The sequence below is a fragment of the Nonomuraea sp. KM88 genome (assembly GCF_052245635.1).
Classification (GTDB): Bacteria; Actinomycetota; Actinomycetes; order Streptosporangiales; family Streptosporangiaceae; genus Nonomuraea.
Window position 1 is genome coordinate 112,185 of sequence record NZ_JBQQCC010000004.1, and the last position, 55,141, is coordinate 167,325.

At 70.5% G+C, this 55,141-nt stretch carries 55 protein-coding genes (1 of these 55 running past the window's edge); 22 read left to right on the plus strand and 33 right to left on the minus strand.

All coding sequences use genetic code 11. The annotated features are described in order from the left end of the window. Nucleotides 1–735: the 3' portion of a phosphotransferase enzyme family protein gene (locus tag ACTWPV_RS13820; RefSeq protein ID WP_443152035.1), read on the plus strand. Its footprint begins 150 nt before the window's first position; only the last 735 of its 885 coding nucleotides appear in the window; the start codon falls outside the window, past its left edge; the stop codon is at nt 733–735. Between the two features lie 11 nt (nt 736–746). Here ACTWPV_RS13820 and ACTWPV_RS13825 read toward each other — a convergent pair whose 3' ends face one another. Continuing rightward, on the minus strand, nt 747–1,484 hold the full coding sequence (locus tag ACTWPV_RS13825) for a hypothetical protein (protein ID WP_443152036.1): 738 nt from the start codon (nt 1,482–1,484) through the stop codon (nt 747–749). 41 nt (nt 1,485–1,525) lie between these two features. Next, nucleotides 1,526–2,836 (minus strand): FAD-dependent oxidoreductase, encoded by a 1,311-nt coding sequence (locus tag ACTWPV_RS13830; RefSeq protein ID WP_443152037.1) that lies wholly within the window; start codon nt 2,834–2,836, stop codon nt 1,526–1,528. Between the two features lie 65 nt (nt 2,837–2,901). Here ACTWPV_RS13830 and ACTWPV_RS13835 point away from each other — a divergent pair, with 65 nt between their 5' ends. After that, nucleotides 2,902–3,504 carry a TetR family transcriptional regulator gene (locus ACTWPV_RS13835; protein ID WP_443152038.1) on the plus strand — a complete coding sequence of 201 codons (603 nt, stop codon included), beginning with the start codon at nt 2,902–2,904 and terminating at the stop codon, nt 3,502–3,504. Between the two features lie 104 nt (nt 3,505–3,608). Here ACTWPV_RS13835 and ACTWPV_RS13840 read toward each other — a convergent pair whose 3' ends face one another. From ACTWPV_RS13840 to ACTWPV_RS13875, 8 genes are all read right to left on the minus strand, one after another. Then, the gene (locus tag ACTWPV_RS13840; RefSeq protein ID WP_347645650.1) at nt 3,609–4,547 is read right to left on the minus strand and encodes a beta-ketoacyl-ACP synthase III; all 939 of its coding nucleotides are present in this window, start codon (nt 4,545–4,547) and stop codon (nt 3,609–3,611) included. Between the two features lie 134 nt (nt 4,548–4,681). Continuing rightward, entirely contained in the window at nt 4,682–4,894 is a 213-nt protein-coding gene (locus tag ACTWPV_RS13845) for a hypothetical protein (protein WP_347623622.1), read from the minus strand. A 37-nt stretch (nt 4,895–4,931) separates the two neighbouring features. Continuing rightward, on the minus strand, nt 4,932–5,282 hold the full coding sequence (locus ACTWPV_RS13850) for a YybH family protein (protein ID WP_443152039.1): 351 nt from the start codon (nt 5,280–5,282) through the stop codon (nt 4,932–4,934). A 3-nt stretch (nt 5,283–5,285) separates the two neighbouring features. Beyond that, nucleotides 5,286–5,603 (minus strand): DUF3140 domain-containing protein, encoded by a 318-nt coding sequence (locus tag ACTWPV_RS13855; protein WP_443152040.1) that lies wholly within the window; start codon nt 5,601–5,603, stop codon nt 5,286–5,288. An 87-nt stretch (nt 5,604–5,690) separates the two neighbouring features. Further along, nucleotides 5,691–6,137 carry a YdeI/OmpD-associated family protein gene (locus ACTWPV_RS13860; RefSeq protein WP_443152041.1) on the minus strand — a complete coding sequence of 149 codons (447 nt, stop codon included), beginning with the start codon at nt 6,135–6,137 and terminating at the stop codon, nt 5,691–5,693. 33 nt (nt 6,138–6,170) lie between these two features. Next, entirely contained in the window at nt 6,171–6,974 is an 804-nt protein-coding gene (locus tag ACTWPV_RS13865) for an alpha/beta fold hydrolase (RefSeq protein ID WP_443152042.1), read from the minus strand. A gap of 327 nt (nt 6,975–7,301) precedes the next feature. After that, nucleotides 7,302–8,312 carry a LacI family DNA-binding transcriptional regulator gene (locus ACTWPV_RS13870; RefSeq protein WP_443152043.1) on the minus strand — a complete coding sequence of 337 codons (1,011 nt, stop codon included), beginning with the start codon at nt 8,310–8,312 and terminating at the stop codon, nt 7,302–7,304. 127 nt (nt 8,313–8,439) lie between these two features. Next, nucleotides 8,440–9,453, minus strand: a complete 1,014-nt coding sequence (locus ACTWPV_RS13875) for a LacI family DNA-binding transcriptional regulator (protein ID WP_443152044.1) — start codon at nt 9,451–9,453, stop codon at nt 8,440–8,442. Between the two features lie 110 nt (nt 9,454–9,563). Between ACTWPV_RS13875 and ACTWPV_RS13880 the strand changes: the two genes are divergently transcribed. The 5 genes from ACTWPV_RS13880 (at nt 9,564) to ACTWPV_RS13900 (ending at nt 15,690) form a co-directional block, all read left to right on the plus strand. After that, nucleotides 9,564–10,823, plus strand: coding sequence for an ABC transporter substrate-binding protein (locus ACTWPV_RS13880; protein ID WP_443152045.1), 1,260 nt, complete (start codon nt 9,564–9,566; stop codon nt 10,821–10,823). Continuing rightward, nucleotides 10,820–11,734, plus strand: a complete 915-nt coding sequence (locus tag ACTWPV_RS13885) for a carbohydrate ABC transporter permease (protein WP_443152046.1) — start codon at nt 10,820–10,822, stop codon at nt 11,732–11,734. The genes ACTWPV_RS13880 and ACTWPV_RS13885 overlap by 4 nt, the downstream gene beginning before the upstream one ends. Continuing rightward, nucleotides 11,731–12,495, plus strand: a complete 765-nt coding sequence (locus ACTWPV_RS13890) for a carbohydrate ABC transporter permease (RefSeq protein WP_347645658.1) — start codon at nt 11,731–11,733, stop codon at nt 12,493–12,495. The genes ACTWPV_RS13885 and ACTWPV_RS13890 overlap by 4 nt, the downstream gene beginning before the upstream one ends. After that, nucleotides 12,488–14,320, plus strand: coding sequence for a glycoside hydrolase family 127 protein (locus ACTWPV_RS13895; RefSeq protein ID WP_443152047.1), 1,833 nt, complete (start codon nt 12,488–12,490; stop codon nt 14,318–14,320). Before ACTWPV_RS13890 ends, ACTWPV_RS13895 begins: the two co-directional genes overlap by 8 nt. 422 nt (nt 14,321–14,742) lie before the next feature. After that, nucleotides 14,743–15,690 carry an AfsR/SARP family transcriptional regulator gene (locus tag ACTWPV_RS13900; RefSeq protein WP_443152048.1) on the plus strand — a complete coding sequence of 316 codons (948 nt, stop codon included), beginning with the start codon at nt 14,743–14,745 and terminating at the stop codon, nt 15,688–15,690. A gap of 103 nt (nt 15,691–15,793) precedes the next feature. Here ACTWPV_RS13900 and ACTWPV_RS13905 read toward each other — a convergent pair whose 3' ends face one another. Next, nucleotides 15,794–16,717, minus strand: a complete 924-nt coding sequence (locus ACTWPV_RS13905; protein WP_443152443.1) for a glutaminase — start codon at nt 16,715–16,717, stop codon at nt 15,794–15,796. 30 nt (nt 16,718–16,747) lie between these two features. Between ACTWPV_RS13905 and ACTWPV_RS13910 the strand changes: the two genes are divergently transcribed. Continuing rightward, nucleotides 16,748–17,059: a YbaB/EbfC family nucleoid-associated protein gene (locus ACTWPV_RS13910; protein ID WP_443152049.1), complete on the plus strand. Its 312-nt coding sequence runs from the start codon at nt 16,748–16,750 to the stop codon at nt 17,057–17,059. A 22-nt stretch (nt 17,060–17,081) separates the two neighbouring features. Here the strand turns inward: ACTWPV_RS13910 and ACTWPV_RS13915 are convergent, their stop codons facing one another. The 5 genes from ACTWPV_RS13915 to ACTWPV_RS13935 form a co-directional block, all read right to left on the minus strand. Continuing rightward, nucleotides 17,082–18,035 (minus strand): hypothetical protein, encoded by a 954-nt coding sequence (locus ACTWPV_RS13915; protein ID WP_443152050.1) that lies wholly within the window; start codon nt 18,033–18,035, stop codon nt 17,082–17,084. 18 nt (nt 18,036–18,053) lie between these two features. After that, a complete protein-coding gene (locus ACTWPV_RS13920) occupies nt 18,054–18,476 on the minus strand; it encodes a hypothetical protein (protein WP_443152051.1) in 423 nt (140 codons plus the stop codon). A gap of 111 nt (nt 18,477–18,587) precedes the next feature. Continuing rightward, nucleotides 18,588–20,021, minus strand: a complete 1,434-nt coding sequence (locus ACTWPV_RS13925; RefSeq protein ID WP_443152052.1) for an alanine/glycine:cation symporter family protein — start codon at nt 20,019–20,021, stop codon at nt 18,588–18,590. Nucleotides 20,022–20,239: 218 nt separating this feature from the next. After that, a complete protein-coding gene (locus tag ACTWPV_RS13930; protein WP_443152053.1) occupies nt 20,240–21,850 on the minus strand; it encodes a cellulase family glycosylhydrolase in 1,611 nt (536 codons plus the stop codon). Nucleotides 21,851–22,028: 178 nt separating this feature from the next. After that, the gene (locus ACTWPV_RS13935; RefSeq protein WP_347645662.1) at nt 22,029–22,676 is read right to left on the minus strand and encodes a TetR/AcrR family transcriptional regulator; all 648 of its coding nucleotides are present in this window, start codon (nt 22,674–22,676) and stop codon (nt 22,029–22,031) included. Nucleotides 22,677–22,793: 117 nt separating this feature from the next. Here ACTWPV_RS13935 and ACTWPV_RS13940 point away from each other — a divergent pair, with 117 nt between their 5' ends. The 4 genes from ACTWPV_RS13940 to ACTWPV_RS13955 are packed head-to-tail and all read left to right on the plus strand — an operon-like array spanning nt 22,794 to nt 27,066. Further along, nucleotides 22,794–23,282, plus strand: coding sequence for a (2Fe-2S)-binding protein (locus ACTWPV_RS13940; protein ID WP_443152444.1), 489 nt, complete (start codon nt 22,794–22,796; stop codon nt 23,280–23,282). Next, a complete protein-coding gene (locus ACTWPV_RS13945) occupies nt 23,279–24,286 on the plus strand; it encodes an FAD binding domain-containing protein (protein WP_443152054.1) in 1,008 nt (335 codons plus the stop codon). The genes ACTWPV_RS13940 and ACTWPV_RS13945 overlap by 4 nt, the downstream gene beginning before the upstream one ends. After that, the gene (locus ACTWPV_RS13950; RefSeq protein WP_443152055.1) at nt 24,283–26,583 is read left to right on the plus strand and encodes a xanthine dehydrogenase family protein molybdopterin-binding subunit; all 2,301 of its coding nucleotides are present in this window, start codon (nt 24,283–24,285) and stop codon (nt 26,581–26,583) included. The genes ACTWPV_RS13945 and ACTWPV_RS13950 overlap by 4 nt, the downstream gene beginning before the upstream one ends. A 24-nt stretch (nt 26,584–26,607) precedes the next feature. Next, nucleotides 26,608–27,066 (plus strand): nuclear transport factor 2 family protein, encoded by a 459-nt coding sequence (locus tag ACTWPV_RS13955; protein WP_347645665.1) that lies wholly within the window; start codon nt 26,608–26,610, stop codon nt 27,064–27,066. Between the two features lie 43 nt (nt 27,067–27,109). Here the strand turns inward: ACTWPV_RS13955 and ACTWPV_RS13960 are convergent, their stop codons facing one another. The 6 genes from ACTWPV_RS13960 to ACTWPV_RS13985 all read right to left on the minus strand — a co-directional run bounded on the left by ACTWPV_RS13960 (nt 27,110) and on the right by ACTWPV_RS13985 (nt 35,763). Then, nucleotides 27,110–28,402 (minus strand): ArsB/NhaD family transporter, encoded by a 1,293-nt coding sequence (locus ACTWPV_RS13960; RefSeq protein ID WP_443152056.1) that lies wholly within the window; start codon nt 28,400–28,402, stop codon nt 27,110–27,112. A 75-nt stretch (nt 28,403–28,477) separates the two neighbouring features. Then, nucleotides 28,478–29,092 carry a mycothiol-dependent nitroreductase Rv2466c family protein gene (locus ACTWPV_RS13965; RefSeq protein ID WP_443152057.1) on the minus strand — a complete coding sequence of 205 codons (615 nt, stop codon included), beginning with the start codon at nt 29,090–29,092 and terminating at the stop codon, nt 28,478–28,480. Nucleotides 29,093–29,102: 10 nt separating this feature from the next. Then, the gene (locus ACTWPV_RS13970; protein ID WP_443152058.1) at nt 29,103–30,266 is read right to left on the minus strand and encodes an AI-2E family transporter; all 1,164 of its coding nucleotides are present in this window, start codon (nt 30,264–30,266) and stop codon (nt 29,103–29,105) included. A gap of 61 nt (nt 30,267–30,327) precedes the next feature. Then, entirely contained in the window at nt 30,328–34,290 is a 3,963-nt protein-coding gene (locus ACTWPV_RS13975; RefSeq protein ID WP_443152059.1) for a S8 family serine peptidase, read from the minus strand. 518 nt (nt 34,291–34,808) lie between these two features. Then, nucleotides 34,809–35,294: a general stress protein gene (locus ACTWPV_RS13980; RefSeq protein WP_347645671.1), complete on the minus strand. Its 486-nt coding sequence runs from the start codon at nt 35,292–35,294 to the stop codon at nt 34,809–34,811. Nucleotides 35,295–35,346: 52 nt separating this feature from the next. Further along, nucleotides 35,347–35,763: an Hsp20/alpha crystallin family protein gene (locus tag ACTWPV_RS13985; RefSeq protein WP_443152060.1), complete on the minus strand. Its 417-nt coding sequence runs from the start codon at nt 35,761–35,763 to the stop codon at nt 35,347–35,349. A gap of 176 nt (nt 35,764–35,939) precedes the next feature. Between ACTWPV_RS13985 and ACTWPV_RS13990 the strand changes: the two genes are divergently transcribed. Together ACTWPV_RS13990 and ACTWPV_RS13995 are read left to right on the plus strand one after the other, a co-directional pair. Continuing rightward, the gene (locus ACTWPV_RS13990) at nt 35,940–37,919 is read left to right on the plus strand and encodes an ABC transporter ATP-binding protein (protein ID WP_443152061.1); all 1,980 of its coding nucleotides are present in this window, start codon (nt 35,940–35,942) and stop codon (nt 37,917–37,919) included. Continuing rightward, nucleotides 37,919–39,742: an ABC transporter ATP-binding protein gene (locus ACTWPV_RS13995; RefSeq protein WP_443152062.1), complete on the plus strand. Its 1,824-nt coding sequence runs from the start codon at nt 37,919–37,921 to the stop codon at nt 39,740–39,742. Before ACTWPV_RS13990 ends, ACTWPV_RS13995 begins: the two co-directional genes overlap by 1 nt. Here the strand turns inward: ACTWPV_RS13995 and ACTWPV_RS14000 are convergent. From ACTWPV_RS14000 to ACTWPV_RS14030, 7 genes are all read right to left on the minus strand, one after another. Continuing rightward, nucleotides 39,700–40,095, minus strand: coding sequence for a SpoIIE family protein phosphatase (locus tag ACTWPV_RS14000; protein ID WP_443152063.1), 396 nt, complete (start codon nt 40,093–40,095; stop codon nt 39,700–39,702). The genes ACTWPV_RS13995 and ACTWPV_RS14000 overlap by 43 nt on opposite strands. A gap of 5 nt (nt 40,096–40,100) precedes the next feature. Continuing rightward, nucleotides 40,101–40,781 carry a PP2C family protein-serine/threonine phosphatase gene (locus ACTWPV_RS14005; RefSeq protein ID WP_443152064.1) on the minus strand — a complete coding sequence of 227 codons (681 nt, stop codon included), beginning with the start codon at nt 40,779–40,781 and terminating at the stop codon, nt 40,101–40,103. Nucleotides 40,782–41,079: 298 nt separating this feature from the next. Then, entirely contained in the window at nt 41,080–41,286 is a 207-nt protein-coding gene (locus ACTWPV_RS14010) for a cold-shock protein (protein WP_055509312.1), read from the minus strand. 195 nt (nt 41,287–41,481) lie between these two features. After that, nucleotides 41,482–41,871, minus strand: a complete 390-nt coding sequence (locus ACTWPV_RS14015; RefSeq protein ID WP_443152065.1) for a hypothetical protein — start codon at nt 41,869–41,871, stop codon at nt 41,482–41,484. A 218-nt stretch (nt 41,872–42,089) separates the two neighbouring features. Further along, the gene (locus tag ACTWPV_RS14020) at nt 42,090–42,596 is read right to left on the minus strand and encodes a hypothetical protein (RefSeq protein WP_443152066.1); all 507 of its coding nucleotides are present in this window, start codon (nt 42,594–42,596) and stop codon (nt 42,090–42,092) included. A gap of 17 nt (nt 42,597–42,613) precedes the next feature. Continuing rightward, a complete protein-coding gene (locus ACTWPV_RS14025) occupies nt 42,614–43,771 on the minus strand; it encodes a DUF418 domain-containing protein (RefSeq protein WP_347645861.1) in 1,158 nt (385 codons plus the stop codon). Between the two features lie 122 nt (nt 43,772–43,893). Further along, the gene (locus tag ACTWPV_RS14030; protein ID WP_443152067.1) at nt 43,894–44,523 is read right to left on the minus strand and encodes a hypothetical protein; all 630 of its coding nucleotides are present in this window, start codon (nt 44,521–44,523) and stop codon (nt 43,894–43,896) included. 24 nt (nt 44,524–44,547) lie between these two features. Between ACTWPV_RS14030 and ACTWPV_RS14035 the strand changes: the two genes are divergently transcribed. The 5 genes from ACTWPV_RS14035 to ACTWPV_RS14055 all read left to right on the plus strand — a co-directional run bounded on the left by ACTWPV_RS14035 (nt 44,548) and on the right by ACTWPV_RS14055 (nt 48,508). Then, the gene (locus ACTWPV_RS14035; RefSeq protein ID WP_443152068.1) at nt 44,548–44,787 is read left to right on the plus strand and encodes a hypothetical protein; all 240 of its coding nucleotides are present in this window, start codon (nt 44,548–44,550) and stop codon (nt 44,785–44,787) included. A 282-nt stretch (nt 44,788–45,069) separates the two neighbouring features. Continuing rightward, a complete protein-coding gene (locus ACTWPV_RS14040; protein ID WP_443152069.1) occupies nt 45,070–45,723 on the plus strand; it encodes a 4a-hydroxytetrahydrobiopterin dehydratase in 654 nt (217 codons plus the stop codon). Nucleotides 45,724–45,771: 48 nt separating this feature from the next. Next, nucleotides 45,772–46,203, plus strand: coding sequence for a hypothetical protein (locus ACTWPV_RS14045; protein WP_347645680.1), 432 nt, complete (start codon nt 45,772–45,774; stop codon nt 46,201–46,203). A 77-nt stretch (nt 46,204–46,280) separates the two neighbouring features. After that, a complete protein-coding gene (locus tag ACTWPV_RS14050) occupies nt 46,281–47,192 on the plus strand; it encodes a lysostaphin resistance A-like protein (RefSeq protein WP_443152070.1) in 912 nt (303 codons plus the stop codon). Nucleotides 47,193–47,257: 65 nt separating this feature from the next. Beyond that, entirely contained in the window at nt 47,258–48,508 is a 1,251-nt protein-coding gene (locus tag ACTWPV_RS14055; protein WP_443152445.1) for a serine hydrolase domain-containing protein, read from the plus strand. On the opposite strand, the gene ACTWPV_RS14060 is transcribed toward ACTWPV_RS14055, so the two are convergent. Further along, nucleotides 48,489–49,640 carry a DUF418 domain-containing protein gene (locus tag ACTWPV_RS14060; protein ID WP_443152071.1) on the minus strand — a complete coding sequence of 384 codons (1,152 nt, stop codon included), beginning with the start codon at nt 49,638–49,640 and terminating at the stop codon, nt 48,489–48,491. The two genes, ACTWPV_RS14055 and ACTWPV_RS14060, sit on opposite strands and share 20 nt — an antisense overlap. Before the next feature lie 173 nt (nt 49,641–49,813). Between ACTWPV_RS14060 and ACTWPV_RS14065 the strand changes: the two genes are divergently transcribed. After that, nucleotides 49,814–50,248: a CBS domain-containing protein gene (locus tag ACTWPV_RS14065; protein WP_347645683.1), complete on the plus strand. Its 435-nt coding sequence runs from the start codon at nt 49,814–49,816 to the stop codon at nt 50,246–50,248. Nucleotides 50,249–50,327: 79 nt separating this feature from the next. Here the strand turns inward: ACTWPV_RS14065 and ACTWPV_RS14070 are convergent, their stop codons facing one another. Continuing rightward, nucleotides 50,328–50,822 (minus strand): DoxX family protein, encoded by a 495-nt coding sequence (locus ACTWPV_RS14070; protein WP_443152072.1) that lies wholly within the window; start codon nt 50,820–50,822, stop codon nt 50,328–50,330. 371 nt (nt 50,823–51,193) lie between these two features. Between ACTWPV_RS14070 and ACTWPV_RS14075 the strand changes: the two genes are divergently transcribed. Then, nucleotides 51,194–52,228 (plus strand): NAD(P)-dependent alcohol dehydrogenase, encoded by a 1,035-nt coding sequence (locus ACTWPV_RS14075; RefSeq protein WP_443152073.1) that lies wholly within the window; start codon nt 51,194–51,196, stop codon nt 52,226–52,228. A 35-nt stretch (nt 52,229–52,263) separates the two neighbouring features. Here ACTWPV_RS14075 and ACTWPV_RS14080 read toward each other — a convergent pair whose 3' ends face one another. Then, complete coding sequence (locus ACTWPV_RS14080) at nt 52,264–53,601, minus strand: protein kinase domain-containing protein (protein WP_443152074.1); 1,338 nt, start codon at nt 53,599–53,601, stop codon at nt 52,264–52,266. Between the two features lie 209 nt (nt 53,602–53,810). Between ACTWPV_RS14080 and ACTWPV_RS14085 the strand changes: the two genes are divergently transcribed. Further along, nucleotides 53,811–54,206 carry a hypothetical protein gene (locus tag ACTWPV_RS14085; protein ID WP_443152075.1) on the plus strand — a complete coding sequence of 132 codons (396 nt, stop codon included), beginning with the start codon at nt 53,811–53,813 and terminating at the stop codon, nt 54,204–54,206. A gap of 56 nt (nt 54,207–54,262) precedes the next feature. Here the strand turns inward: ACTWPV_RS14085 and ACTWPV_RS14090 are convergent, their stop codons facing one another. Further along, on the minus strand, nt 54,263–55,114 hold the full coding sequence (locus tag ACTWPV_RS14090; RefSeq protein WP_443152076.1) for an alpha/beta fold hydrolase: 852 nt from the start codon (nt 55,112–55,114) through the stop codon (nt 54,263–54,265). Between the last annotated feature and the right edge of the window lie 27 nt (nt 55,115–55,141).

Genomic DNA, 55,141 nt, shown 5'->3' on the forward strand with positions numbered 1-55,141 from the left:
GGGCGCGACCCCGCCGAATCCGAGTGGTGCCACGCGATCGCCAGGCACGCCGCCGCCACGCTGCGGGAGGCGCTCGCCCCCGTTCTTACCCCCGGTGGGACGACGGTCATCACGGTCGAGGGCCGCCCGATCTCCTGCTGGCCGCACGTCGACGGGGCCTGGCCCGACTCCGGGGCGCCGGCGCAGCGCGTGGCCGGCGCCCGCCTGCTGGCCCGGCTGCACCGGTCGCTGGCCTGCTGCCGGCCCGGCCCGCGCCCGGTGCCCGCCTTTCAGGAGTCCGGCCTGTACGGCGACCCGCCCCACGACGCCGCCGGGCTGGACGACCCGCAGCTCGACCGCTGGCTGGCCGGCTTCCACGCCCGGCATCCGCTGCGCCACCCGCTGCACGGCGACTTCTACGCCGGCAACACGCTCGCCAGAGACGGCACGATCGTGGCGGTGCTCGACTGGGACGAGTGCTTCGTCGGGGCACCCGAGATCGACCTGGCGGCGGCCGCGCTCGAATGGGGAGACGACCTGGCGGGTCCGAGCAAGGAGTTCGTCGACGCCTACCACGAGGCGGGCGGCACGGCCTCCCGGCTCGACGGGGAGTCGCTGGCCCAGCTCGTCCGCCACAAACTGCGCAGGGAGTACGCCTACTTCCACAAGGCCGCCCGCTCCGGGGTCGAGCACGACCAGGACGATCTCGACTACCACCGCGCCAGGGTCGAGCTGTTCCACCGCCTGCGCCCCTGACAGCGGCGGGCTCAAGGGCCCAGCCGCTCCCGCAGCAGCTCGACGGACAGGTGCGGCACCGTGGCCTCGCCGAACTCCGGCAGCCCCACGACCAGCTCGCCCTCGGCGATCCGCAGCCCTGCCCGCTCCGAATAGCCCCTGCTGCGCCGCGGCCCGATGGTGTAGAACGTGCCGGTGCCGTAGTCGATCCGCACGCTCTCCAGCGATGGCCGCGCGCTGGCCAGGCACGCTCCCATGGGCAGCCCCAGGTCGGTCCACGACGTCCTCGTGTGGGCGTGGCCCGCCACGACGAGTGCGGGCTCGACGTGCGCCTCCAGCACCCCCCGCGCCATCGAGGCGTCCCGCTGCGACCAGTCGCCGGTGAACATCCCCCCGTCGAAGAGCGTGACCCGCAGCCCCGGGATCGCCATGAACGTCGCGAAGTGCCCGGCCGTCACGCGCCCGTCGCCGATCCACCACAGCGGATGGTCGAGCCCCGTCCCGCTGCTGAGAAAGGCGTTGAGCTGCGGTTGCAGGTCGGCCGGCCATTCCAGGGCCAGATCGGTCAGGCCGAGGGCCCGCATGAGACCGAGGATGATCAGCGGGTTCTCCTTGACGCCGTGCATCTCGCCGAGCAGCAGCAGCCCGGCCTCGTTGATCGAGCGCCTGGCCCGGTCGAGCGCGGGGGTGTCGACGGCCAGCTCGTACGCGTTTGTGTCGAACTCGGTCACGGCCTTCAGCAGGCCTTCCAGCGTGTCGATGCCCGGCATGCCTCCACATTCCGCGCACCGGCCCGTCCGCGCAACAGCGGTCAGGAGAAGACCTTGGCCTTGAGCGAGGGGAATCGCTGGACCAGGCGCAGGAAGCCCTTGAACCCCATGCGCGCCACCCGGCTGTCGTCGATGAACTGCTCGGCCGAGCGCAACGAGTCGCGTACGGCGGCGAAGCCGTACTCGCGCATTCGGGCCTCGTAGCGGGCGATGGCCGCGACAGGGTCGCCACCGCTCGTGGGCCCGCTCGTGTGCCCGCCGGAGGTCGCGCCCGTGCGCGAGCCCGCGAGCGCGCGCGTCAGCTCGGCGCGGAGCAGGCGGGCGTCGCGGAGGGCGGTGTTCGCGCCGATGCCACGCATCGGGGTCATGCTGTGGATGGCGTCGCCGATGAGGGTGATGGTGGAGGCCGGCCACGGGTCGATCGGGATCGAGGTGCGGATCGGCAGGAGGGTGACGGTGCAGGGGTCGGTCATGTCGACCAGCCTGCGCAGGTCGGGATGCCAGGAGCTGATCATGCCGGCTACGGTGCCCTGAAGTTGTGACCCCGACATCTCCGTAATATCCATCGGGAAGCGGCCTGCGGTCGCGCCGAACGCCCACAGGATGTAGCTGCTGGTGTTGTCCATCAGCGCGCTCTCCTGCTCGGTCACCCCGATCCCGCCGTACGTCACGGCCTCGCCCAGGTCGTGCGGGGCCGTGAACAGGCCCATGCCCCTGGGCGGGATGATGGTGTTCGGCCCGTCGGCCAGTCGCGGGGCCACGAGCCTCCTGGTCGCGTCGGTGAGCGGGAACTTGCCCGCGACCGTGGTGATCCCGGTGTCCACCCGTCTGGCGTGCGGCAGGTGCTGCTCACGGACCCGCGAGTTGCCGCCGTCCGCGGCGACCACGATGTCCGCGTCCTCGCTGGCGCCGTCGGCGAAGAAGAGCCGGATCCGCCCGTCAGGCAGCCTTTCGTACCGCTCGTACGTCTTCCCGAACCGTACGACGTCGTCCAGGCCGGACAGCAGCACCTGCCTGAGCGTGATGCGGCTGACCGAGTGGTGGTCGTCGGCGGGGTCGCCGGCCTTGGGCGTTTCGAGCAGTGCGACCAGGTTCAGCCGTTCGGTGAGGAAGCCGAAGTCCTGGCCGCCCCGTCCGGTCGTGGCCAGAAAGGCCTCCCACAGGTGGGAGGGCAGGCAGTCATGCAGCGCGCGGGCGCCGTGCGGGTCGATGTGCACGCGGTAGCCCTGCAGCCGGTCGGAGGGGGTGCGGTCCCGCTCGTGAACGGTCACGTCGAGACCGGCTTTGCGCAGCCCCTGGGCCAGGCAGAGCCCGCCGATCCCGCCACCGATGATCGCGATGTGAGGTGTCATGCGAGCAATAGTCATCCGCTTGGCTGATTCTGTCAACCAAACAGATGGATGATAATCTGCCGACCATGAGACGAGCACCGGAGGAGAAGCAGCGCGACCCCGAGCGCACGAAGGCCCGCATCCTGCAGGCGGCGCTCGAGGAGTTCGCCGCGAAGGGGTTCGCGGGGGCGCGGGTCGGCGAGATCGCCGCCAGAGCCGGCGTCAACAAGCAGCTGATCTCGTACTATTTCGGCGGCAAAGAGGGCCTCTACCAGGCGCTGAACGCACGATGGCACGTGGAGGAGAGCACCTTCGCGGACCCCGCGTCAGAGCTCGCCGAACTGGTCGCCGGCTACGTGCGGGCCAACTCCTCCCGCCGCGACTACGGCAGGCTGATGCTCTGGCAGGGGCTCACGGACGACGGCCCGCCCGACCCGGCGTTCGTGGCCGACGTCCGCCGCGACCTCGAGCACCTGCGCCGGCGCCAGCAGGACGGCGAGTTCCCCGCAGACCTGGACCCCGGTGCCGTCCTGGTTGCGCTGTTCTCCATGGCCGCGGCCGGCATCACCTTCCCCCAGCTCATCCGCGCCGTCTGGGACGACGACCCGGCCTCACCGGAGTTCGCCGAGCGTTACGCGCGGGAGATCCGGAAACTGGTCGGCCACCTGCGCACCGTTCCCGCTCCATAAGACCCTCGCCGCGCGCGGGCGGTGGATCGATGATCCTCTCACCGGCTCGACGGGCACATCGCTCAGGCGCCGGGTGTGCGGGTGCGGCCGAGGCCGGGGTGAGGTCAGGGGCAGCGGACGATCATTCCCGCATAGGACAGGTTGCCGCCGAAGCCGAACAGCAAGATCGGCGCCCCGCGGCGGACCTCACCGCGTTCGAGGAGCTTCGACAGCGCCAGCGGTACGCTCGCGGCAGAGGTGTTGCCCGATTCCACCACGTCACGCGCGATGATCGCGTTGACCGCGCCGAGCTTCTTGGCGATGGGCTCGATGATGCGCAGGTTCGCCTGGTGCAGCACCACAGCGGCCAGTTCCTCGGGGGTCACGCCGCCGCGTTCGCACGCCTGCCGCGCGATCGCGGGGAGCCGGGTGGTGGCCCAGCGGTAGACGCTCTGGCCGTCCTGGGAGAAGCGTGTGGGCGTGCCCTCGATCCGTACGGACCTGCCGAGCTCCGGGACCGACCCCCACACGACCGGTCCGATCTCCGCGTCGGGAGCGGCGCTGACCACGGCCGCGCCCGCGCCGTCACCCGTCAGCACGCACGTGGTCCTGTCGGTCCAGTCGGTGACCGCGGTCATCTTCTCGGCGCCCACGACCAGGGCGTTCGTCGCGGCGCCCGCGCGGATCGTGTGGTCGGCGACGGCCAGGGCGTGGGTGAAGCCCGAGCACGAGACGCCGACGTCCATCAGGGCGGGGGAGGGCACTCCGAGCGCGGCGGCGACGCGGGAGGCGACGTTGGGGGCGCGCTCGGTCTGCGTGCAGGTGGCGACGAGTACGAGGTCGATGTCGGACGCGTCGAGCCCGCTGCCGGCCAGGGCTTTGGCGGCGGCGTTGGCGGCGAGGTCGGACACGCTCTCGTCGGGCCCGGCGACGTGCCTGGTGCGGATCCCCACCCGCTGGGTGATCCACTCGTCGTTGGTGTCCACCATGGTCGCTAAATCCCCATTAGTAAGGATTTGTGCGGGCTGGTAGTGACCTGTGGCGACGAGTCGTGATCCAGTCATGGGGCGGACTATAGCTCCCGCCTCCGCGAAGCGACACGAAGGGCTTCGACCGGGGCCCGGCTGCGGACGGGGGCAGCGGGCATCGCGGGCCGGTGTCCTCTCGACGGCCGGTCCCGGGTGGTGAACCTGCCGGACTAGTCCGCCGACAACCGGTCGAAGATCGCGAGCGCCGCCGTGCGCACCTCTGCCGGGGTGAGCCCGTCCAGCGTCTTCCTGGCGTCGGTGATGTCGCGGGTCGTGGCGAGTGTGATGGCCACGGACGAGGCGGCGGCGCGGTCGATCGATCCCGTCGGGGCGGCGTCGGCCAGCTGCTGGGCGCTCGCGGCGAGGTCGAGGTTGTCTTTCAACGGATCTCCTCGGGTGAAGGCGGCTCGGGCCATTGCATCATTTGACATCGTGCAGCATCCACCATTCGGTGAATTCCCGGCACCGCCCGTCCGGCGCGAAACGGATGACCCAGAGGTTGCTATACGTTCTATCCGGATATGTCGTGACCCCTTGGATGATGCTCACGTCGTCCGTCACGCACACCGGATGCCACTCGAACGTGGCATCGCCCGGCTTGTCCTGCTGCGCCAGCCATCCCGAGACGATCGCGTCGTGCCCCTGCCAGGGCGAGCTGTACGGCTCGGTGTAGTAGACGGCGTCCTCGGTGAACAGCGCGGAGATGTCGCCGGGATCGTTGGAGTTCCAGGCTCGTACGTACCCCTCGATCCACGCGCGCGGCGCGACCATGTGCTATCCCCTCAACGGATCGTGACCCACGGACATGAGCTCGCGCCGCGACTCGTCGTCCGTCCGGTCACCCATCGTCTCGACGAGGTCGACGACCTGCCGCATCACGTCGAGATCGGCGCTGGTCAGGTCGCCCTTGCGCTTGCTCAGGACGTGCAGCACACCCCGGCCGAGCTCGTCGATGCCCAGGTCAGGGTCGGGCGGGAAGCCCTCCTCGTCGGAGGCGTCGGCGAGCAGATACGCGCGCAGTTCCTCGGAGTTCATGTTGACCGTCCGGTGGAACTCTTCCCACAACATCTCGGTGTCGAAACCCTCAGTCATGGAGCCCCGCCTACCCGCGAGCCCGCGCGTTACGCCCCTGCTCAAGGCCACTGTCGGGCGGTGGTCATGCGGCCCGTGGGAGTGCGGTCACGCCACCCCGTCGGCGAGCCTGGCGACGGAGTCGGCCACGCGCCTCCGCCGGGTCTCCGGCTTCTTCGCGCCCTCGACGAGGAGCACGTAACGCCTCTGCCGTGAGTACGACAGGCTTTCGAAGAACGCCCTGGCCTCGGGAGCTCGGCCGAGCGCCTCCGCCAGGTCGGCCGGCACCGACACCTGCCTGGGCGCGGTGTCGAGCGCGATGTCCACCTCGGCCTCGTCGCCTGCGGACAGCCCGGCGCCCTGCCGGTTCTCGGCGCTCAGGGGCACCATGAACCGCCCGCCCATCGTCGCCACCGTGCTGCGGTAGGAGTGGGAGCCGATGGTGACGGTCACGGCGGGCCGCCGGCCGCCACCGAGTTCTTCGACGACCTCGGCCGGGACCTCGAAGCCCGTGGCGGTCTTGCCGGCCAGCTCGATCCTGGTGCGGAACCTCATCACATACCTCCGGAAAAGGGGCGGGGGAGCAGGTCAGCGGAAGAACTCCGTCAACACGGGCGCCAGCGCCGCCGGCTTGACGATGTGGGTCTGGCCGTCGAGCGTGCGGTGCTCGGCGCTGGGCAGCAGGTCGGCCAGCGACCTGGCGGCGTTGCGGATCCACGGCTTGCTCTTGCCGCCGTCCATGACGAGCGTGGGCGTCTTGACCGCGGCCCAGCTCGACTCGGGGTAGGGCTCGCCCTTCTCGTACGGCGCCACGAACGCCGCGTCGTGCGGCAGCGTGTGTGCCACCGACTTGAGCGTGGACCAGGCCGGCATGAACCGCATCATGGTCACGACCATGCCCGGCAGCCCGACGCCCGTGCGCATGAAGTAGCGCACCGCGTCGGCGCGGCGGCCGGCGGCCACCAGCTCGTTCAGCGTGCGCTCGTAGCCGGCGGGGATGGCGGGGCGGGTGCCGTCGACGATGAAGGGCGGTTCGTACAGCGCCAGCTTCTCGACCGGCACTCCCGCATCGGCGGCGGCCAGCGCGAGGGCGGCCCCTGACGACGTGCCGTACAGCCGCACCGGGCCGCCCGTCCCTGCGGCGAGCTCGGCGAGCGCGGCGAGGTCCTCGATCTCGCGCTCCGTCGTGTACGGCGGGGTGTCGCCGCTCTCGCCTCGCCCGCGCCTGTCGTAGGTGTAGACCGTGAAGTCGCCGGCCAGGGCGGTGGCCAGGCCGGTGTTGATGCTCTGCGCGCGGAAGCTGAGCGCGCCGTCCACGAGGATGACGGCGGGGCCCTGGCCGGCGCGGGTGTAGGCGATGGTGGTGCCGTCGGCCGAACGTACTGTGCTCATGCGTCGAACGTAGAGCCGACAAAAAAATTTGTCAAGGCAGGTCACGGTCGTATCTCGGTCGGGCACGGGCGTATTCAGGAACGCCGCCCAGCGCTCCGTACGGACGGGATGTGCCGCGAAGGAGGGGACGGCGCGTGCCGCGGCGGGAATGCGCGGTCTGCCAGCCACGCACCTGGCACCCGCGGCACGCGCCGCGGACCTGCGCGCACGGGGCCCGCGCAGGCAGGAAGCGCACGAGGGCCCGCGCCGGAGAGCGCGGGCCCGCGCGTCCGGATCAGGGGCGTGCGGGACGGGCGCGCCGGATCGCGGGCATGGGACTCGCGCCGGTCAGGCGCGCGCGGGCCCGGTGCTGCCGCGCGGCGTGAGCACGGCCGCCTGATCCTGGTAGGGGGGCACGCTCTCGCCGGAGATGAGGGCGAGCAGCCGCTGGGCGGCGTGCGCGCCGTAGGCGGGGATGTCGCGGGTGAGCGCGGTCAGCGGCGGCCGGACGACCTGCGCCAGCGGCGAGTCGTCCCAGGCCACGATGGACAGGTCGCGCGGCACCTCCACCCGCATCTCCTGCGCCACCGACAGGCCGGCCACGGCCATGATGTCGTTGTCGTAGACGATCGCCGTCGGCCGGTCGGGCGAGCTGAGCAGCCGCCTGGTGGCCCTGGCGCCCTCCTCGCCGGTGTAGTCGGTGTGCACGACGACGTGCTCGGCCACGCCCTCGCAGGCCTGCGCGAACGCCTGGTCGCGCACGGTCGTGTGGACGAGCTCGGGCAGCCCGGCGACCCGCGCGAGGCGGTGGTGGCCGAGCGCCCGCAGGTAGCCCACGGTCTCGCGGACGGCCTCGCCGTCGTCGGACCAGACGGCCGACAGCGAGCCGGACTCCGAGGGGTGGCCGATCACCACGACCGGCATGCCGAGCCGCTCGAGCTCGGCCACGCGGGTGTCGGCATAGTGCAGGTCGACGAGGAACGCGCCGTCGATGCGGCTCTCGCCCCACCAGTGCCGGTAGACCTCGCTCTCCTGCTGGTGGCTGGTGACGACCTGGAGCAGCAGCGCGTAGGAGCGGTCGGCGAGCACACCCTCGATGCCGGAGATCAGCTCCATGAAGAACGGCTCGACGCCCAGGATGCGGGCGGGCCTGCAGAGCGCGAGGCCGACGCAGTTGGCCCTGGCGCCGTTGAGCGCCCGGGCCGCGCTGTTGGGCCGCCAGCCGATCTCGTCGGCGATGGCGATGATCCTGGCCCGCGTCGCCTCCGACACCCCGGGCTGCCCGTTGAGCGCGTAGGAGACCGCCACCTTGGACACTCCCGCCCGGCTGGCGATGTCGGCGATCGTCGGTCGCTTCACGGACGTCCTCTCCTGAACCGGATAACCCTCTCCACTGTAGGCCACCGGCATCCAGCTGCCCTGTGTGCCTCCGGAGGAGACATTAACCGTTTAAGCCAGGTACGTCACATGCGCTTTCCGGCGGAGGTCAGGAGACGCCGGGCGGGGAGGTGGAGTCTCTGATCACGAGCTGGCAGGGCATCTTGTGCACCCCGGGCGTGGCCCTGCCGTCGATGGCCGCGAACAGGTGCTGCGCCGCCGTCCGCCCGAGCAGCTCCAGATTCATGTCGACCGTCGTCAGCGCCGGCCGGGTCTCCGTGGACAACACCTCCCAGTTGTCGTAGCCCACCACCGCGATGTCGTCGGGCACCCGCCGCCCGCGCTCGCGGGCGGTCTCCACGAAGCCGGCCGCGATCTGGTCGCTGCCGCAGAACACCGCGTCGATCTCCGGCTCGGCCATCAGCAACATCTCGGCCGCGTGCCGCCCCCACCGCTGGGACCACGCCCCGGACAGCGTCTGCCCGGCCTGCTCAAGGCCGGCCTCCGCGAGCGCCAGGCGCAGCCCCTCCTCGCGGTCGCGGGCCGCCTTGTAGTGCGCGGGGCCCGTGACGTGCGCGATGCGGCGGCGGCCCAGCGCCAGCAGGTGGTTGACGGCCATCGCCGCCGCCCCCACGTCGTCGGGCACGAACGACACGTCGGCGGGGTCCTCCGACGGGCCGTAGGCGTAGACGACGGGGACCGGCAGGTCCTTGCTCACCGAGGGGCGCGGGTCGGTGCTCTCGCCCACCACGATCAGCCCGTCGACCCGGCGTGACAGCAGCGCGCGCACGTGGTGCTGCTCCCTGATCGCGTCGCCGCGCGCGTCGCAGAGCAGCACGGCCATCTCGCCGGCCCCGAACGCGTCCTCCGCGCCGAGCAGCACCGGGATGCCGAACCGTCCGACGCTGTCGGAGGTCAGCAGCCCGACCGTGCGGGTCTGCCCGGACAGCAGCCCTCTGGCCAGGGCGTTCGGCTGGAAGGAGAGCTCCGCCGCGGCGGCGAGCACGCGCTCGCGCGTCGCCGCCCGCACATCCTGGCGCCCGTTGAGCGCCTTGGACGCCGTGGCGATCGAAACCCCCGCCAGCGAGGCCACATCATTGATGGTCGCCCGCTTACCCGCCATGTTTCGAAACCCTTTTCGTCACCTGTGAACTGCATGGCACCCTAACATCCATTGACATGGGGTCATGTTTCTTCTACGTTTCCGAAAACCTTTAAGTCCAGGAGCACATCATGAGACGAAGGCTGGCCGGGATCTCACTCCTCGGCGTGTTAGCGCTCACAGCAGCGGCCTGCGGCAGCGGCGGCGGCTCGCAACCGGCGGACGGTCCCGTGACGATCACCATGTGGACCCGCGCGGCCACCCAGGCGCAGAGCGAGCGCCTGGTCAAGGCCTACAACAGCAGTCACAAGAACCAGGTCAAGCTCACCGTCATACCGACCGACAACTACCAGCCACGCATCGCCGCCGCGGCCGGCGCCAAGCAGCTTCCCGACGTCTTCGCGGCCGACGTCATCTTCGTCCCGAACTACACCTCCCAGGGCCTGTTCATGGACGTCACCGACAGGATCGCGGCCCTGCCGTACAAGGACGATCTCGCGCCCTCGCACATGAAGCTCGGCACCCTCGACGGCCGGCAGTACACCCTCCCGCACACGCTCGACCTGTCGGTCTGGTTCTGGAACAAGGACCTCTACACCAAGGCCGGGCTCGATCCGGAGAAGGGGCCCGCGACCCTGAAGGAGTTCGCCGAGCACGCCACCACCATCCAGGACAAGCTCGGCAAGGACGGCAAGGTGCACGGCACCTTCTTCGGCGGCAACTGCGGCGGCTGCTACGTGTTCACGTTCTGGCCGTCGGTGTGGGCGGCAGGCGGGCAGGTCATGAACCCCGAGGGCACCACCTCCCTCAACGACCGGCCGGCCATGACCGAGGTCTTCAAGATCTACCGCGAGCTGTACGAGAACAAGGTCACGGGCCCGACGACCAAGGAGGAGCAGGGGCCGACCTGGACCGGCTTCTTCCCCAAGGGCGAGATAGGCGTCATGCCGATGCCCTCGACCATGCTCGGGCTGATGCCCGAGGACATGAAGATCGGCGTCACCGCGATCGCCGGGCCCGACGGCGGCGAGTCGACGTTCGTCGGCGGCGACTCCATCGGCGTCTCCGCCACCTCCGAGCACGCGGACGCGGCCTGGGAGTTCCTGTCCTGGACGGTCTCCGACGAGGCGCAGGTCGAGATCATGGCCAAGAACAAGGACGTGGTTGCCCGCACGGACCTGGCCGGCAACAAGTACTCCGCCGAGGACCCGCGCGTGGAGCTGATCAACTCGCTGGTCGCCAAGGGCCGGACGCCGTACGCGCTGCGCTTCGGCCAGACCTTCAACGACCCGCAGGGGCCGTGGCTGCGGCTGGCCCGCGAGGCGGTGTTCGGTGACGCCTCGAAGATTCCCCAGCTCAACGCCGAGATCACGAAGTCGCTGCAACAATGACGTTGACGAGCGCCCGATCCCTGCGGCGGCCGGCCCGCCCGGCTCCGCCCGCACGGTGGCGGAGCAGGAAGGCGCAGGGCTGGCTCTACGCGGCCCCGACCGCCGCCATCGTGGGCGTGCTGTTCGTCGCCCCCCTGGTGCTGGTCGTCTGGATGTCGCTGAACCGCTGGCCGCTGCTCGGCCCGGCCCGGTTCAACGCCCCCGGCAACTACCTCAAGATCGCCGACAACGCGCTCTTCGTCGACGCGGTGTTCTTCACGCTCAAGTACACCGCGATCACCACGGTCCTGCTGTCGGCCGTCGCGCTCGGCCTCGCCCTGCTCGTGCAGGAGCGCGGGCCGGGCATCGGCTTCTTCAGGACCGCGTTCTTCCTGCCGGGGGCCGTCGGCTTCGCCGCCGCCGGGCTGCTGTTCTACGGCATGCTGAACAACGACTTCGGCCCCATCGACCCCATGCTGCAGGCGCTGGGCATCACCAGCGAGCCCGTCAGGTGGATCGGCACGCCCGACATGGCGCTGTTCTCCACGATCGCGCTGGTGCTCTGGCGCTTCGCCGGGTTCAACATGCTCATCCTGCTGACCGGCCTGCAGGCGATCCCCGTCGAGGTCTACGAGGCCGCGAGGAGCGACGGGGCCGGCCGCCGGCAGATCTTCACCAAGATCACGCTGCCGCTGCTGCGCCCGACGCTGGCGCTCATGCTGATCCTCAGCGTCACGGGCTCGCTGCTGGCCTTCGACCAGTTCTTCGTCTTCACCAGCGGCGGCCCCGACAACAGCACGGTCTCCATGGTCATGGTCATCTACCGGGCCGCGTTCTTCCGCTTCGACCTCGGCGGCGCGGCGGCGATGTCGGTCGTGCTGCTCGTGGCCCTCGTCGGGCTCAACACGCTGATGATGCGGAGGCTTCGGTGAGCCGGTATCTCACGCTGTCCGCCCTGGCGGTGCTGTTCCTGTTCCCGCTGGTGTGGAGCGGGTACGCGTCGCTGGAGGAGCCGTCCAACTACCTGGAGATGGCACGCTTCGGCGAGGGCGTCGGCACGTACGCGACCAACAGCGTGCTGGTGTCGTTCATGACGGTGGCGGGCACACTGGCCGTCTCGGCGCTCGGCGGCTACGGTTTCGCCCGCTTCGACTTCCCGGGCAAGAACCTGTTGTTCCTGGCCACGCTGGCGATCCTCATGGTGCCGTACGCGACGATCCTGATCCCGCTTTACGTCCTGCTCGGCTATCTCGGCCTGCAGAACTCCCTGGCCGGGCTCTCGCTGGTCTTCGTGATGTTCCAGCTGCCGTTCGCGCTGTTCATGATGCGCAACGCGTTCGAGGCGGTGCCGCGCGAGCTGGAGGAGGCCGCGCTGGTGGACGGCTGCGGCACGTTCACGGCCTTCTCCAGAATTCTGCTGCACGCCGTGCGGCCCGCGCTGGTCACGGTGGGCCTGTTCGCGTTCCTCGCCTCGTGGAACGACTTCTTCGCACCGCTCATCCTGCTGAACGACGGCGCGTCGTTCACCCTGCCGGTGGCCGTGGTCAGCATGACGTCGCAGACCATGGGCGCGATCGACTACGGCATGCTCCAGTCGGGCGTCATGGTCATGGCGATCCCCTGTCTCATCCTCTTCATCGTGCTGCAGCGCCACTACGTGCGCGGATTCATGTCAGGAGCTCTGCGTGGCTGACCCCGTCGTGCCCTCATCGGGCGTCCTCTCCCCGCTCGGCCTCGACGCGGTACGGCTGTCGCCCGGTTTCTGGGGTGACCGGGTCGCGCTGAACCGCGAGGTCACCATCGCCCACTGCCAGGAATGGGAGGAACGCGAAGGCTGGATCGGCAACTTCCGCGGCGAGCGCCCCCGCCGGGGCCGGGAGTTCAGCGACTCGGAGATCTACAAGCTGCTGGAGGCCATGGCCTGGGCGGACCATCCGGGGCTGCCCGCGCTGGCGGAGACCGTGGCCCGGGCCCAGGAGGGCGACGGCTACCTCAACACCCGCTGGTCCGGCAGCCGCTACACCGACTTCGCGTGGGGGCACGAGCTCTACTGCTACGGCCACCTCATCCAGGCCGGGGTCGCCCGGCTGCGCGTGCATGGCGAGGACCGGCTCACGGAGGTCGCCGTCAGGGCCGCCGACCACGTGTGCCGCCGCTTCATGGAGGGCACGGAGACGTGCGGGCACCCCGTGATCGAGATGGCCCTCGTCGAGCTCTACCGCGCGACCGGGACCGAGCGTTACCTGGAGATGGCCCGCCGCTTCGTCGAGCGGCGCGGCCTGCCCGCGCTGGCCGACATCCCCTTCGGCCGCGCCTACTACCAGGACGACCTGCCCGTCAGGCGGGCGCAGGTGTTCCGCGGCCATGCGGTCCGCGCGCTCTACCTCGCCTCGGGCGTGGTGGACGTGGCCGTCGAGACCGGCGACGAGGAGCTGCTTAAGGCGGTCGAGGCGCAGTGGGAGCGCACGGTCGCGCGGCGCACCCACCTGACCGGCGGGATGGGGTCGCGGCACGCCGACGAGTCGTTCGGCGAGGACTACGAGCTGCCGCCGGACCGGGCCTACAACGAGACGTGCGCGAGCATCGCCTCCATCATGCTGTCGCACCGGCTGCTGCTGGCCACCGGCGACGCCCGGTACGCCGACCTGGCCGAGCGCACGCTGTACAACATGCTGGCCACGGGGGTCGCCCTGGACGGCCGGTCGTTCTTCTACGCCAACCCGCTGCAGGTGCGGGTGCCCGCGGTACCGCTGGAGGGCGTCAACCACGCTCCCGAAGGCGGGCTGCGCTCGCCGTGGTTCGACGTGTCCTGCTGCCCGAACAACATCGCCCGCACGATGGCGTCGTTGCCCGCCTACGTCGCGACCTCCTCGGCCGGCGGGATCCAGATCCACCACCTCACGCCGTCGGAGATCCGGCACGGGCGGCTGGCGGTCAGGGTCGAGACCGGCTACCCGTGGACCGGCTCGGTGCGCGTGCGGGTGCTGGAGGGCGGTCCTGGAGGCATCACGCTGCGCGTGCCGGCCTGGGCTTCGGGCGCGACGATCGTGCACGTGCCCGCGCCGGCTCCCGGAGCGCCGCCTCCCGGCGACCCCGCGGTCAGGCCGGCCTCTCCCGGCTACGTCTCCGTGGAGGGGCCGTGCCGGGCCGGCGACGAGATCCGGCTGGAGCTGCCGATGGCGCCCCGGTGGACGTTCCCCGACCGGCGGATCGACGCGCTGCGGGGGAGCGCCGCGGTCGAGCGAGGGCCACTGGTCTACTGCGCGGAGTCGGTGGCCGACGAGCCGCCGCTCGGCGACCTGGCCGCGCGGGTCGGGCCGCCCGTGGAGCGCGAGATGGACGGCGTGGTCGAGCTGGAGGTGGCGGCGGCGCTCGGCTCAGGGGGCGACGGCGGCTGGCCGTACGCGCCGGTCGCCGGCGGCCGGGCGGGCGGCGCGGACGTCACGCTGCGGCTCGTGCCCTACCACCGGTGGGGCAACCGCGGCCCCGCTACCATGCGGGTCTGGCTCCCGATCTGACCTGGAGATGCCCATGCGTAAACGGCTTGCCTGCCTGGCGGCGTTAGCGCTCACAGCCTCCCTGGCGTGCCCGTCACGGTGACCTCGCCCTACGCGAAGACCTCCGACGGTGACCGGAAGCTGACCCGGACCCCGTCTCGACCTCCAAGCTCCGCGTCCAACTGGAGTCGGGCGCGGCGTTGGTCGGGCTGCTGGAGCGGAGGGTGTACGCGATCCCGCCCGACTCGGTGCGTCCCGTGTACGTCCCGACTTCGGCTGGAATGCGCGCTGCAGGTTTGGGAGTTGGCGCTGTCGGCGGGTCCAACGCGTAGACGGTAGCCGCCCAGCCGGGTGGGTGACGCAGAACGTGAAGATCTGGAGTGGCGCCGGGACAACTAACTCGCTAACACAGAGGAAACAAAGATCTACGTAGTTTTTGCCTTATGTCAGATGATGGATTGCGTTTTGGCATCTTAGGGCCGCTGACCGTGCGGGCGAGCGGGCGGGTCGTCCCGCTGGCCGCGGAAAAGCCACGGCAGTTCCTCGCCACACTTCTGCTCAACCCCAACCGGGTGGTGCCGCTGTACACCGTGATTGAGATCCTCTGGCGGGGCCAGCCACCACGCTCTGCGATCGCCAACATCCGCACCTACGCCAGTTCCCTTCGCACCACGCTGGGCGGCATCGACAGGATCATCGGTGACTCGGTTGGCTACCGGCTCCGGGTCAGCCCGCACGAGCTGGACATACTGACCTTCACCGAGCTGACACGGCAGGCGGAGTTGTCCCTTGAGCGGCACCGCCCGAAGGTCGCCCTGGAGCTTTTCCGCCGCGCCGACGACCTGTGGCGCGGCAGTCCGCTGGAAGACCTGTCGCCGCACCCGCAGTGGGCCGCCCAGTTGCAGCATCTCGGCGAGCAGCGCCTGGCGCTGAACGAGAGCCTGGCCGCGCTCGAGCTCGCCGCCCAGATGTACGCTTCTGTGATCGCCCGGGCCCGGAAGTGCCTGGGTGACCATCCGTTCCGCGAGCGAGCGTGGATGCTGCTCATTCTTGCGTTGTACGGCGAGGGCCGCCGTGAAGAAGCGTTGGCCGCGTATGCGGAGTGCCGCCAAGCTTTGCGCGAGGAACTCGGCGTCGAGCCAAATGGGGAACTGCAGATGGTGCAGTTCGGCATCCTGAACGGTGCCCGGGTGCACGCCCTGGTGCTGGAGGTACTGCCGGAGGCCGGTGGCCGGTCATTCTCTGATCTGACATCAAGCTTCAAAGCGCTCCCGCCCGCCCATCCGCTGACGGCGCACGAACTGGCGAACGCGATGGCCGCAGCCGGGCTAGTGGAACGTGTCGAGGAGGACTGTGACGCTCAGCCTTGCTACATGCTGCGGCTGGGATAAGCCCCATCTGTCGGATAAGCGGCATCTCATCCATGCGGGGCAGCGCGGAGGCTAACGTCTCGGGCCCCTCCATCAGGTGACCGCTTCGTGCTGGGCCGTCGGGTCAGAAGATCGAGCAGCCGGTCAGAGAGACGAAGGCCTCGAACGCCGCTGCCGCCGCCACCGAGCTGCCTTTCTGGTCCAGGCCTGGCCCCCATGCGGCCAGGGTGTAGCGGCTGGGCACGATGGCTAGGATGCCGCCGCCGACTCCGCTCTTGCACGGCAGCCCGATCCGGTAGGCGAAGTCTCCGGCGGCGTCGTAGGTGCCGCAGGTCAGCATGATCGCGTTGATCCGCTTGGCGTCCCGCGCGGACAGGATCCGCGAGCCGTCCTGCCGGATGCCGTCGCGGGCCAGGAACAGTGCGGCGCGGGCCAGTTCGTCGCAGTTGAGCATCAGCGCGCATTGGCGGAAGTAGTGGTCGAGCACCTGGTCCACCGGGTTGGTCAGGTTGCCGAAGTCGGCGATGAGGTTGGCCATCGCGGCGTTGCGGAACCCGTTGGTGGCCTCGGAGGTGGCGGTGACGGTGTCCGCCTGCACCTCGGGGTTGCCGGTCTCGGCGCGTAGGAGGGTGCGTACCGCGTCGAAGGCGTCGCCCCGGTCCGTCAGCAACTGGTCGGTGATGACCAGCGCCCCGGCGTTGATGAACGGGTTGCGCGGGATGCCTCGCTCCATCTCCAGTTGGATCAGCGAGTTGAACGGCGTGCCCGCCGGTTCGCGATGGACCCGCTTCCAGATGTCGTCGCTGTCCCGGCTCAGCACCAGTGCCAGGCCGAACACCTTGATGATGCTCTGCAACGAAAAGCGAGTGGTCGCGTCGCCGGCCGAATGCACCTCGCCGTCCACCGTCGCCAACGCGAAGCCGAACTGGTTGGAATCCACCCTGGCAAGATCGGGGATATAGTCCGCGACCTTGCCTCGGCCAATGAACGGCTTGACTGCGGTCCACACGTTCTGTACGACTTCCTTGTCGTTCGCTGCTACTTCCATTTCATCAACAATCTCTAGTAGATTCGGCGCATGAACGAAGGTGTGGGCTTTGATCCCGAGCTGGACCGGCTTGTGGCGGAATTTCAAAAAGATGCTCAGCCACTGTCCGACGTCGTCGGACAAATCAATGAAATACAAGGGGAGGCGGCGAGTGCTGGCGGAAAGGTCCTGGTCCGGGTCGCGCCGTCCGGGGAAGTGCTGCACCTGCGAATCGACCCGCGAGCAATGCGGATGGGCTCCGAAGAACTGGCTGAGGCCATCATGGATGCCGCCCGGCAGGCGATGATGGATGCCGGGCGCAAGGCCATCCGGGTGGCCGGGCCATATCTCGATCTGGAGTAGCCGCGGCCGGGTGGGGCGGCGGTCATCTCTTCGGGATGAACCCGCGCGAGCCTTGGGTCAGGAGTTTCTGGTACATCTCCTCCGCGGTCAGACCGGTTTCGGTGCCGGGTAGTGGGTTGTCGTGGTTCAGCAGGTCCCCGACCACCGCGTAGGAAGTCGATCCGGCCATTCTGGGGATGATGGTTCCGGTGTTCAGCTGCCAGCCGTTGGGCAACGGAACGTTCTTGCCGAGCATCCGCAGCCCTGGCACCTTCTGCATGCCCCAGGCGGTGGCGTCTGCAACGTGGTCGAAGGCCATGTTACGCAGGAAATGGCGGCCGTATTCATGCACGTTGTAGTCCAGTGTCGTCACCTCGTTGCCGCCCAGGTCCCGCTCCAGCCCGGCAGCTTTGTTGATGGCGAAGGGAATCGCCACCTCGCCTGCCGCGTAGGCGAAGCTGTCCGCGAGCGGGTAGGCGAGGAAGGGCAAGATGAACTTGATGGCGAAGGTCTCGCCATACTTCTTGGCCAAGAGCGCCTTTCGGCGCAGGATCGCCCTGAAGATCTTCCAGGTGACGAGCTGGTAGCCGACGGTGAACATCATGTCCGCGATCAGGATCCAGCAGAGCACCTTCAGCGCGTAGTTGGTCAGCTCGATGACCTCGGCGTAGGCACGGCACGCCTGGGCAACTCTTCGGTACTTCAGCGCCGTCGCGAACACCGCCAGGCCGAACTTACCCTCCCAGAACTTGCGGAATTCGGTGTACCCCGGCCCGGAGTTCTCCCTCCATATCTCGGAGGCCCAGGTGTGAGCCTGCTGCTGATGAATATCGATCATGTCGGCGATCAAGTCGAGCAGGTCCGCAGCCTTGCGGATCTGTACTGGATCGCCTTCCAGTTCCCGCACTCCGAGTATCGTCTCGGGATTCAACGCCGCCGCCAGGCCTACGCCGCCCATCAGGCCGAGCGTGACCTTGGTTGCCGCCCCCATCGCCATACGTCGTCTCCCTGTGGGTCAGTCGCGGCGAGCCATGGTGGTCGGCACGGCGATGGAGTCGTCCCTTGAGCTGATCTCGATGAGTTCCTGGACGGCGCCGACGTTGAGCATGTTAACCCAGTCCGCATCCTTGATATTGGTGCTCATTTGTTCCACCATCACGGAAATCGCGGCGTAGGACTCCCGGATGACCTTCACGGCGTCATCCAGGTCGCGATAAACCTCATCGAAGCCGGGATGGCTGTCCCTACCCTTGCGGAAGGCGTGTGCGACTTCGTCGGTGGAGGGGTTTCCAAAATGTGCCTGGAGAGCATAAATCTCGTCCCTGTAGGCCGTTGTAATCAGGTCGAGATAGACGCCCGCTTGGCAGATGTGACCGCTGTTTTCTTCGAGTAGAGAATGATTCGTTTCGAGGGCATGTGATGGATTTGGATCCGACAAGGTTTACTCCCCGACTGCCGCTTGCCTGGCTTCATCCCTATACTGCGTGGGTGCGGGAAAGGCCTTGCTGGCTATTGAGAGGGTCGCTCGGCCTTTCTCGCTGAGGTCGGGTCAGTTCTTCGCCGGTACGTCGGCGTTGTCCCAGACCTGGACGTTGCGTAGTTCGGGCATTCGGTCCTTGGTGAAGACGGGGTCTTCGACGCCTGCTTTGCGTTGTGCCACGTAGTCGGCCAGCAGTTTGAAGGCGGTCTTGGACAGTGGTGCGAGTGCGGCCAGGTTGATCAGTGCCAGGAGTGCCATCATGAGGTCGGCGACGGCCCATACGGTGGCGAAGGAGCCCACGGCCCCGACGAACACCGCGATAAGGACCAGCACGCGGAGTGCTGGCAGGCCTTTGCGGCCGATGAGGAACTCCACGTTGGACTCGCCGTAGTAGTAGTTGCCCAGCACTGAGCTGAACGCCAGCATGAAGATCACCATGGCCAGCGCGACGCCGGCCCACGAGCCGAGGTTGGTCACCAGCGCGGACTGGGTGAGGGTGGCTCCTGTCTGGTCGTTGCCGGCCAGGGTGGGGTTGGCGAAGAGGATGGTGAACGCGGTGATCGAGCAGACCAGGATGGTGTCGAAGAACACTCCGAGTGCCTGCACCAGCCCTTGGTTGACCGGGTGCCGCACGCTGGCCGCGGCGCCCGCGTTGGGGGCCGAGCCCAGCCCGGCCTCGTTGGAGAACAGGCCTCGCCGCACGCCCTGCATGATGGCCGCGCCCAGGCCGCCGGCCGCCATCTCCTGGAGTCCGAACGCGCTGCTGACGATCTGGGTGATCACTGTGGGGAGGTTGTGGATGTTGATGATGACGACGACTGTGCCGAGCAGCAGGTAGGCGATGGCCATGACGGGGACCAGCATGGTCGTTACCGACACCAGCCGGGTCACTCCGCCATAGACCACCAGTGCGGTGAGTGCGACGAGGGCGAGCCCGATGATGATGGACGGTGTGGCCGAGTCGGCGGGTATGTCGAATGCCGACATCATGGTGGCGGTGATGGTGTTGGCCTGCACGGAGTTGAAGGCGAGTGCGAAGGTCAGGGTGATGACCGCCGCGAAGGTCATGCCCATCCATTTGGCGTTGAGGCCGAACTTCATGTAGTAGGCCGGGCCGCCGCGGAAGGAGTCTTTGTCGCGGACTTTGTACAGTTGCGCGAGGGTGGATTCGGCGAACGCCGACGCGGCGCCGATGACCGCCATCACCCACATCCAGAAGACCGCGCCGGGCCCGCCCAGGGTGATGGCGGCGGCCACTCCCGCCACGTTGCCGGTGCCGACCCGGGCCGCCGCGGAGATGGTGAAGGCGCCGAAGGACGACACCGGTTTCCCGCCCTCCCGGTCCGGCGCCGACTTCCGTACCACCGCTCGGAACATCTCCGGGAACATGCGGAACTGCACGCCTTTTGACTGGATGGTGAAGAAAAGTCCTAGGAGGACGACTACGGGAATGAGCAAATATGTCCACAAGCCGTCAGTGATATCGGCGAGCGCAGCATCCATGAAGGAGTCTCTCGTGTGTGAGGGGTTGCCAGCAGCATTGAACTCGAAACCCGCTGGAGGGGTGGATTCGGCATGCTAGCGACCGCCGATACACGAGTGATACATCGCGAAGTTGCAATTATTCTTGCATTGTTGAATGGCTCATCAATGGTCGTGTCCCCGCCGGGCGGAAACGCGGCGGGGACACGATCGGTGACGTATAGAGGTGCGATCGGCGGTCAGGAGGCGGTGCAGGTGTAGGCGCCCGCCGTGGCCGTGTCGCCGCCGGGACGGCCGGCCTGGAAGCCGAAGCTGGTGGAGCCGCCGGCGGCCAGGCTGCCGTTGTAGCCGGCGTTCCGCGCCGTGACGGTCTGCCCGCTGACGCTCAGCGTGGCGTTCCACGAGCCGGTGACGGTGTGCCCGGCGGGCAGCGTGAAGGTGACGGCCCAGCCGCTGATGGCGGAGGAGCCGCCGTTGGTGACGGCGACCTGTGTGACGTAGCCGCCGCCCCACTGGCTCTGGACGGTGCCGGTGGCCGTGCAGCCGCCGCCGGGGCCGCCGCCGGACGACGTGGTGAACGTGGTCGTGGGGGAGTTGCCGGACAGGTTGCCCGCGCCGTCGCGGGCGCGCACGTACACCTGGTACTCCGTCGCGGCGCTGAGCCCGGTCAGCGTGATCGTGTTGGTGGCGGTCCTGCCGAGCAGGGCGTCGGTGCCGCCCTGCTCGCGGTAGACGTCGTAGCCGGCCAGGCCGGAGCCGCCGGAGTCGGTGGCGGCCGTCCAGCGGAGGGTGGCGCCGCTCGCGGTCACGTTCGTGGCCGACGGGGTGCCGGGGGTGGTCGGCGCGGTGGTGTCGTCGCCGGTGCCGCCGCCGAAGAACGTCGCCTCGCGTGAGGTCTGCCCGATGCCGTCGGCGCCGTTGAAGATGCGCTCGCCCCAGGAGGTCAGGCTGGAGGCGTTGAAGTTGTTCACCATGTCGAGGTATTCGACGCCGCCGCCGTTGCCGCTCCACGACCAGCCGATGTAGCCGACGCCGCGCGACCGGGCCTCGGACATGATCGTGTCCTCGTCCGGGTTGCCGTCGGAGTGGTCGTGCCCGAACTCGCCGATCACCAGCGGCAGGCCGGCCGACTGGAAGGCGCCGAGGTAGGCGGTGATCTCGGCGGCCGTGTCGAAGACGCCGTACATGTGGATGGAGAAGACCGTGTTGTCCTGGGGGTCGGCGGCGGCGACGGTCGCGGCGTTGTCACGCATGGTGAACTGCCAGTCCTGGCCCCAGTTGGGCGCGTCCACCATGAGCAGGTGGTCGAAGCCGAGGCCGCGCATCCGGGTGATCGCGTCGGTGGTCGCGCTGGTCCAGGCGGAGACGTTGGAGTTGCCGTAGGGCTCGTTGCCGATGTTGATGACGATGAAGTCTTCGGTCCCGGTGAGCGCGCTCCTGACGCTGCTCCAGTAGTCGACGGCCTGGCTGAGCGTGTACGCGCCGCCCTGCTCGCCGTAGCCGGTCGTGTCGTGGTTTTCGAGCACGCATATTAACCGGTTCTGTCTGCACAGGGAGACGACGTTGGCCACGTCGGTGGCGTCGTTGGGGGTCCATCTGCCGCCGCTCAACACCACCCGGACCGTGTTGGCCCGCAGCGACTTGATGCCGGCGAAGGAGCCGGTCTGGCTGGTGAACCAGGTGTGCGCGTGGCTGACGCCGCGCATGACGAACGGGTTCCCGTTGGCCTCCACGATCCTGGTGCCGCTGACCCGGAGCCCGGTCGCGGCGTGCGCGGGAACGGGGGCGACGATCATCGAGATGAGGAGCGACAGGAACGCCGCGGCCACGAGCCCGAGCCGGTTGGTCATGAGGGTGCCTTTCCGCTGGGGTTAACCGGTTATGTAACCGGCATGGTCTGCGGATCCGGTCCTCGTGTACAGCGGTGGCCGGGAGGCGGCACGCACTCCCGGGCGCGGGGGAAGGGCCCCTACATGGGAAGACGCCGCGCCCGGCCCGGCGCGCGCCGGCGGTCCTGAGCTGAAAGTTTCATCTGAGCGTGGGCAGCCCGGCGGCCAGCGCCATGAGGGCGCGGAGGAGGCTGGGCCGCAGCTGGGGGCAGTGCGCGGCGAGCTCGGGATCCTGGGCGTAGAGCTCGGCCATCGTGGGGGGCGGGTTGGCGGCGGGATAGAGCATGCCGGCCAGCCCCGCGGCGGCGGAGACGAGCTCCATGCCCTCGCGGTCGGTCAGCCCCGTGGCGCGGCCGACCTGCGCGCCCAGGTCGGCGGCCGTGCGCAGCGCCGTGATCTTGAACTCGCGGGCCGCGGCGACCGACACGTTGTGCTCCAGGCTGGTGCTCGAATGGCTGAGCAGGTCGCAGAAGAGCGGCTGGTCGATGATGGTGTCGGCCAGCGCCGCCGCCACGTCGGCCGTGTCGCGGGCCGTGCGCAGCCGGTCGGTGGCCGCGTCCGCCCACCGCTGCCACTCCTCGCAGGCGAGGACGAGGTAGATCTCCTCCCGGGTGCCGAAATAGCGTACGACGTTGGACTTGGCCAGCCCGACCGCCTCCGCGACCGCCCCCAGGCTGACGTTGCGCACGCCGGACGCGGCGGCGAGCTCGCGCGCGGCGGCGAGGATCGCCTCGCGCCGCTGCTGCTTGTGCTCCGGCCGCCTGGCCCGCATGAAGGTCCGCGTCATCGTCGCCCAGCATACGCCTGCTTTAAAGAACGTCGTTCTCTTGTTAACGAAACGTCGTTCTGTTAGCGTCGCCGGGACAACGGTTCCGACGGAAGGAAGCGCGTGACCGAGATACGGATGCGGGTGAACGGCGCCGCCGAGTCCCTCGACGTCGAGCCGTGGGTCAGCCTGCTCGACGCCCTGCGCGACCGGCTCGGCGTCACCGGCCCCAAGAAGGGCTGCGACCAGGGCGCCTGCGGCGCCTGCACGGTGCTCGCCGACGGCGTGCGCATCAACGCCTGCCTGGCCCTGGCCGTCCAGTACGACGGCAAGGAGATCACCACGATCGAGGGCCTGGCGACCGGCGATGACCTGCACCCGATGCAGGCGGCGTTCATCCGGCACGACGGGCTCCAGTGCGGCTACTGCACACCCGGCCAGATCTGCTCGGCGGTCGCCATGCTGGCCGAACACCGCGCGGGCATGCCCAGCGCCGTGACGGAGCGGCCAGGAGAGCTCAGCGAGACCGAGATCAGGGAGCGCATGAGCGGCAACCTGTGCCGCTGCGGCGCCTACAACGGCATCGTCGACGCCATCAAGGACGTCGCGGGTCAGGAGGCACGGTGAAGCCGTTCGCGTACGTCAAGCCCGCCGACGTCACCGGCGCCGTCCGCGCGATCTCCGACGAGCCGGGCGCGAAGTTCCTCGGCGGCGGCACCAACCTGGTCGACCTCATGCGCGAGGGCGTCGAGCAGCCGGACACCGTCGTCGACGTCACCGGCCTGCCCCTCGACACGGTCGGTGAGCTGCCCGGCGGCGTGCTGCGGATCGGCGCGCTGGTGCGCAACAGCACGCTCGCGGCCGACGAGCGGGTGCGCGCCCGCTTCCCGGTGTTGTCACAGGCGCTCCTCTCCGGGGCCTCGGCCCAGCTCCGCAACATGGCGACCGTCGGCGGCAACCTGCTCCAGCGCACCCGCTGCCCCTACTTCTACGACCACGCCGCCGCCTGCAACAAGCGCGAGCCGGGCGGCGGCTGCGACGCGCTCGGCGGGTTCAACCGGTCGCACGCCGTCCTCGGCGTCAGCGGCAGCTGCATCGCCGCGCACCCCTCCGACATGTGCGTGGCGCTGGCCGCGCTCGACGCCGTGATCGAGGTGGAGAGCGTACGCGGGACGCGGCGCATCCCCATGACGGACTTCCACCGGTTGCCCGGTGACACACCGGAGGTCGAGACGGAGCTGGCCCCCGACGAGCTGGTCACGGCGGTGGAGCTGTCGCCCGCCCCGGTCGCGATCCGCTCCCGTTACCGCAAGGTGCGCGACCGGGCGTCGTACGCGTTCGCCCTGGTCTCCGTGGCGGCGGCGCTGGAAGTGCGGGACGGCACGGTGACGGCGGCGCGGCTGGCGCTGGGCGGGCTCGCGGCCAAGCCGTGGCGGGCGCACGAGGCGGAGCGGATCCTGCTCGGCGGGCCGGCGAGCGAGGAGTCCTTCACCCGCGCGGCCGAGGCCGAGCTCGCCGGGGCCGACGTCCGGCCGGGCAACGCGTTCAAGGTCCACCTGGCGCGCGCCACGATCGTGGCCACGCTGCGCGAGCTGAACACCGGAGAGGGCCCGGGAAAGGACAGGGCATGACCACGAAATTCGCCGAGACCGAGCAGCGGCAGGACACCGTCAAGCACGTCGGACGCCCGGTCGACCGGGTCGACGGCCGGGCCAAGACCACCGGCGAGGCCCGCTACGCGGCCGAGCACCGCTATCCGGGAATGGCCCACGCCGCGCTCGTCCACGCCACGATCGCCAGGGGCCGCATCGAGGCCATCGACACCGAGGCCGCGCGGGCCGTGCCCGGCGTCATCGAGGTGCTCACCCACGAGAACGCCCCGCCCATGAAGCCGGCGCCGAAGACCAGCCTGATGAACCCCAGCTCGCTGGCCTCCGGCACGTCGGTCGCCTACCTGGGCACGGACGAGGTGCACTGGAACGGCCAGCCGGTGGCGGTCGTGGTGGCCGAGACGCCCGAGACCGCCAGGCACGCGGCGTCCCTGGTGCGGGTCGCGTACCAAGAGTTGCCCGCCGTGGTGGACTTCGCGGCCGAGGAGTCGAACGCGCAGCCGCAGAAGGGCAACGTGCTGCAGCCGGCCGGCGGCGACAAGGGCGACGCGGTGGCCGCGCTCGCCGCCGCCCCGGTCTCGGTGGACCTGCGCTTCACCACGCCGCCGGAGCACCACAACGCGATGGAGCCGCACGCCACGATCGCCGTGTGGGACGGCGACCACCTGACGGTGCACGAGAGCACGCAGAACATCGCCTGGCTGCGCGCCCACCTTGCGCTGAGGTTCGGCATCCCCGAGCGGGCGATCAGGGTGCTCTCCCCCTACGTGGGCGGCGGGTTCGGCGGCAAGGGCTTCGTGTGGGCGGGCACGCTCCTCGCCGTGCTGGCCGCCCGCGCGACCGCCCGCCCCGTACGGCTCGCCCTCACCAGGGAGGGCGTCTACCGGACGGTGGGCGGCCGCACCCCCACCGTGCAGCGGGTCGCGCTGGGGGCCGGCGCCAACGGTGACCTGACCGCGCTGATCCACACCAGCGTCGCCACGACCGGCCGGATCGGCGGCATGCCGGAAGGGGTGATCTCGTCCTCCCAGCACCTCTACGACGCCGCCACCATCCACCTGCGGCAGCGCATCGTCCAGCTCGATCTGCTCGCCAACACGGCCATGCGCGCCCCCGGCGACTCCGTCGGCTCCTTCGCGCTGGAGTCGGCCATGGACGAGCTGGCCTGCGAGCTGGGCATCGACCCGATCGAGCTGCGCAGGCGCAACGAGCCCGCGCGCAACCCGATGGACGGCAAGCGGTTCACGCACCGGATGTTGCGCGAGGCGTACGAGCTGGGGGCGGAGCGGTTCGGGTGGCGGGAGCGCGACCCCCGGCCGGGCTCCATGCGGGACGGCCGCTGGCTGGTCGGCATGGGGGTCGCCACGGCGTACCACTCGTCGTTGACGATGCCGGCCAGTGTCACAGTGCGGCTCGCTGCGGACGGCACGGTCGTGGTGCGGTGCGCCCTCCAGGAGATCGGCGTCGGCGCGGCCACCGTGCAGGCCCAGATCGCCGCGGACGAGCTGGGCGTTCCGCTGGAAGCGGTACGCGTGGAGATCGGCGACTCCGAGCTGCCCGCCGGGCCGGGGGCGGGCGGGTCGGCGCAGACGGCCAGCGCCGCGGCCGGGGTGCTGGACGCCTGCCGCAAGCTCAAGGAGTCGGCGCTCGCCCTGGCGCGGCGGGCCCCCGACTCGCCGTTGCGCGGGCGCAGGCTGGCCGAGCTGGAGGCCCGCGACGGCGGTCTCCACCACGGCGGGCGCGGCGAGACGTACACGGCGATCCTGGCCCGCGCGGGACGCGACCACCTGGAGGCGGGTGGGGGGACGGGCATGCTGAAGTTCCTGGCGAGGACCCTGAACGAGCGCAGGCGCTGGGTGAAGGGCGCGAGCGGCGCCCACTTCTGCGAGGTGCGCGTCGACCGGGACACCGGAGAGGTACGCGTGTCGCGCTGGCTGGGAGTGTTCGACGTCGGCCGGGTGATCAACGCGAAGACGGCGGCGGCGCAGCTGCGCGGCGGCATCGTGATGGGCATCGGCATGGCGCTGTCGGAGGCGACCCAGGTGGACCCGCGCACCGGCCGCGTCATGAACCCGAGCCTGTCCGAGTACCTCGTGCCCGTGCACGCCGACATCCCCCGCATCGACGTGCAGTGGCTGGACGTGCCCGACCCGACGACGCCTCTGGGGCTGCTCGGGATCGGGGAGGTGGGCATCACCGGGGTCGCCGCCGCGGTCGCGAACGCCGTCAGGCACGCCACCGGCAGGCGGGTCGTCGACCTGCCCATCACCCTCGACAAGCTGCTGGAGGTCCACGGTTCGCCGAGCCGCCCAAGCTAGGCTTCCGTGGAGAAGGAGGCGCCCATGTCCCGCCCGCCCGTCCCGCCGTTCACCGAGGAGAGCGCCCGCGTCAAGGTGCAGGCCGCCGAGGACGCCTGGAACACCCGCGACCCCGAGAAGGTCGCGGGCGCCTACACCGAGGACTCGGTGTGGCGCAACCGCGACGAGTTCGTGACCGGCCGCGACCAGATCGTCGAGTTCCTGCGCCGCAAGTGGGCGAGGGAGCTCGACTACGCGCTGCGCAAGGAGTTGTGGGCGGTGCTGGGCGACCGCATCGCGGTGCGCTTCCAGTACGAGTCGCGCGACGCCACCGGGCAGTGGTGGCGCAGCTACGGCAATGAGCAGTGGGAGTTCGACGCGTCGGGCCTGATGCGGCGCAGGGAGGCCAGCATCAACGACGTACGCATCACGGAGGCCGAGCGGCGCATCTTCGGCCCGCGCGGCGAGGCCGAGCACGGCGTGGACGTCCTGCCGCTCCAGTGAGGGCGCGCCCGCGCAGGTGAGGGCCCGCGCGGGCGAGGCCCGCTCAGGTGAGGTAACGCAGCCACAGGTACGGCGTCGACAGCGCCACGGTCACGAACGTGACGACCAGCCCGTACTTCGTGAACTGCCAGAAGCTGATCGGGGTGCCGTTGCGGGCGGCGATGCCGAGGATGACGACGTTGGCCGCCGCCCCGACGGCCGTCGCGTTGCCGCCCAGGTCGGCGCCGATGGCCAGGGCCCACCACAACACCTGCGCCGACTCGCCGCCGCCCGCGGCCTGGACGAGCTCGGCCACGATGGGGCTCATGGTGGCGACGTACGGGATGTTGTCCACGACGGCCGACAGCACGGCCGAACCCCACAGCAGCACCATCGCCGACAGCGCCAGCCGCCCGCCGGTGGCCTGCGCCGCCGCCTCCGAGACCATCCCGATGACCCCGGTCTCCACCAGGGCCCCGACCATGACGAACAACCCCGCGAAGAACACCAGCGTCGGCCACTCGACCTCGCGGATGGCCTCCTCGGTCGTCACCCGGGTGGCCGCGACCAGCACGCCCGCGCCGAGCAACGCGACCACGGACGGCTCGTAGTGCAGCACGGGATGGAGCACGAACGCCGCCATCACCAGCACCAGCACGGCCAGCGACTGCCGCAGGAGCCGGTGGTCGGCGATGGCCTCCCGCTCGTTCAACGTCATGATCTCCGCGGCCCGCTCGGGGTCGTACGTGAACGCCGAGCTGAACAACCACCGGCACAGCCCGATGAACACCGCCACCAGCACCACGATGAGCGGCGCCATGTGGACGAGGAAGTCGTTGAAGGTCAGGCCGCCGCGGCTGGCGATGATGATGTTCGGCGGGTCGCCGACGAGCGTGGACGCGCCCCCGATGTTCGACGCCAGCGCCTCGGCGATCAGGTAGGGGGCCACGGGCAGCGCCAGCCGCTCGCACACCAGGAACGTCACGGGCGCGATCAGCAGCACGGTGGTCACGTTGTCGAGCAGCGCCGACGCGCACGCCGTGATCACGATCAGCAGCGCCATGAGGCGGAACGGCCGGCCCTTGGCCCGTTTGGCCGCCCAGATGGCCAGGAACTCGAAGACGCCGGTCTGTTTCAGCACCCCGACGATGATCATCATGCCGAGGAGCAGGAAGATCACGTTCCAGTCGATGCCGGAATGTTCGCTGAAGAACGCCGAGCCCGCGTCGGTGGCGTGGATCGCCAGCATGATCGCCGCGCCGCCGAGCGCCGCCGCGACCCGGTGCACCTTCTCGGTGGCGATCAACGTGTACGCGCACAGGAACGCGGCCACCGCCACCCAGGCCGTAACGGTCAAACGAACTCCAGAGTCGGTGACAGGACCGCCGGAGACACACGTTATCAACCCTGATCACAGGGCCCGGCGGAGGCTTCAGCCGAGCACCGGCTCCCGGTGCGGCCCGCCCTTCAGCTCGTGGAAGCCCGGGGTGCCCGCCACCAGCAGCGTGCCGTCCCACAGCCGGCCGGCGTCCTCGCCGCGCGGGACGCGCGACACGACCGGGCCGAAGAACGCGATCCGCCCGCTGCCGCCCGGGCCGTCGCCCGTGCCCGTGACGGCCACGATCGGCGTGCCCACGTGCTCGCCGACCAGGGCGATGCCCTCGGCGTGCGAGGCCCGCACGTCGTCGTCGTAGTCGGTGGACAAGCCGGCTTCGGCCAGCCCGGCCGGGAGCCCCGCGCTCTCCAGCGCCGCGCGCAGGTCGCCGATCCAGTCGCCGCCGTCGCCGGTGGTCCACAGCGCGGTGTAGAACCGGCCCAGCGCCTCCTGGCCGTGATGCCGCCGGACCGCCGCGCACACGCGCACCGGGACCCACAGGTAACCCTCGGGGTCGCCTTCGGGGTCGTCGTCGCGGCCCTCGTTGAGCACGGACAGGCTCATGACGTGCCAGCGCACCTCGACGGGCCGGACCTTCCGCACCTCCAGCAACCAGCGGGAGGTCACCCAGGTGTAGGGGCAGGACGGGTCGAACCAGATGTCGGCGATCACGCGGTAAACCCTAGTTCTTGCCGGCGGGCGGTTCGCCGTCCCCCGGCACGGCAGGCCTGAGATGCGACGGCTCCTTCCCCTCCGGCTTGGGAGGCGGCGGCTCGGGCGGCGGGTCACGGAAGAGCTCGGGTACCGACCGGTAGAGGATCGCGGCGATCGGCACGGCGACGACCGCGCCCGCGATGCCCGCCAGGATGCCGCCGACGGCCAGCACGATGATGATGGCCAGCGGGTGGAAGCGCAGCACCCTGCCGACGATCAGCGGCTGCAGCACGTGGTTCTCGAGCTGCTGCTCCACCACCAGGATGCCGACGAAGATCAGCGCATAGACGGGGCCCCTGGATCCGAGCGTGACCAGCGTCGCGACCGCCCCGGCGAAGAAGATGCCGACGATGGGGACGAAGCTCGCCAGGAAGATCAGCAGGGCGAGCGCCGGCCAGAGCGGAACCCTCATGACCGCCAGCACGATGCCCATGACGATGCCGTGCACCGCCGCCACGGCCACCGTGCCGTGCACGTAATGCGAGAGCGTCGCCCAGGCCGTCCGTCCCGCCCTGTCGACCCGCGGCGCCGCCGTACCGAACCCCTTGAGGAACCAGCCCCAGATCCGGTCGCCGTCCTTCAGCAGGAAGAACGTCACGAACAGCAGCAGCACGATGGAGGCCAGCACTTCGAGCACCACCATGGTGCCCTGGAGCACCGTGGTGGTGATCTGCTGCTGCTGCGCCCTGATCAGGGCCGCGACGTCCTCGACCCACTGGCTGAGCTGGTTGGGCTCCAGGCGCAGCGGGCCGCTGTAGAGCCAGCCCTCCACGGTCTTCGCGGTCTCCTGGACCTGCCTGACCAGGCCGGGGAACTCCTCGTTGCCGCGTACACCGATGATCCAGCCCGTCGCGGCCAGCACGGCGAGCGCGACGAGCATCGTCACCCACGTGGCGTAGATCGGTCGCATGCCCGCCTCGCCCAGGCGCTTGGTCAGCGGGAAGAGCAGCGCCGTGAGCAGCAGCGCGACCGCCACGGGCAGCGCGATGAGGCGCATCGCCGCCACCACGCCGATCAGGTAGTTGGCCACCACGCCGATGAGGATCAGGCACGCGCTCCACGCGGCCATCCTGGCCAGCAGCGGCGGCACCAGCCCCCACAAGGGCTCCCGACCGGGCTTGAGGTTCTTCACACCATCATCTCTGCCCCGAATGGGCGGGACTCCACGGCGAACGGTGATCCGAACCAGGCGGTCAGCAGCCCTCGCGGGTCAGCGTGACGTCGCGCCGCACGTCGGCGTGCGGCAGCAGCCGGACGTCGAAGGCGGACGTCCTGTGCCCGCCGGCGGTGACGGTGATCCTCGCCTTCGGCAGACCGCCTCCCAGCCACTGCTCGTAGCGGCCCTCGGAGCCGGTGCCCACGGTCCACGACTCGCGGTGGCGCTCGACCGTGACCGTCGCCCCCGCCAGCGGGGTCACCGTCCCGTCGCACGCCTTCGAGCGCACCTGGCCGGACAGCCGCGCCCAGTGCCACGGCGCCCGCGCCTCCAGGGTCACGCCGAGGCGCGGCGCCGGGTACGGCGTGTCCTCGTTCACCACCAGGTCCGCCTCGTACGTACCCGGCCTGGAGAGCTCGCGGGCGTCCAGCGTGAGGGTGACCCGGGCGCTGGCGCCGGGAGCGAGCGTGCCGCGCGCCGGCTTCGCGCTCAGCCAGGGAGCGTCCGTGCCGGCCGCGTCGCAACCGTCATGGCCGGGCAGCAACTCCGTGAACGGGGTGACGCGCGGGCCGTCCGCGCCGCCCACCTTGTAGAGGCCGCAGGCGGCGGCGCCCCGGAAGAGGGCGTAGCGGGAGTTCGGCAGCGGCGTCCAGGTGTCGGCGTCGGGGTCGTACGCGAACGCCTCGTTGGTGAGGGTGGTGCCGCCCTTCGTGACCCCGCCGGCGACGACCAGCCTGCCGTTCGCCACCGCGTAGCTGCTGCCCCACAGGTCGAACGGCAGGTCGGCGATCCGGTCCCAGGCGTCGCTGGCCGGGTCGTACACGTAGGAGCGCTGCGTGCCGCGCGGTCCCTCGGCCAGCCCGCCCGCGCAGTAGACCTTGCCGTCCAGGCCGCCGCAGGCCGCCCACGAGATCGGCTCGGGGTAGGGGGCGGCGGTGGTGAAGCGGTCACCCGCCACGTCGTACACCGTGACCTGGGTCGTCGCCGTCTGGCACTCGCCGGCGCAGCCGCCGACGGCGTAGATCCTGCCGTCGAGCACGGCCGAGCCGACCGCGCCCCACGGGTGCGGGTTGTCCGCGCCGGTGCTCCAGCCGTCGGTCGCGGGGTCGTAGATGAGGGTACGCGCGGCCGGCTCGCCCTGCGCGTCCCAGCCGGTGACGACGTAGAACCTGCCGTCCACGAACCCCGAGGCGGCCTTCTGCCGGGCTTCCGGCATGTCCGCTACAGGGGTCCAGGAGGTCGTGATCGGGTCATAGACGTACGAGGCGGGCGTGCCGCCCTCGCCGCGCAGGGAGCCGCCGAAGGAGTACACCTTGCCGTCGTGGAATCCGGCCGCGTTGTCCCTGATCGTGGTCGGGTAGTCGGCCACGCCCGTCCACGGCCCCGCAGCCGCGGCCTGCTCGGTGGCGGCTGGTCCGGGCGCGGCCGTGGTGATCGCGGCAGGGCTGAGGCCGTCCGTCTCGACCCGGCGCACGGGCGCGCCCCGCAGCGCGGGCCCGACGTCCCGACGCGAGTCGGCGAGGTCGTAGGTCAGCGGCGCGGTGCCCCGGTTGGTGAGGGTCAGGCGGGTTCTGACCTTCTGGCCGAGCCTGGCCCGCTCCGAGACGTCGTCCTCCTTGACCGAGAGCCGGCCGGCCTTCAGCGTGAAGTCGGTCCTCGCCACCTCGCCGGCCTTCGCGGTCACGCGGGCTGAGGCCGGCCGGTAACCGCGCTGGGCGGCGGTGAGCAGGCGCTCGCCCGACATGGGCGCGAACACCCAGTAGAAGCCGTCAGGCAGAGCGTCGTCGTCAGGGGTGGGCGCCGTCTCGCTCTCCATCGCCCCGCTCGTGACGGTGGCGGTGTCGACCGGGTCGCCGGTGTTCGCGTCGGTGACGGCGCCGTACACGAGCGTGCCGGGCACCGGCGCGCACACGCCGTTCGCGGCGGCGTAGCCGGGGGCGGCGCAGGCGGCCGCGTCGATCCGCGCGGACAGGTCCAGCGTGACGTCGCCGCCGACCGTGACCTGGCCGGTCACCGGGGCGTAGCCGGGGTGGCGCGGGGTGGCGGTGATCTCGTACGTGCCGTCCAGGGGCAGGTCGAGAACCGCCCGCCCGTCGTCGGGGTCGCCGAACCACGTGCGCCCTGCCCCGGCCACGGTGACCGCCGCGTACACCGGCCAGCCCTGCCCCGACCCGTCCACGACCCGGACCGTCACGCGCCCCGTGGGCGCGGCTGAGAGCCCGACGTCGATGGTCCGCGTCTCGCCGCCGCTCACCTGCACGTCCTTGAGGTCGTGCGTCCGGTAGCCGAAGAACGACAGGCTGACGTCGTAGCCGCCCTCGTCCAGATAGAGCCGGTACGTCCCGTCGGCGGCGGTCGTGGTGTCCAGCGTGCGCGGCCCGGTGGCGGACACCCGCACGCCCGCCACCGGCTCGCCGGTGCGCTCGTCGGTGACCGTGCCGGTCAGCGTGCCGGCCCCCTTTCTCGGCGACGCGCCGACGGCCCGGTAGGCGTCCAGCATGCCCTCGCCGTACACGTTGTTGTCGCCCGCGGTGCCGCCGCAGGTCGTGTCGGCGCGGTCCTGCGCGGTGCGGTCGAGGATGTCCCTGGTCGCGGCGATGTCCCCGGCCAGCTCCGGCGCGGCGGACCACATGAGCGCCACCGCGCCGCTCACGTGCGGCGCGGCCATCGACGTGCCGCTCTGCACCTCGTAGCCGCCGCCGGGAGCGCTGGACCGTACGTTCTGGCCGGGCGCGGCGATGTCCGGCTTGCTGTCGTCGGCCCCTTCCGCGCCGCGCGAGGAGAACCAGGCCACCGCGCCGTTCTGGTCGACGGCTCCGACGGCGTACGACTCCGGGTACTCGCCGGGGGAGTGCTGGGTGCCGCAGTCGGACCCGTCGTTACCCACCGCGAAGGCCGGGAAGATGCCGGCCGCCACCCACTGGCGCACGTAGTCGCGGTACCACTCGTCACCCGGCGCCGAGGACCAGGAGTTGTTGAGGATGTTCGGCCGCTTGGCCGGGTCGGGCGCGGAACCGTCGGCCGCCGTGGGGGCCAGCATCCACTGCGCGGACAGCGCCAGCGTCAGCTCGCCGCACCGGTAGTCCTGGCAGCCCCTCGCCGCGATCCACCGGGCGCCGGGCGCGACGCCGATGCCCCCGGAGCCCACCATGGTCCCCATGGTGTGCGTGCCGTGGCCGTAGGAGTCGCACGGGCCGGGCTCGGCGCACAGGTTCGTGGGGTCGTACCAGTTGTAGTCGTGCGTCCCGCCCGCGCCCCGGTAGGCCCCGGCCAGCGCCGGGTGGGCCACGTCCACGCCCGAGTCGATGTTGCCCACCACGACGCCGTGCCCGTCGCTGCCGTAGTCGCTCCACACCTTGTCGGCGTGGACGGCGGCCACACCCCACTCCACCGCCCCCGCGGCGGCCACGCGCTCGCCCGGCTTCCGCTCGGGCAGCCGGTAGGTGCGCGGCGTCCGTACGCGCTCGACCGCCGGATCCTGCGCCAGCTCACGCGCCAGCGCGGCCGAGCCGCTGTGCACGTAGATCGAGTTGTCGATGAACAGGGAGGTGTACCGCGCCCCCGACCGCTTCAGCAGCTCCCGCGCCCTGGACTGGCTGGACTCCGCGGTCGAGCGCAGCTCGGCCACCACGGCGGCCCCGCGCGCGGTCCAGTCCTTGATCGCCGGGGCCCGTTTCAGCGCTGCCCGTGCCTTGAACTCCACCCAGAACGCGGAGTCCCCACCCGCCAGCCGTCCGGCCAGCTCGGCCTCGACCTTCGTACCGCCAGTGTCGCCGCCAGTGTCGCCGCTCGTGTCACCAGGTGGGTCGCCGGCCCTGTCACCAGGGGGGTCACCAGGCGTGTCGCCGGCCGCCGCCTGGCGGAACGGGGTTCGAGCCGGTTCGGCCTGCGCCTGCGCGGGGACCGTCATCCCGGTCAGGACGAGCAGCGCCGTCATCGCGACCGAGATCGCGGCGGCGGTGCGGCGCGGTGGCCGGGCGGGAAAGACGTGCTGTCGCAACGGGGAGCCTCCACTCGCGGCGCCCGGCCATCGATGTCGACGAGCGCCACGAACGCCGTCGAGCAGCCTGGCCCACGACCTGCGCGACCTTCAAGCACAACCTGAGGCAACATCACGCCATGTCATGAATACGACAACCGCACCGGCACTGCCCTCGTGACGACATGATCTGGATCTCGTAGCTGGAGAGATGCCGGTCGCCGTCTCCAACGCGAATGAAGCTCCCCTTCGTCATTCCGGCGCCTCTGTAGAAGCACGGCTTCTGGGCTGGGTCCAACTCCGGGACCTCGGCCGAAGGCGGAGAGAGTCTCCCGGACCGCCTTCGGCAACTCACGGTGGGCTTTCTTGACCTCGATATCCGAGACGTCACCACCCAAGGTGCGAAGGTTCTCGACCGCCTCCTGGCCTACGCCCACATCATGCTAACCGTCATGCTAAATGACATGTAGCTGTGGGCGCATGTAAGGCTACTCTTTGTGGTGATATGTGCTAACCACCCGCTGTTGCTCAGATTCCGGCTACGAGCGCCAGTTGTGTTTGATCAGCAGGTTGCGGGCGTCGTCGGCGACCGCCGCATCGGCCACGACGTCGTAACGGTCGGCGATGACGGCCTGCTGGGAGACGAACCCGGGGCCCTTGTTGACCAGGTAGGAGACCAGTCCGAAGACGCCGCCGAAGAGTGCGCCGTACGCGATGCCGCCGAGCACGAGCGTCCCCGTCGAGCCCGCCGAGTTGGTGAAGAGCGGCATGAGCAGGCCGATCATGAGGCCGAACCAGAGGCCGGTCGCGGCGCCCGCGGCCGCGGCGCGTCCCGCGGTGGCGCGGCCCATGACGGTTTCGACCAGGCGCAGATCGTGGCCGACGATCGCGGATCGTTCCACGGGGAAACCGTTCGCGGCCAGGAAGCCGACGGCCTTCTTGGCCTGCTCGGCGGTGGTGTAGGTGCCGATCACCGGGCGGTCTTCCGCTGCCGGCAGGATGACCGTCGGTGCCGTCTTGAACATCGTGGTTCCCCTTTCTCCGTGGTGGGCCTGGCGAAACCGCCACGCCCACGGGTCACTTCGTGGGCGCCCCGGCGATCTCGACCCTGCGCGGCCGGGCCGGCTCCCGCGCCGGCACGCGCACGGTGAGCACGCCGTCGTCGTATGCCGCCCGGGCGCCGTCGGCGTCGAAACGGTCGGGCAGGCGGATCTGCCGGGTGCAGGTGCCGGTCGAGTGCCCCTGGACGAACGCGCTCTCGTCCTCGGTGTACGTCTCCTCGCGCCTGGCGTGCACCGCCAGGACGCCGCGGCCGGCCGTGACCTCGATCGAGTCCGGGTCGATGCCGGGAAGGTCGAAGCGGAGCACGATCTCGTCCCGGCGTCGGACGGCGTCCATCGGCATCGCCGCCCACGCGCCTGGCGCGGGCCGGGTCAGCCGGCCGAACTGCCGCTCCAGCTCGCGGAGAGCCGAGCCGATCGACGCGAGCCGCATCGTCTGCCACCTCCGTACATGTAGGTCGATTCTTCTATGTGTGGCTTTATAAAACATGTAACTACAGTTGTAGGTTTATGTCAAGCGCGACGAAAAGCAATGGGAATCTGTCAGACCCCGGTGATAGGAACAGGACCGGTGCCGCCACCGCGGCCAAGGGGGGAAAGGACCTACCGGTGACCACCAACAGCTCGGAGTTCTCCGTCTCCGGTCCGCGCTACGACCGGCGCGGTCCCGTGCGCTGGCTCTGGTCCCATCTGCGCCGGCATCCACAGCACCTGGCCGGGTTCCTCGGCGGGTCGCTCGTCATGGTGGTGCTCAACGCCGCCGTGCCCCAGTTCACCGGCGACGCCTTCGACGCCGTCCTGGGCGAGCGGGGCGAGCCGGCCTCCGCCCTGTGGTCGATCACGCTGGCGATGCTCGCGCTGGTGACAGCCCGCGGCCTGTCCGACATGGTCGCCAGGATGGGCAGCGAGGTGCTGGCCAAACGGCTGGAACGCGACACCCGCGACGAGCTCTACGTCGCCCTGCTCGGCAAGAGCCAGACCTTCCACAACCGGCAGCGGGTCGGCGACCTCATGGCCAGGGCGGCCAACGACATCCGGCAGTTGTCCATCATGATCAGTCCCGGCGTCGATCTGATCGTCGACTCCTGGCTGACCGGCCTGGTGCCGTTCTTCTTCATCGCCACCATCGACCCCCGGTTGCTGCTCGTGCCCGGCGTCTACGCCTGCGTCTTCGTGTTCGCGCTCCGCCACTACATGCGCAGGCTCAACCCGGTGTCGACCCGCATGCGCGACCAGTTCGGCGAGCTCAACGCCGGGCTCAGCCAGGCCGTGCGCGGCATCGAGGTGATCAAGGTGACCGCGCAGGAGGGGCAGGAGCGGGGGCGGTTCCGCGCCAACGCGCGCCTCTACCGCGACTCCTTCGTACGCAACGGCCTCGTCCAGGCACGCTACCTGCCCACCCTCCTCTACGCCTTCGCGGTGGCCGGCGCCCTGTGGCACGGTCTCCAGCTCCAGGGCGCGGGGGCGATCACGGTCGGCGACCTGGTGGCCTACATGGGCCTGGTCGTCATGCTGGGCTTCCCGACGCAGATCTCGATCTTCACCTTCTCGCTGGTGCAGATCGGCATCGCCTCCTCCCGCCGGATCCTGAGCATCATCAGCGCCGAGGCCGAGCTGGAGCAGCGGGCCGACGGCCGCGCCGCGCCCATCGCGGGAGAGATCGTCTTCGAGGACGTCACGTTCGGCTACGACGAGGGCGACCCGGTGCTGCGCGGCGTGACGTTCAGCGTGCGGCCCGGCGAGACGGTGGCGATCGTCGGCGAGACCGGATCGGGCAAGAGCACGCTCACCAAGCTCGTGCCGCGCATCTACGACGTCACCTCGGGCCGCATCCTGGTCGACGGCACCGACATCCGCGACTGGGACCTCGACTCGCTGCGCTCCCAGATCTCCACCATCGAGCAGGACATCGTGCTCTTCTCCCGCTCCGTGGCCGAGAACATCGCCTTCAGCCTGGGCCAGCGGGCCGACCGCGAGGCCGTGGTGCGGGCGGCGGAAGACGCCCAGGCCGCCGAGTTCATCGGCGAGCTCGACGACGGCTACGACACGGTCATCGGCGAGCGCGGCGTCACGCTGTCCGGCGGCCAGCGCCAGCGCCTGGCCATCGCGCGGGCCCTGCTGACCGACCCGGCGATCCTCGTGCTCGACGACTCGACGAGCGCCATCGACTCCGCCACGGAAGACAAGATCCAGCAGGCGATCGGCCGCGTCCTCGACGGGCGCACGACGCTGCTGATCACCCACCGGCTCTCCCAGATCCGCTGGGCCGACAAGGTCCTGCTGCTCAGGCGGGGCGAGCTGGTCGGCTGCGGCACCCACGACGAGCTCATCCAGCGCAGCCGCCTCTACCGCCGGATCTTCGCCCACTACGACGAGGTCGACGTGGCCCCGCAGGGCGACACGCCGGAAGAGGCAGGACAGCCGGCGACCGAGCCGGAGGGAGCCAGAGGCTCGGCGATCGAGCTGGAGGAGGTCAGGGGCTCGGCGATCGGGCCCGACGAGGCGGGAGGCCTGGCGGTCGCGCCGGACGGGCTGGATCCCGCACGTGAGGCGCCCGTCCTGGAGAGCGAGCAGGGGAGGGCCCGCTGATGGGCTTCATCATGGACGGCCTCGACGCCGAAGACTACGACCGCACCTACAACGACCGCGACCTGCTCCGCCGGATCCTGTCCTACTTCAGGCCCAAGATGGTCGCGATGTTCGTGGTGGCCGCGATGATCGTGCTGGGCTCGGTCAGCCAGGCGGCCATCCCGCTGCTGGCCAGCCTGGCCGTCGACGCGCTCGCCGACGGCACGATCGCCGAGGTGGGCTTGCAGCTGGTCGCCGGCACCCTGCTGGCCGGGGTGCTCGGGTGGGGGTTCAACTTCGTCCGGCAGTGGCAGAGCGCGCGGGTCACCGGCGACGTCGTCCTGCGGCTGCGCGAAGACGCGTTCGACGCCGTGCTGGAGCGCGACCTGTCGTTCTACGACGAGACGCCGTCCGGCCGGATCGTCAGCCGGGTGGCGTCCGACACCGACGACTTCGCCACGGTCTCCACCCTGACGATGGATCTCATCAGCCAGGTGCTGATGGTCGGTTTCGTGACGGTCCTGCTGTTCCTGCGCAGCGTCGAGCTCGCCCTGCTGACGATGCTGGTCGTGCCGATCGTGGTGGGCCTCGCGCTGGTCTTCCGCCGCCTCGCGCGGGCCAGCACGCGTCACGCGCAACGCTCGCTGAGCCGGGTCAACGCCAACCTGCAGGAGACCATGGGCGGCATCGCGGTGGCGAAGAACTTCCGCCAGGAGCAGCAGGTCTACGACGAGTTCATGCCCATCAACCGCCAGAGCTACCGAGTGACGCTGCGGCAGGGGTTCGTCTTCTCCGCCATCTTTCCCGTGCTCTTCCTGGTGGCCGGGCTCGCCACGGTCGCCCTCGTCCAGCTGGGCGGCACGGCGGTGCTCGGCGGCGGCCTGAGCGCCGGCGACTGGTATCTCTTCCTGCAGGGGGTCGCGCTCTTCTGGTTCCCGCTGACGTCCATCGCCGCGTTCTGGTCCCAGTTCCAGCAGGGGCTGTCCGCGTCCGAGCGGGTCTTCGCCCTGATCGACGCCGAGCCGAGAGTGGTGCAGACCGGCGCGCAGGATCCCGGCAGGATCGCCGGGCGCATCGAGTTCCGCGACCTCACGTTCGGCTACGACCCGGGCAATCCCGTGCTCCGCGACTTCAACCTGCTCATCGAGGCGGGCGAGACCGTCGCGCTGGTCGGTCACACCGGCGCGGGCAAGTCGACGCTGAGCAAGCTGATCACCCGCTTCTACGAGTTCCAGGAGGGCAGCCTGCTGATCGACGGCCACGACATCCGCGGCCTCGACCTGCCCGCCTACCGCCGGCAGATCGGCGCGGTCCCGCAGGCGCCGTTCCTGTTCAGCGGCACGGTCGCCGACAACATCCGCTATCCGCGGCCGGAGGCGAGCGACGCCGACGTGCTCGCGGCCGCGTCGGCGGTCGGCGGCGGCGACTGGGTCGAGGCGCTCCCGCACGGCCTGCAGACCGATGTGGGCGAGCACGGCCGAGCCCTGTCCATGGGCCAGCGCCAGCTCGTCGCGCTGGCCCGCCTGCTCATCCAGGATCCCGCGATCGTGGTGCTCGACGAGGCCACGGCCAGCGTCGACCCGATGACCGAGGCCCAGATCCAGGAGGGCCTTGACGTCGTGCTGGCCGGCCGCACCTCGATCGTCATCGCCCACCGGCTCTCCACGATCGAACACGTCGACCGCATCATCGTGCTCGACCACGGCCAGATCGTCGAGGAGGGCGACCACTCCACGCTGCTGGCCCGCGGCGGCCGCTACTGCCAGGTCTACAACACCTACTTCCGCCACCAGTCGCCCAACTACCGAGCCGGCTCCGGCTTCGTCCCCGTCGGCTCACCATGACGACCGTCCGGTGCCGCAAGGGCGGGAGGGCGTCCGGGACAGTGCGGTTTCAGAACACGAGCCGCTCCGGGGTCCGGCTCTGCCACTCCACCACGAGTACGGTGGCGTCGTCCTGGAGCCTGCCGCGCTGGTGCTTCAGGATGGCCTGGATCGAACAACTCCCTGTCCGGGCTCTGTGCCTCGATGATCCCGTCGGTGTAGAAGATCAGGCGATCGCCCGGCTGCAGCTGATAGTCGAGCAGCCCGGTGCGCGGGCCCAGCCGGAAGCCCATCGGCGGGTCGGGTTCGGCGGCCAGCGTGGTCACCCACTGGCCGCCGCGTAGCACCAGCGGTGGGTGGTGGCCCCGGTTCACCCAGCTCAGCTGGCCGGTGCGCAGATCGAGGTCGGCCAGGATGCCGGTGCGAACCGCCCGGTGAACTGCTCCGCGATCGCCTCGTCGATCTCCTCGCCGGCGGTGGGGAGGTCGGCCCTCTGGATCCGGGCGTTACGGCAGGCGCCCATGGCGATGGTGGCGGTGAGCCCGGCCGACGTGTCGTGGCCTATGGCGTCGAAGATCGAGACGTGCAGGGTGTCGCCGTCGATGGCGTAGTCGTAGGCGTCGCCGCCCACCTCGTACGCCGGCTCCAGCGCGGCGCTGACCACCACGCGCTCGTTGGCGAAGGTGCCCGGCGGCAGCAGGTTGAACAGCACCTCGGCCGACAGCGTCATCGGCTGGACGCGGACCAGCCGCGCGTAGGAGTCGCTGTGGCTGCGCTTCGCCGCCAGGATGAGCGAGAGGAGCGAGGCCAGATGTATGACCCGCCGCTCGGCGAGCTCTCCGAGGTCGGGCAGGCTCGCCTGGAGCACGCCGAGGCGTTCGGTGCCGTCCAGGATCGGCACCCACACCCGCGGCTCCTCCTCGGGCCTGGGCGTGGTGTCCGGCTCGCGCCGGCTGCGTACGATCTCCACATTCCGGAGGGCCCGTCCGGCGAGTGTCGTGTCGATCAGGATCGGAGCGAGCACTTCGCCGTTGTCGCCGTGCTGGCCGGGAAGGGGCACGAGGCGCTGCTACTGCAGATCGGTCACGTAGATCAGGGTCCGGGTGAGTCCGGCCACCCGCGCGTGCTCGGCCACCACGCCGGGGGACCTGCTCCAGTGCGATGAGGTGGGCCGCCTCCAGCAGACCTCCCAGCATCAGTTCGCCGTCACTCCGCATGCGCAGGACTCTCCTCGCGACCCTCCTGTTACGTCTGCGTCCTACCCAGGGTTGCTCACCTCATGGGTGATTTCTCCCAGAACTGAGCCGGGGCCCGCACCAGACTGGTGCGGGCCCCGGCTCTGCGAGCCTGATGCCGTGTCAGGCGGGAACGATGTTCTCAGCCTGCGGGCCCTTCTGGCCCTGGACGACGTCGAAGGCCACCTTCTGGCCCTCGGTCAGCTCACGGTAGCCACCGTTGGAGACGATGTTGGAGTAGTGGGCGAAGACGTCGGCGCCGCCGCCGTCCTGCGCGATGAAGCCGAAGCCCTTTTCGGAGTTGAACCACTTCACGGTTCCGGTCGCCATGTCTATCTCCTTTAGATAGGAGGCGGAGACGAGATCCGCACTTTACGGACCCCGCGTCGCTGGAATGAGCCCATCCGGAGATGACCGGAAACAAAAAACGCACCCGAAGATCAAGATCGTCAGGTGCGCACAAGTCTTATGGGTAACACATCTGCAACTGTTTTCAGGCTATCACACATCGCCTGCGCATGCGCTTCATGAGTGCACGGCACGGATCTCCGTCACGACGAACTCGTCCACGATGTGCTGGTTCTGCACCAGGAACCCGACCACGCCCGCCACCGCCTCCGCGCCCAGCGCCGCTCTGGCCTGCCCGCTCAGCAGGTAGACCAGCGGCGTCGACGGCTGGTCGATCGCGAACTGGCGGTCATGGCGGTGCACGTCGTGCAGCGCCCTGATCGGGATGGGCCGCACCGAGGTGAACCACACCGCGACATCCCACAGCGGCAACGCCGGGTCGGCCTCGTCCGCGGCGTGGTAGCAGGGGACGCAGCCGTTCCCGGCATGTTGCCCGTGCGGGCACGTCCACTGGGCGATGTCGGCCAGGCTCTGGTCGTGCCCGCTCAGGATCGCCGCCTCGGTCACCCGGCGGCGCGGGGATCGTTCGTCATGCGGGCGGGAGTGGTCGCTGCTGATGATCGGTCCCTCCGCTCCCGGGTTGGCTTCCGACCCTATCCGCAGGCGACGGCTCGGCGGCCCCGGGCCTGTCCATGTCGCGCTCGCCTGGCCGCTGCCCGGCCCCAGGCAGGAGAGGCGGGCCGGCCGGATGCTGACACCGCGTCACGTCGGCGCCAGCCGGGAGGTCAGCTGCTCCACACCTCTGCGTCGGCCAGGAAGGCGGTCGCGGAGTCGGCCGCTACCGCCGTGCCGCCGATCGTCATGCTGCCGCTCTCGCACGGCATGAAAACGTTCGTGAGCAGGTGCGGCACGCCTCCCAGGTCGAACTCCGGCACGCGGACGGCCCGCCGCTCGCGCGGCGGGCCGGGGATCTCGACCGTCACGTCGTCCGCCGTGGCCCGGAGCCCCTTGTCCAGGTCGAGTTCGAGGTGGACGGGCGCCCGCGTGAAAGCGGGCTCGGGCCACGGCAGGCCACGCACCTCGGGGAAGTGCCGGGTGAAGCCGGCGGCCAGCCACTCACCCAGCTCCCGCTCCTCCGCGACGATCCTGGTCGTGCCGCCGCGCCACATCACGAGGGCGTGTCCTTTGCCGCGTTCGGACCAGTCGACCCGCCACACGGAGGCGAAGGCGACCCGCTCGCCGGCGACGAACAGGGTGAGACCGGGATTGGCACCAATCAATCGGACAGGCACCCGGTCACCCTAACCCGTCACCGGTAGGCCAGGCGGCGCAGCAGGATCTCCGCCGGGCCGCGGTGCCCGGCGCGGCGCATGAGGTCGGCGACGAGGATCGACAGCAGCCAGGTCGCCGTGGCCACTCCCGTGGCGCCGGCGAGGTCGAGGTCGTCCTGCAGGCCGAGCCCGTACGGGAAGAAGAGCGCGACGAACACGACGGACTGGAAGAGGTACAGGCTCATGGAGCGCTGGCCCAGCGCCTGGAGGGCGGTGGCCAGGGCGTTCGGCCGCCGGATGACCGGGATCGCGGCCAGCCCCATGATCGCGGCCAGGCCGATGCCGCCGAAATGCCCGCTGAGCGGCTGGACGAGCGACGCGACCAGCACCGCCGGGCTCGACGGCTCGGCCCACCAGCCGGCCTGCATGAGCCCCGCGGGAACGGAGCCGAGCAGCGACACCGCCGTGGTGACCACCGAGACGCGGATCAGCAGCGTACGGTGCCGGACGGGCTCCTCAAGCAGCCGCCGCCGCGCGGCCCAGATCCCGACGAGCACCCCGGGGATCACCATGATGACGCCGATGACCAGACCGAACGGCCAGCCCACGAGCCGGCCCGCCAGCATCTCGACCGGGCCGAGCGCGCCGGGGGCGATGCTGCCGGCCTCGTACGCCGAGATGCCCTCCGACAGCGGATACCACATGGCGAGCCCGACGAGCAGCGCCGACGGCACCAGGGTGATGCCCGACACCCACAGCAGCGTCGCGTCCTTGGCCCGCAGCAGGCCGACGCAGAGCAGGGCGGCGATGCCGTACGGAGCGAGGATGTCGAGCGGGATGAGCACCAGGACGTGCACGAATCCGATCGCGAGCAACCACCAGCCCCGGCGGCGCAGCAGCTTGCGCACGCTCACCCAGTCGTTGCCGCGCTCCAGCTGCCGGTTCAGCAACTGCACCAGCGAGTAGCCGAACAGGAACGCGAACATCGGCCGCGCGTGGTTGTTGACCAGGAGCTGGTGCAGGAAGGCGAGGACGTCGTTGAGCAGCGACGGGCCTCGGTCGGCGGGCTGCACGTAGAGCGGCGCGTGCGCGTACGCGATGGCCAGCAACATGATGCCGCGGGCGAGGTCCGGGGCGGGCGCCCGGGCGGGAGGGGCGACCGGCCCCTTCGGTGAGGTCGAGGACTGGAGTGACATGTTCACGGCTGAAACCCCCTTGGTTACTGGCTTCGACGCTAATGAGCCAGGTCGGGGGCAGGAATGGGGATGAGGGCACGCCGGGGGTGTACTTAGGTGCACGGTTGACGGCGAGGGCCGGCTCAGGACCCGCTGACGCCGAGGCTGATGAACCATTCCCCGGGCATGCGCACCGGGCCGGACCGTGGCACGACGGCCAGGTAGATCCCGGCCGTCTTGAGCACGGCCTTGCGGGTGTAGCTGCGGCCGTGGCTCAGCGCGGCGGGCACGCGGTTGGTGAACTTCATGGTGGCGCCGGGGCGCGCGACCATGGTGTTCTGCTGCTGGATGCCGTACCAGACGAGAGCGCCGCCGTTGGTCGTCCGCAGTGCGTAGATGTCGGTGGCCGGACGTGAGCGGACGGTGATGTTCCACTCGTTGCCCAGGTGTTCGCGTTCGTCGAGCCTGACGTCGGCGTCCAGGCGGGCGGCGGATTTCGCGGTGAAGAGCCGCCGGGCGTCGCGGTCCTGGCCGAACGTGGCCTGCAGGCGGGCGTGGGCCCAGGCGATCTCGCGAGGCGAGGCGATGAGGCCGTCGCCGTCGTCCGGTGCGACCGCGGTGGCCAGGCCCTTGTCGTCGCGGGCGACGGCGGGTGGCCGGACTTGGCGGAGGTGATGGACATGACGGTCATGCGCCAGCCGTCCCGCGTCTTCTTGAAGATCGCCTGTGACCAGGAGGTGCCGCCCTTGCGGCGGAACTCGGCCATGAACCACGGCGCGCCCGCGACCTTCCCAGGGATGGCGAACCGCGGTTTGACGATGGCCCGCCTCGGGGCGGTGACACGCTCGCCGATCATCTCGCGCGCCCGGCTCTCGGCCTTGCTCATGGTCGCGGCGAGCCCGGTTTCCGCCGCCGTCCAGTCCGTGCCGCCCTGTCGCTGGGCCGCCGTCTCCGCCGCCTCCCACTGTTCGAGTACGGCTTCGGCCTCCGCCACGGACACGACGCCCTGCGGCTGCGACGACGACGGCGACGCCTGAGACGGCGCCGCCGAGGGCGGGCGGCCGAACGAGGAGGCGGCCTGTCCGGTGGGGGCGGTGCAGGCGGTGGCGGGCAGTGCGAGCACGAGGAGCACGATGGGCAACGAGCGGATGGTCATGCTGGTCTCCGGAAGGTCGAGTGCCCCGGAGTACGGGGTCGCCGCCCGCGCGGATCGACGCCATAACGAACGGGTTGCCGTCGCGAGCCCGTGCGCCCGAGGCCGTGTGCTCCCGAGGCGGGCAGGTCTTCCTCATCCGCGGGCGGTACGCCAGCATTGACCCATGACCAAGCTCACTGGACAGCAGATCGCCGGCGAGGCGCTGGACGGGTGGGTTCTCCTGCTCGGTGGCCTGCACACCCGCATCAGGACGGGGAACTTCGCGACCGGGCTCTCCGTCGTCGACGCCATCGGCGCGGCGGCCGAGGAGATGGACCACCATCCCGATCTCGATCTGCGCTACACCCACGTCGACGTCCGGCTCACCAGCCATGACGAGCGCGGGGTCACCGAGCGCGACGTCCGGCTGGCTCGTACGATCTCCAGGATCGCCGCCGAAACCGGCGTGGAGCTGGAGAGCGGGAGCGTCTCCCGCATGGAGCTCGCCCTCGACACCCCGTCCCACAAGGGGGTTCTGCCGTTCTGGGCCGCCGTGCTGGACATGAAGGACCAGGCGGAGAACGGGGTCGACAACGAGGTGCGCGACCCGCACGACGCGTTGCCCGCGATCTGGTTCCAGAGGTCCGGCAGCGAGGAGCCGCGCCAGCGCTGGCACCTCGACGTGTGGGTGGCCCCCGAGCAGGTGCGGCCGCGCATCGACGCCGCGCTCGCCGCCGGCGGCACGCTCGTGGACGACGAGGGGGCGCCGAGCTTCTGGGTGCTGGCCGACCCGGAGGGCAACCGAATCTGCCTGTGCACCTGGCAGGAGCGCGACTGACCGCGTTTCGCCGGATAGGGGTGGGGGCCGTGGGGTAGCGGTGACCTCATGACAGAACGTGTGCCCGACCCCGCCCACCGCCGCCCGGCGGGACTGGACGATGTCACCGTCGAGGCGCTGGGCGGCTTCAGCGAGGCCCTGGAGATGATCCACCGGGCCAGGGGCCATCTGTACGCGATGCACCAGCTCACCGGCAGCGCCGACTTCGCGCTGGACCGGGTGGTGGAGCAGCTGCGCCAGGGCGGGCACGACGCGTGGGCCGATCGGATCGAGCGCGAGCTGATCGGCCGTAACGTCCTCGACGGCCGGTGGACGTTCCAGCTCGTGGAGGAGTACGACGACGGCTACTACCGCGAGTTCCAGGACCTCGAACGGGAGATCCGCGAGGATCTGGCCGGCGGGCGCCGCCACCTGTACGAGGCGGAGCTGAAGCAGCGCCGCCGCACACCTGGCCGGCCGGGCCACGAAACGGCGCCCTGATCCCCCGAGCGAGCTACCCCCGGTTGTCCACTCCAGCGTGATGATCTCGACCGGTACGCCGCCGTAGCGTCCTTGGTGTGGCCGCGGCGTGGGGCCGCGAGGCCATGAGGGTGGAGGTCGTTTCGATGGAGCTGGGCGTGCAGGTGCTTCCCGTGGCGGAGGCCAGGTGGTGGTCGCGGCCGATGGCCCGGCTTCTGATCGTGGTGGTGCTGCTCGCCGGCGTCACCGCCGCCGTCGACAAGATCGCCGCCGGGATGGCCGCGGGGCCCGTCGGCGGCCTGGTGGCCGGCGGTCTCGGCGCGGGGTTCGCGATGTGGGCGTACGCGATGGGGGTGCGGGCCACCGAGCGGCGGCACGTGATGGAGCTGCTGCCGGGCCGCGAGGAGGCCGCGTCGTTGGTGTGGCGGTGGACGCTCGCCGGCCTGGCGCTGTTCACGGTCACGATCGGCGTCATCGCCGTGGTCGGCGGCTACCGCGTCACCGGGTGGGGGTCGCCCGGGGGCGCCGTGACCGTGTTCGGGACGATGTGCGCGGTCGCGGTCGTCGAGGAGCTGCTCTTCCGCGGCGCGCTGTTCCGCATCGTCGAGGAGATGGCCGGGACGTGGGGCGCGCTGCTGGTCTCCGGCGGATTGTTCGGAGCGCTGCACCTGGCCAACCCGGGCGCCACCGGCTGGGGGGCGCTGGCCATCGCGGTCGAGGCCGGGCTGATGCTCGGCGCCGCGTACGCCGCCACGCGCAGCCTGTGGGTCCCCATCGGACTGCACCTCGGCTGGAACGCCGCCGAAGCCGGCCTCTTCGGGGTCACCGTCTCCGGCTCGGGAGCGGAGTCGCACGGGCTGCTCGAAGCGACGATGTCCGGGCCGGCGGCGCTGACCGGCGGCGCGTTCGGTCCTGAGGCGAGCGTCGTCGCGATCCTGGTGTGCAGCGTGCCGACGGTGCTGTTCCTGCGGCTGGCCCACCGCCGCGGCCACCTGAACCCCCGGCCCTGACGCCTGGCTCTGTGGTAGTAAAGAGGCCGATTGCGAGCAATGTGACAGCAGGGGGAAATGTGACCATGCTCAGCCGGCGGCGGCTCCTTCAGGCCGGCGCGGGCGCCGTGCCGGCGATCGCGCTCGGGGCGGCTCCCGCGTGGGCCGGGTCGGCCGAGCCGCCGACCACCGGGGTCGTGCCGGCGTCGATGGCCGGGTTCGACAAGGCGCTGAAGGCGTACATCAAGGAGCGGGACATCTCCTGCGCGCAGCTCGCGGTCGCCAGGAAGGGCAAGATCCTGCTCGCCCGCGGCTACGGCTCCTACACCAGGCCGGACGGCTCGACGGCGAAGGTGCAGCCGACGTCCCTCTTCCGGATCGCGAGCCTCAGCAAGAGCCTGACCGCGGCCGCGATCGTCCGGCTGGCGCAGGACGGCAAGCTGAGCCTGGGCGACAAGGTCGCCGACCTGCTGGACCTGCCGACCGAGGCCGATCCCCGGCTGGCGAAGGTCACCCTCCGGCGGCTGCTCCAGCACACCGGCGGCTGGGACAGGGGCGTGACGACCGACCCGCTGTGGAACGACACCACGATCGCGGCGTCGCTGGACGTGCCGCTGCCGATCGACCACGCCGACATCACGAAGTACACCACCGCGAAGAAGCTCGACTTCGCCCCCGGCTCGAAGTACGTCTACAGCAACTACGGCTACATGCTGGCCGGCCGGGTCATCGCGCGGGTCTCGGGCCTGCCCTACGAGACGTACGTGCGGCAGAAGCTGCTCGCCCCCGTCGAGATCGAGCGGATGCGGCTCGGCCGCAGCCTCCGCTCCGAGGCGTTCTCCACCGAGGTGCCGTACGAGTCGAAGTACTCCAGGAAGAGCGTCGTGGACCCGTCGGGCAAGACCGTGCCCTACCCCTACGGCGGTTTCAGCATGCCCAACCAGGACGCCAACGGCGGCTGGCTGGCCTCGGCCGTCGACCTGGTCAAGTGGGGTTTCGTCTTCGACGGCGCGGGGCCCGTGCTCAACTCCACGTCGATCTCGCGCGTCTTCGCCAGGCCCGAGCTCGGCGAGAACCCCGGCGGCGACTGGTACGGCCTCGGCTGGCGCGTGCGCGAGAACAACGCCGGAGGGTTGAACACCTGGCACAACGGCAGCATGCCCGGCACGTTCAGCTTCTTCGCGCGCGTGCAGCACGGCGTCAGCTACTGCGTGATCTTCAACCGCAGGGAGGAGGAGGGCAGCCCGGACTTCGACGGGATCGACCCCATCCTCGGCAAGGCGATCGGCACCGTGAAGACCTGGCCAACCACGGACCTCACCCCGAAGTACTTCTGACGCGGCTCGGGCTGTTCGCCGGCTGCTCGGCGTTACCGAACGGCGCCTGATAGGCCCACTGCCAGGCCGTTTCGAGCGGTCCGCGCCGGAACCGGCGCAGCCACGACGAGGACAGCACCATGATGAGCAGGCAGATCGCCGCCCACGCGACCGGCACCCACCAGGGCCGGTACGCGTCGAGCCGGCTCGCCAGCCCGAGGCCCCAGCCGTAGCAGAGCGCGCCGGCCAGCAGGTTCTGGAACACGTAGCCGGACAGCGCCGTCCGCCCGACGTTCGTGAGCCCCCGCCGTACCACGCCGGGGGCGCCGCGCAGGCCGAGCACGATGGTGGTGATCAGCCCGAGCAGGCCGAGCGAGACCAGGGGAGCCAGCAGGTAGCGGTCGGCCACGAACCAGCCAGGGCCGGCGAAGGAGGTGGCCAGGTTCAGCGGCACGCCCGCGCCGAGCCCGACCGCGATCAGCCTCCTGCGCAGCCGGGCGCCGCGGTCCTCGAACAGCCCGGCGCGGAGGAGGCGGGCGCCGAGAAGGAAGAGGACGACGCCCATGGGCACGATGAAGATCAGCTCGATGCGGAAGATCGCGGCGTACTCCAGGCGCAGGCCGACCTGGTCGAGCCAGCTTCCCTCGGTGTAGACGGGGCTCGTGCCGCCGCCCGTGGCCGGCGCCTGCAGGGCCACCGTGGCCAGGACGGCCAGGGCGGCGTGCAGCGTCCCCATGCCGATCATCCAACCGGTGATCGCGCGTTCGCTCCTGCCCACCAGGTACGCGACGATCACGGCGGTGACGGCGTAGCCCATCAGCACGTCGAACTCGAAGATCAGGATGTAGTGCAGCGTGCCCTCGGCCAGCAAGAGCGCCGAGCGCCACAGATACCGTCCAGGCCAGGCCAGGCCCTTGCGCACGGCGCTGCGGTACTGCAGCTCCAGGCCGATGCCGAAGAGCAGGGTCAGCAGCCCGAGGAACTTGCCGTTGGACAGGAAGCGCACGAAGGTCTCCACCGCGCTGCCGCCGCCGCCCAGCTGCAGCATGTCCAGGGGGCCGCCCGGAGCGGTGAAGATCCAGATGTTGGTGCCGAGCGTGCCCATGATCGCCACGCCGCGCAGCACGTCCAGTGCGTCTATGCGTCCTTTCACACCTTCCAGCCTGCTGCCGCCGCACCCCGCCGCCATCGTCCCGCCTGACGAAAACGGCCGTACATCGATGGATGTACGGCCTTGCGTCTTCGGTCGGTGGCTCACGGGCTGAGCCGCCGCCTGATGGGTAGGGGGCGCGTGATGTTCCGTCAATCCTGCTGAAGGAGGCGACAATGGACACATCAGGGGTCGCGAAGACCGTCCAGGACGTGATGCACCAGGGAGCGGAGTGCGTCGGCGAGCACGAAAGCCTGCGCACCGCCGCGCGCATGATGCGCGACCTGTCGGTCGGGGCGCTGCCGATCTGCGGCGACGACGACCGGCTCAAGGGGATCATCACCGACCGCGACATCGTGGTCAAGTGCTGCGCCGAGGGCAAGGACCTCGACTCCACCATGGCGGGGGAGCTGGCCCAGGGCCTGGTGTGGGTGGAGGCCCACAACAGCGTCGAGGAAGCGCTGCAGAAGATGGAGCAGCACCAGATCAAGCGGCTGCCCGTCATCCGCGAGCGCCGGATCATCGGCATGATCACCGAGGCTGACCTGGCCAAGGAGCTGCCCGACAGCAAGCTGGCCGAGTTCGTGCACCGCATCTACGCGCATTCCTGACCGGGAAGCACGATCAGGCACGGTGAAGCCCCGCGGAGCGTCGCTCCACGGGGCTTCGCCGTCGGGCCGAAAGTACGGGTCAGGCGGCCAGCTTGACGTCCGAAGCCGTCCGCTCGCGGGGCGGGACGAGCCGCGCTCCCAGTGCCCTGGCCGCGATCACCATGGCGGCGGTGACCAGCACGATGTCCTTGAGGATGTACTGGGCCTCCAGGGTGGGCGGGCCACCGGGGAACATGTCGGTGAAGAACAGCACCAGCGGCGACATGAACCCCACGAGCGCCCCGGCCATCACGAGCAGGCCGGCCTTCAGGAACCTCCCGGTGATCAGGGTCAGCCCGATGAAGCACTCGGTGGCGGCGACGACGGCGAGCGCGACGCCGCCCGACACCACACCGAACGTCAGCTGTTCCAGCGTGCCCACCGCGAGCTCTTCCGCGGGGCTGACGCCAGGGAAGAACTTCAGGAACCCGAACCCCAGGAAGACCAGGCCGACGCTGATCCGCAGGGCGTCGATGCTGTGGCGGGCGAGCCACTCGGTCGTCGTGGCGAGCATCTTCGTGTACGTGGCGGTCATCTGCTTGCTTCTCTCTTCCGTCGTCTCCTGCTGACACGACCAAGCGTCGCCGGATCCGCCGTCCGAGGAATCCGCCGGCGAGCGGCGACCCGGCTACGCCGTCCCGCGTACGCCGGCGCCGGCCCCTCTTCGCCTCACGGGGTAGCCGGGGGCGGCGTCGTACCGAGCGCGGACCCCCATGCTGTGTGGCGCCCATCCGTGGGGCGTCGACAGGCGCGGTGGCAAGCAGGCGTGGGTGTGGTTCGAGGCGTACCAGAACCGCATCTCCTAGGAACAGGGATCTACCGCTTCATGGGCCACCGGGCGTTGACCATTCGCGGCGAACGCGCCAAGGATCGAGCTACGACCTATCTGTCGGACAGGGAGTGGCGATGCGAGCGGTACGCCTGCACGAGTACGACAAACGTCCGGTCGTCGATGACGTCCCCGAGCCCGAGATCGGCGGTCCGCTGGATGTGCTGGTCGAGATCGGCGGCGCCGGGTTGTGCCGGACGGATCTGCACATCGTCGAAGGACAGTGGGCCGGCAAGTCGGGCGTGAGCCTGCCGTACACGATCGGGCACGAGAACGCCGGCTGGGTGCGCGAGGTCGGCTCGGCCGTGACCGGCGTCCGGCCCGGCGACGCGGTCATCCTGCACCCCCTCGTCACGTGCGGGCTGTGCCGGGCGTGCCGCGCCGGCGACGACGTGCACTGCTCGGCCTCGAAGTTCCCCGGCATCGACACCGACGGAGGCATGGCCGACCTGCTGCTCACCACCGCCCGCTCCGTGGTCAAACTGGATCCCTCGCTGCAGCCGGCGGACGTCGCGCCGCTGGCCGACGCGGGCCTGACCGCCTACCACGCGGTACGCAAGGCCGTGCCGCTCCTCCACCCGGGCACGCGGGCCGTGGTCATCGGCGCCGGCGGGCTGGGCCACATCGGCGTCCAGTGCCTGGCCGCCATGACGCCCGCCGAGATCATCGTCGTCGACCGGTCACCGGCCGCGCTCGAACTCGTCCAGGGGCTCGGCGCCACCCACACCGTCCATGCCGACGGCCGCCAGGTCGAGGCGGTCGCCGACCTCACCGGCGGGCAGGGCGCCCACGTGGTGCTGGACTTCGTCGGCGAAGGAGGCACCGAGGCCGAGGGCGTGGCGATGGTGCGCCGCGCGGGGTCGTACTTCGTGATCGGTTACGGCGGGCGGGTCGAGATCCCCACGATCGACATCATCTCCAGCGAGATCAACGTGATCGGCAACCTGGTCGGCTCCTACAAGGACCTGGACGAGCTCATGGCCCTGGCCGCCCAGGGCAAGGTCGGCCTGCACACGAGGACGTACCCGCTGGAGGCCGTCAACGACGCCATGGACGACCTGGACGGCGGGCGGCTCCAGGGCCGCGGCATCCTCGTGCCCGCCAGGGGCTGACCGGCCGAGTGCGCGGCGGGACGCCGGACATCCGCTCAGCGGCCGCGTCCCCAGCCGTTGCCGGGCTTTCCGTACGTGGCCTCCTTGGCCCTGCCGCCCTTCTTGGCCAGCCCCGGCGGCAGGCGCCCCGAGCGCCACGCGCCGGTGGAGCGCGGCTGCGCGGTCCGGGACGGGTTGCCGCGCGGCTGGGCGGTCCGGGACGGGTGGCCGGATGGTCGCGCGGTTCGGGAGGGGGCGTCTTCGGGTGGCCTGTCGGCTGACGCGCGGTAGGCGTGCAGCGCGCTGCTGGGCTGCGGCGCCGGATGCGTGACGGGTTCGGCGCGTGGCGTCTCGTGGCGAGGGCCGGCGACCTCCCCATCGGGCCAGGAGGTCGTGGCGAGCACCGCGACGATCAGGGCGGTCATGGCGGCCGCCTGCCGCCACCGTCCGTGCGTGGCCGCCCGGGGGCGGGAGCCCAGGGCCGGGATGGGGAAGAGGGCGCCGTTGTCAGCGACGAGGGATGCGGGCTCGGCCCGGCTCGGAGCGGTCTCGTGGTGGGCCGGCTGCTCGTGCTCCGCCACCCGGAGCAGTTCCCGGTGGGCTTCGGCGGTTCCGATGCGGCGCCCGGGGTCCTTGTCCAGCAGGCCGGTGATGACCGGGGCGAGCGGCCCTGCCTGCCGCAACGGGGCGGGGCTGCTGGTGAGCACCGCGCTCAGGGTGGCCAGCGCGCCGCTGTTGCCGAAGGGGGAGCGGCCCTCGACGGCCTCGTACAGGGTGGCGCCCAGCGACCACAGATCGGACTGCGGGGTGGAGGGCCCGCCGCGCGCCCGTTCGGGGGCGAGGTAGGCGGGCGTGCCGAGCACGATGCCCTCCCGCGTGAGGTGTGCCTGGTCGTCCAGCGTGGTGGCCAGCCCGAAGTCGGTCAGCACGGCGTGGCCGTCGTCGGACATCAGCACGTTCGCGGGCTTGACGTCGCGGTGCACGATGCCCTTCGCGTGCGCGGCGCGCAGCGCGTCCAGCAGTTCCAGCCCGACGCGCGCCACGGTGGTGGCGGGCAGCGGTCCCCGTTCCCTGACCACGTCGTCCAGGCTGCGGGAAGGCACGTACTGCAGGACGATCCACGGCCGCTCGTCGGCCTCCACCACGTCGTACACGATGGCGATGTTCGGATGGCTCAGCCGGGCGGACAGGCGGGCCTCGCGCATGGTGCGCCCCAGCAGGACCTCCCGCTCGGGTCCTGGCCGGTGGGGCAGGCTGAGTTCCTTGACCGCGACCTGACGGTCGAGGAGCTCGTCGTGGCCGCGCCAGACCGTGCCCATGCCGCCCCGGCCCAGCTCGGCCAGCAGCCGGTATCGCCCGGCCAGCAACCATCCTTCATAGGGCGAAACCGACATGTCGGCAGAACTACCCGATCAAGATCCGCGGACCACGACTTCGTCACACACCGTTGCGCATCCGTTACGATCCCGCGGACGGGGTGATGTGTGGCGCCCATCACATGGGGTGTGTGGATTCGTGCACAGTTGATCGCAGACGTCCTTCCTAGAGTCAGTGCCGTGCCGGACGGAATCCCCGAAGGCACCTGACGAAGGAGGAGATCTGCATGCGTAAGGCTCTGACGGTCGCGGCTCTGGCCGGTTCGATGGCGGTCACCGGCCTGTCCCTGGCGCCGGCGGCGGCCCAGGCGGCCACCACCACCTCGACCACGGTGAGCTGGGGGAAGTTCTTCTCCAGCGATCACAAGGCGTACACGTTCGGCAGGACGTGGAAGAGCCACGGCAAGGTCTTCACGAAGTGGCACGGCGTCGACAAGCGCGGTGGCAAGCAGGCGTGGGTGTGGTTCGAGGTCTACCAGGGCGGCCACTGGAAGAGGTTCAACAAGGCGTGGGACGGCAAGGTCACCGGCGCCTGGCAGGGTCACGGGATCAAGAAGGTGTACACGTTCACCTGCTGGGCCGGCAAGTTCGACAACTGCGGCAAGAAGTACCGCATCTACTAGGAACGGCCGGCCGGCGCCACGGTCCGGGCGGCGCCGGCACGACGGGCCTCCCGCGTCTATGCGGCCAGGACCTGGCGCAGCGTGGCGGCGAAGGCCTCCGGATCGCCCTTCATGCCGAACTCGCCGTCGAGGAACCCGGCGTGGTGGCTGGGGAAGACGACCGGCTCCGTGCCGAGGCGTGCGGCGACGGCCACGCCCGCGCGATAGCACAACTGGCCCTCGCTCTCCGCTCCGACGCCGATGACCACGCGGGCCGAGGCGGCGCGCAGCGCCTCGAAGTCATGCTCGTGGTGCGTACAGGTCACCAGGTTCTGCGCGAACATCACATCGTCCCGGGAACCGTCGTCCTCCGCCGGCAGCCCGAGCTCGGCGGGGCTCTGCACGGGCTGGTCGTCGAAGCCGTCGGGGATCTCGCCGTGCAGGCCCGTGACCGCGATGAACTTCGCCATCGCCGCTCCGAACCCGTGCCGGTCGTAGCTGCGGCGGATGCCGGTCACGGCGGCCAGCGCCCGTTCCCGGTCCGGCAGCACCTGGACGGCCGGCGGTTCGTGCGCGACGAGCGTACGTACCTGGCCGGGGTGTCTGGCCACCAGCGCCAGCCCGTTGACGGCGCCGCCACTGCTGGCGAAGATGTCCACCGGCCCTCCGCCGAGCGCGTCGATCAGCCGGTGCAGGTCGTCGGCGTGCTGCTCGGGCGTCGACTCGCCGCCGCCGGTGCAGGTGCTGCGGCCGCTCCCGCGCGGGTCGTAGGTGACCACCGTGCGGTCGCGGAAACGGGCGGCCAGGCCGGTGAAGCCGCTGGCGTCCATCGGGGAACCGATCATCAGCAACATCGGCGCGCCGCTCGGCTCGCCCTCCCGTACGTCGTAGTGCAGAGTGCCGCCGGGCACCTCAAGGGTGTGGGCCATGAGTCCGTCCTTTCTCGACTTCGGTGA

What these genes read in the sequence shown, in the direction of transcription:
- ACTWPV_RS13825 (WP_443152036.1), bottom strand. Translation starts at nt 1,484, where the DNA reads ATGCCGGGCATCGACACGCTGGAAGGCCTGCTGAAGGCCGTGACCGAG.
- ACTWPV_RS13830 (WP_443152037.1), bottom strand. Translation starts at nt 2,836, where the DNA reads ATGACACCTCACATCGCGATCATCGGTGGCGGGATCGGCGGGCTCTGC.
- ACTWPV_RS13835 (WP_443152038.1), top strand. Translation starts at nt 2,902, where the DNA reads ATGAGACGAGCACCGGAGGAGAAGCAGCGCGACCCCGAGCGCACGAAG.
- ACTWPV_RS13840 (WP_347645650.1), bottom strand. Translation starts at nt 4,547, where the DNA reads ATGACTGGATCACGACTCGTCGCCACAGGTCACTACCAGCCCGCACAA.
- ACTWPV_RS13850 (WP_443152039.1), bottom strand. Translation starts at nt 5,282, where the DNA reads ATGGTCGCGCCGCGCGCGTGGATCGAGGGGTACGTACGAGCCTGGAAC.
- ACTWPV_RS13855 (WP_443152040.1), bottom strand. Translation starts at nt 5,603, where the DNA reads ATGACTGAGGGTTTCGACACCGAGATGTTGTGGGAAGAGTTCCACCGG.
- ACTWPV_RS13860 (WP_443152041.1), bottom strand. Translation starts at nt 6,137, where the DNA reads ATGAGGTTCCGCACCAGGATCGAGCTGGCCGGCAAGACCGCCACGGGC.
- ACTWPV_RS13865 (WP_443152042.1), bottom strand. Translation starts at nt 6,974, where the DNA reads ATGAGCACAGTACGTTCGGCCGACGGCACCACCATCGCCTACACCCGC.
- ACTWPV_RS13875 (WP_443152044.1), bottom strand. Translation starts at nt 9,453, where the DNA reads ATGGCGGGTAAGCGGGCGACCATCAATGATGTGGCCTCGCTGGCGGGG.
- ACTWPV_RS13880 (WP_443152045.1), top strand. Translation starts at nt 9,564, where the DNA reads ATGAGACGAAGGCTGGCCGGGATCTCACTCCTCGGCGTGTTAGCGCTC.
- ACTWPV_RS13885 (WP_443152046.1), top strand. Translation starts at nt 10,820, where the DNA reads ATGACGTTGACGAGCGCCCGATCCCTGCGGCGGCCGGCCCGCCCGGCT.
- ACTWPV_RS13900 (WP_443152048.1), top strand. Translation starts at nt 14,743, where the DNA reads ATGTCAGATGATGGATTGCGTTTTGGCATCTTAGGGCCGCTGACCGTG.
- ACTWPV_RS13905 (WP_443152443.1), bottom strand. Translation starts at nt 16,717, where the DNA reads ATGGAAGTAGCAGCGAACGACAAGGAAGTCGTACAGAACGTGTGGACC.
- ACTWPV_RS13910 (WP_443152049.1), top strand. Translation starts at nt 16,748, where the DNA reads ATGAACGAAGGTGTGGGCTTTGATCCCGAGCTGGACCGGCTTGTGGCG.
- ACTWPV_RS13915 (WP_443152050.1), bottom strand. Translation starts at nt 18,035, where the DNA reads ATGGCGATGGGGGCGGCAACCAAGGTCACGCTCGGCCTGATGGGCGGC.
- ACTWPV_RS13925 (WP_443152052.1), bottom strand. Translation starts at nt 20,021, where the DNA reads ATGGATGCTGCGCTCGCCGATATCACTGACGGCTTGTGGACATATTTG.
- ACTWPV_RS13930 (WP_443152053.1), bottom strand. Translation starts at nt 21,850, where the DNA reads ATGACCAACCGGCTCGGGCTCGTGGCCGCGGCGTTCCTGTCGCTCCTC.
- ACTWPV_RS13935 (WP_347645662.1), bottom strand. Translation starts at nt 22,676, where the DNA reads ATGACGCGGACCTTCATGCGGGCCAGGCGGCCGGAGCACAAGCAGCAG.
- ACTWPV_RS13940 (WP_443152444.1), top strand. Translation starts at nt 22,794, where the DNA reads ATGCGGGTGAACGGCGCCGCCGAGTCCCTCGACGTCGAGCCGTGGGTC.
- ACTWPV_RS13950 (WP_443152055.1), top strand. Translation starts at nt 24,283, where the DNA reads ATGACCACGAAATTCGCCGAGACCGAGCAGCGGCAGGACACCGTCAAG.
- ACTWPV_RS13955 (WP_347645665.1), top strand. Translation starts at nt 26,608, where the DNA reads ATGTCCCGCCCGCCCGTCCCGCCGTTCACCGAGGAGAGCGCCCGCGTC.
- ACTWPV_RS13980 (WP_347645671.1), bottom strand. Translation starts at nt 35,294, where the DNA reads ATGTTCAAGACGGCACCGACGGTCATCCTGCCGGCAGCGGAAGACCGC.
- ACTWPV_RS13985 (WP_443152060.1), bottom strand. Translation starts at nt 35,763, where the DNA reads ATGCGGCTCGCGTCGATCGGCTCGGCTCTCCGCGAGCTGGAGCGGCAG.
- ACTWPV_RS13995 (WP_443152062.1), top strand. Translation starts at nt 37,919, where the DNA reads ATGGGCTTCATCATGGACGGCCTCGACGCCGAAGACTACGACCGCACC.
- ACTWPV_RS14010 (WP_055509312.1), bottom strand. Translation starts at nt 41,286, where the DNA reads ATGGCGACCGGAACCGTGAAGTGGTTCAACTCCGAAAAGGGCTTCGGC.
- ACTWPV_RS14025 (WP_347645861.1), bottom strand. Translation starts at nt 43,771, where the DNA reads ATGTCACTCCAGTCCTCGACCTCACCGAAGGGGCCGGTCGCCCCTCCC.
- ACTWPV_RS14035 (WP_443152068.1), top strand. Translation starts at nt 44,548, where the DNA reads ATGGCGAACCGCGGTTTGACGATGGCCCGCCTCGGGGCGGTGACACGC.
- ACTWPV_RS14040 (WP_443152069.1), top strand. Translation starts at nt 45,070, where the DNA reads ATGACCAAGCTCACTGGACAGCAGATCGCCGGCGAGGCGCTGGACGGG.
- ACTWPV_RS14045 (WP_347645680.1), top strand. Translation starts at nt 45,772, where the DNA reads ATGACAGAACGTGTGCCCGACCCCGCCCACCGCCGCCCGGCGGGACTG.
- ACTWPV_RS14055 (WP_443152445.1), top strand. Translation starts at nt 47,258, where the DNA reads ATGCTCAGCCGGCGGCGGCTCCTTCAGGCCGGCGCGGGCGCCGTGCCG.
- ACTWPV_RS14065 (WP_347645683.1), top strand. Translation starts at nt 49,814, where the DNA reads ATGGACACATCAGGGGTCGCGAAGACCGTCCAGGACGTGATGCACCAG.
- ACTWPV_RS14070 (WP_443152072.1), bottom strand. Translation starts at nt 50,822, where the DNA reads ATGACCGCCACGTACACGAAGATGCTCGCCACGACGACCGAGTGGCTC.
- ACTWPV_RS14075 (WP_443152073.1), top strand. Translation starts at nt 51,194, where the DNA reads ATGCGAGCGGTACGCCTGCACGAGTACGACAAACGTCCGGTCGTCGAT.
- ACTWPV_RS14080 (WP_443152074.1), bottom strand. Translation starts at nt 53,601, where the DNA reads ATGTCGGTTTCGCCCTATGAAGGATGGTTGCTGGCCGGGCGATACCGG.
- ACTWPV_RS14085 (WP_443152075.1), top strand. Translation starts at nt 53,811, where the DNA reads ATGCGTAAGGCTCTGACGGTCGCGGCTCTGGCCGGTTCGATGGCGGTC.
- ACTWPV_RS14090 (WP_443152076.1), bottom strand. Translation starts at nt 55,114, where the DNA reads ATGGCCCACACCCTTGAGGTGCCCGGCGGCACTCTGCACTACGACGTA.